Raw genomic sequence first — 51101 nt, forward strand, 5'->3', positions numbered from 1 at the left:
CCGTCGACACGAGCAAATCTGCTGCACTCGGAAAGTACGCCGCGCCTGCCGTCGTATCGGTAGGTGGCGCGGAACTCGACCACGCCGGCGTCGTCGAACAGGCCACCCGCCTCGGTGCCGAAGACCTGCAGCGATACCCAGCGCTGCGCCGGATCCAGGGTCAGTCGCCGCGGCCGGGTCCGTGGATGCCACGTCCGCAGCAGATAGTCGCGATCGCCGACGGCGAAGGCGGTATAGCGCGACCGCATCAGCGCTTCGGCGGTCGGCGCCGGGCGGATGCCGTCCAGGCGCGGGCCGCAGCACTGCCCGAACTGTTCGCCGCTGCCGCACGGACAGCGATCGGTGTCGTCCGGGCGTTCGGGAAAGGTGTCGGCCATCGCACGATTATCGCCGCCCGGAACTCACCTGTTCCGGCGGCGCCCGAACACGGCGGGTACATCCGCGCGGCCGATGCGGTCGAGTTCCTCCGCCAGCCGGACGGTTTCGTCGTACCAGTCGCGCAGTTCGTGCAGGGTCGGCGCGGGTTCGGAGTCGAGGTGATGGCCGGCCCGCGACAGCGTCGCCCACAGTCCGCCGACGCGGCCCGCGAGTTCGGGACCGGCGCAGCTGTCCAGCGCCAGCAGTTGAGCACGCATACTGCACCGGGCCAGCGGCGGAGACACCCGCGCCCACAGCCGGTCCACCGACTGTTCCAGCGCGATCCGCAGGATCCACACCGTCGCCCGGGACCACAGGCCGCCCGCATCGGTGACCGTGCCGTCGAGCAGTTCCGCGGCGGCCGCCAAGCGCTGCGCCACGGTCGGCCTCACGGATTCAGCCATGTCACGAATCTCTTCGTCCCCGAGATCAGATCGCCCGAGCGGCGCTGGATGCGGATATGCGCACCGGCCGTGGCATCGCGCACCACCGCGCGCGCCCACGGCGCCTCGCGATCGAGATAGTCGTTCAGATCGTCGACCCGGTCCGGCACTCCGAAGACCGCCAGGGCGACCGTCTCCCACGTGGTGCGCGCCCGATCGACGCGGCGCTGCACCTCGCGATGGTCGACGCCGGCGGCCAGCAGTTCACGCCGGGCGCGGGCCAACGCCGCCGCCTCGATCGCCGATCGGCAGCAGGTGATGACCAGTTCGGTCGCGATCGCCTTGGGCAGTTGCCTGGTGCGCAGCAGGGCCCGCGCGTCGCCGAGGTAGCGCTGCACCGGATCCTCGACCGCGCGCACCTCCACCCGCGAATGCTCGCGCCGCTGCACATCCAGAACCGTTGCGTCCAAACGCAATCGGCGCACGGCCTCGGCCAGCCGCTCGTCGTGGGTGAAAACGATCACCTGGCGTCCGCTGCGCGCCACCGCCGCCAGCACCCGGGCGAGTCCGTCGACCTTCGCCGGATCCATCGCCTGCACCGGGTCGTCGATCATGACGAAACCGAACGGGCTTTCGGCCACCGTGGCTCGCGGCAGGAACAGGGCCAGGCCCAGCGCATGCAATTCGCCCTGACTCATCACTCCGAGCGCGGCGGCGCCGGAATCGTCCACGGTGACGTCGAGCAGCACCTTGCGACTGGCCCCGGCGTTGCCCTGCAGGCGAATCGCGCCGAGATCCACATTGCTGCGCTGACGCAACCCGCCCCAGATGCGCCGGGCATGCTCGGCCAGCGGGGCGAGGCGTTCGTCGCGCAGGCCGGCGGCGGCCGACTTCAACCAGTCCTCGGCGCGGCGGACGGTACGCAGCTCGGCATCGGCCGCGGCGACCAGGCGGGCCTCGTGCAGCCAGGTCGCGATGCGTGGGACCAGCGGCGTCCAGACCGCATCGATGCGATCGAGTTCCTTGTGCACGGCCCGCTGCAACACCTCCAGCCGCACCGCGAGTTCGGCGTGCGCGCCGCGCATCCGGGCCGCCAGGGTGGCGCCCGCTTCGACCTCGAGCAGGGCGGACCAGCTCGTCCAGGCGCGACGGGCGTCCGCGGGATCGATATTGGGTGCGGCGATGGTCGATTCCAGTTCCGGCGGAACGGGTTCGATCAGCGACCGGGCCGCGGCGATCGCCTCACCCAGCGCGCCCCGGGCGGTGGTGAGCACTGCGGCGCGCCGCTCGACGGCCTCGATCCGGGCGGTCGCCTCGCGTCGCCATTGCGCGTCGAGACGACCGTGGCCGCAGACCGGGCACGGACAGTCACCGTCCTCCGCGTGTTCACGAGCGCCACGCAGCAGGTCGACCACGCGGAGTTCGGCGTCCAGATCTCCGGTCGCCAGCTCCAGCAGTTCGGCGGTGCCGCGCTCGACCGCCTCGGCGGCCGACTCGACCTGGGCGGAAGCCGGGATGCGCAGGCGTGCGACGGCCTGCAGTGCCGCGACACCGCCGGGGTCGTGGCGGGCGCCGGCGAGTTCGTGGGCGACCGCGGACAGATCCGGCGTGGGCGCGCGCAACATCTCGGCGACGCGCTCAGCACGCTCGTCGGCGAGGGTGAGCAGTTCGTCCAGCAGGGCCTGCCGGCCGTCCCGGGACTGTTTCGCGGCGCGTTCCAATTCGATTCGGCGCGTGCGGGTCCGATCCAGCGCGGCGCTGATGTCGTCGAGCCCGAGCAGCCGGTGCAGTGCGTCGAACAGATCGCTGGGACGGCCGTCGACCACGGCGCCGAGTTCGCTGTAGGACAGGAACGGCCGATACAGCTCCAGGGCACGCGCCCAGTCCTCCGGGCGGAATTCGGCGCTGCCGCTGTCGTTTTCGCGCTCCGTCCAGCTACCGGCCGACAGGTCGTCGCCCTCCGCCCACGTACGCGTGATCGTGAACGGGCCTCGTTCCTGTGCGACGAGGTCGACGGCGATCCGAGGGGGCTTGTCGCAGTGCATATTCCGCCAGCCGTCGCGCCAGACCGCGGATCTGCCCTCCCAGCGCCGATTGACGCCGGTGAGTGCCAGTTCCGCGGCCTCGGCGAAACTCGACTTGCCCGACCCGTTGCGACCGACCACGAGTGTCAGACCGGGACCGGGCGCGATCCGCAGGACCGCCTCGCCGCCGATCCCGCGGAAGCCGCGAACACGGATGGCGCTCAGGAACACTCCGGACCGCGGCCCCGCGTCGCTCTCCTCGGCGGACTCCCCCAACGCCGCCAGCACCGTCTGCGCTACCTCCGGGCTCACCGCCGGATCCGCCTGCAGCCGTGCCGAAACCAGTTCACGCAGGCGTGGCGCGACCTCCCCCTGCTCTTGCCCCACTGCCCCTCCCGGCCCTCGCGCACGACTCGTCGTGGCGAACGCTACCGGAGAACCGGCCCGGGCGGGACGCATGGCCATCGAACGGTCGAACCGCCCGATGTCCACCCCTCGGCCGTCCCGGCCGGGCAGTTCCACGGGTTACACCCCTTACGGGTGGCTCGGTTCAACCGAACAGATCAGAATGCCAGAGATCACGATCAACCACAACAGTGCTTGATTCTGCAATGACATTCCGCGCCAGGGGAATTCGCTCGCAACCGACGAGCGAACCCAGCCGCCGCCGTTCGGCCGACAGCCCGGAAGACCGCTCGCGCGATCTTGTCGGTGGGCTCGGGTACAAATCCGGTGTACCGAACGAACGGGGGAACACGTGACGACCTCTCCGGCCGCGACCTACGCCGTCACCGCCGACAATGTGCTGGCCCTGGCGCCCGACACCGCATCGGTGAGCGCCGCCCGCAAGCTCACCGCCGCGTGGCCGGTCACCGGCACCCACGGCAGTGCGCTGTGGGGGCAGTGCAAGGGCAGCGGCGCCACGCCGTACCACACGATCGTCGACCTGTCGGGCCCCGCCTACCGCTGTTCGTGCCCCAGCCGGAAATTTCCCTGCAAACATGCGCTGTCACTGTTGCTGCTCTGGTCGCAGGGCACGGTCCCGGCGGCCGACGCGCCCGCCGACTTCGCGGCCGAATGGCTGGCCGGCCGAGCCGCGCGGGCCGCGAAGCCGGCCGAGCCGGCGGTCCGCGGCACGAAACAGGCGACGCTCGACCAGCGGCGGGCGCGGGTCACCACCGGACTCGACGATCTCGACATCTGGCTCGGTGACCAGATCCGCACCGGCCTGGCCCAGGCCGACCATTCCGCCGCGGCGCTGGAGGCGGTGGCCGCCCGGATGGTCGACTCCCAAGCGCCGGGGGTGGCGGCAGCCCTGCGGCAACTGCCGCGTCGCATGCTCGGCGTCGAGCAGTGGCCGGCGATTCTGCTCAGCGAGTACGCCCGGTTGCACCTGCTGATCGGCGCGCACCGGCGGCTCGACGAACTGCCGCCCGCGCTGGCCGCCGGGGTGCGCGCCCATATCGGCTATCCGGCCAAGGCCGAAGAGGTCCGCGGCGGCGAGCCCGCGATCCGCGACCGGTGGATGGTGCTCGGGGTGCGCATCACCGAGGAGGAACGGGTCTTCACCCGCCGCATTCTGCTGCTCGGGCGGGCCACACAAAGCTGGGCCCATGTGCTCGACCACAGCTTCGGCAGTGCGAGTTTCCCGGGCGACCTGCCGATTCCCGGCACCATGGTCGAGGCGGACCTGCACTTCTATCCGGGGGCGATGCCGCTGCGCGCGGTCTGGGGCGTCCGCCATGGCGAACCCGAACCCTTCACCACCATCGTGTCGGAATCGGCATCCATCGCCGGCCAGCTCGAGGCCCACGCGCGGGCGCTGGGCGCCGACCCGTGGCTGCGGGGCTGGCCGATGCTGCTGGCGGATGTGGTCCCCAGCCCGGGTTCGGCCGGCTGGTTTCTCGCCGAACCGGACGGCACGGCGGTGCCGCTCGCCACGACCGCCGAGGTGCCGTGGCAGTTGATCGGCTTGTCGGGCGGTCATCCCGTGACGGTGGTCGGTGAGTGGACCGCGGCCGGATTGATCCCCGTCTCCGCGCTGGTGGCCGGCGAACTCGTCGGAGTCGAGACCGAATCGCTCACGGACGTGCCGACCCCTGGCACCGCGGTCCCGGCATCGTCGGAGACGGTGGTGCCGGTCGCGCTGCTGGGCACCGCCCGATGCACCCTCGATCCCGCCGGACTGGCCGATGCGGTGACCGCGGCCACTCCCGCCGACACTCCGGAACACGCTGTGCTGGGAGCGGTGGCGCTCCAGGAGCTGTACCACCGCGGCGGGGTGCGACCGGCCCGGACCGAGCTGCTCGCCCCGGCCGCCGACGACGATCGCGATCGGTTGCCGCGGGCGGCGGCGCAGCGGCTGCGACAGCTGCTGGCGGACGGCTCGCCGATGCTCGCGGAATGGTTCGAGGCGGCACTGCCCGGCGATCCGCGCGCGCCCGACGCACTCTGCGCCACACTGCTCGAGACCGCGAGAAGCCAAGCGGCCCTGCGAGGTCCGTTGCTGCGTCTGGCGGGCGCCCGGGGTCGCTGGCTGGCGGCGCTGCATCCACGCTGGCGACCGCTGCTGCGGACCGGCGACGACGATCCCGAAGTGTGGACGCACGGCCGGCCCGCCGAACGCCGGAGCTGGCTGGCCGCCCTGCGCGCCCGCGACGCGGCGGCGGCCCGGCGAGCGCTGGCCGACACCTGGAGCCGGGAACCGGCACGCGGCCGAGCCGAACTGCTGGCGGTCCTGGCCGCCGGAGTCGGGCCCGACGACGAGTCACTGCTCGAATCCGCCCTCGACGACGCGCGGCCCGAGGTTCGCCGTACGGCCGCCGATCTCCTTGCGCATCTGCCGGATTCGGCCTTCGCGGAACGGATGCGCGAACGCGCGAGCCGGTGGCTGATCATCCGCTCCGGCACGCTCGAGGCGCGCCTGCCGCACGATCTCGACGACGCGGCCCGCCGCGACGGACTCGGCGACCGGCTCGACCCGGTGGCCTACCGCCGCGACGGCGGGGCCGATGTGGATGCCGAACGGCTGCGCCGCCTGATGGCCGCCACACCGCTGCGGCATTGGGAACACCTGTGCGGCTCCGCGGAGGCGGCCACCGCGCTGCGGCTTCCCGACGACATCCTCGGACCGGTCGCCGCGGGCTGGTCGGAAGCTGCTCTCGCACAAGGTGATTCCCGCTGGGCGACGCCGCTGTTCGAGGTGCTGACCACCACACCGACCCTGGGCGCGGATCCGCGGCTGCGGCAGCAGTTGTTCGCCCTGCTGCCTGTCGACCGGCGCGTACGGTACCTGTGCGGTCTGGACAGCAGTTGGCTGGCCGAGCTGGAGTTGCTGGTCTCGGCGTTACCGCGGCCGTGGCCACAGCCGCTGGCCGAACATCTGGTCCGGCTGCTGCTCGATCGGGCCCATCTGGCCGCTGCCCGTCCCGGCGCGGCCGGGCTGTCGCCCGCGTCCTATCGCACGCTGCTGCGCAGTGCCGCGATCAATTTCCCGGTCCGCGCGGTCGCGGCGGTGTCCGTCGCCGCCCGCCGCTGCGCCGACCCCTCCTGGCAGAGCGCCTTCGACCGGCTCGCCGACGATCTGACCCAACGCACCCTGATGCTCGAGGAGCTGGCATGACCACGACCCAGAACCCGCCCGCCGACCTGCTGCGCCCCCATGCCGAACAGGCCTACGCCGACGAACTGCGAGCCCTCGCCGCCGTCGACGACCGTCCGCGCCCACCGTCGTGGCAGCTCTCGCCCTGGGCGGTGGTCACCTACCTGCTCGGCGACACCCTGCCCGACGGCACGGTGATCAGCCCGAAGTACGTCGGGCCGCGACGCCTGATGGAGGTGGCGGTGGCGACGCTGGCGACCGATCGCGCGCTGCTGCTGCTCGGCGTACCGGGCACCGCGAAAACCTGGGTGTCGGAACATCTTTCGGCGGCGGTCAGTGGCGCGTCCACGCTGTTGGTGCAGGGCACGTCCGGAACCGCCGAAGAGGCGATCCGATACGGCTGGAACTATGCGCGCCTGCTCGCGGAAGGACCCAGCGACGGCGCGCTGGTGCCCTCGCCGGTCATGACCGCGATGCGCACCGGTGCGATCGCCCGGGTCGAGGAGCTCACCCGCATTCCCTCCGATGTGCAGGACGCACTGATCACGGTGCTGTCGGAGAAGACGCTGCCGGTGCCGGAACTCGGTATCGAGGTGCAGGCGGCCAAGGGCTTCAACGTCATCGCCACCGCCAACGACCGCGACCGCGGCGTCAACGAACTCTCCTCCGCGCTGCGCCGCCGGTTCAACACCGTGGTGCTGCCGCTGCCCGCCGACGAGGACGACGAGGTCGCGATCGTCACCCGGCGGGTCGAACAACTCGGCGCCGCACTGCAATTGCCGCCGATTCCGGCCGCCGCCGAGGAAGTGCGGCGCGTGGTGCGGGTCTTCCGTGAACTGCGTTCCGGCATCACCGAGGACGGCCGGACCAAGTTGAAGTCGCCGTCGGGCACATTGTCGACGGCGGAGGCGATTTCGGTGCTCACCAATGGCATCGCGCTAGCCGCTCATTTCGGGGACGGGGTGCTGCGCGCGAGCGATGTCGCCGGTGCGGTGCTCGGCGCGGTGATCAAGGATCCGGTCGCCGACGCCGTCGTGTGGACCGAGTACCTCGAGGCCGTGGTCCGCGAACGCCCGGAGTGGTCCGATTTCTACCGCGCCTGCCGTGAGGTGCACGGATGAGCGGCGAAGCCGTCGCGCTCGACGAGCCGCGGACGCAGATCTTCGGGATCCGCCACCACGGCCCCGGGTCGGCGCGCTCGCTGTCGTGGGCGCTGGAGCGTTTCCGGCCGGATGCGATCCTGATCGAAGGCCCGGCCGACGCCGATCCGCTGGTCGCGTATGTCGCCGCCGAGGGAATGGCACCACCGGTGGCACTGCTGGCCTATGCCCCGAGCGAGCCCTCGCGGGCGGCGTTCTGGCCGTTCGCCGTGTTCTCCCCGGAATGGCAGGCGCTGCGGTATGCGTCCGAACATGCTGTGCCCGTGAGCTTCTGCGATCTTCCGGCCGCCACCACCCTCGCCCTCGATACCGAGCCGGGTGACAGCGGTGATCCGCTGGCCGCGCTGGCCGCCGCGGGCGGATACGACGATCCGGAGCGATGGTGGGACGCGGTCATCGAGTCGTCGTCTGCTCCCACCGGGGACGGCACCGAGATCTTCGACGCCATCACCGAGGCCATGGGCGCACTCCGGGCAGCGGCCGGGCCGGCGGCGTCGGATACGGATCCGGGAGTCGAGGAGCCCGCACCGTCCACCCTGGATCAGCACGGCGCAGGTGCCATCGAGGATGCGGGAGATGCTGCGCCACAGCCGGATTCATCCGCACCGGCCCAGCTCCTGCCCGGCGGTATCGACCTGCGTACCCTGCAACGCGAAGCGTATATGCGGCAGGTCATACGCCGGACGCTCAAGAGCGGTGCGCGCCGGATCGCGGTGGTCTGCGGTGCCTGGCATGCCCCGGCGCTGGCGGGCAAACTGGGTCCGGCGGCGGCCGATTCCCGTCTGCTCAAGGGCCTGCCGAAGGTGAAGGCCGCACTGACCTGGGTGCCGTGGACCCACTCCCGGCTGGCCGGCTCGTCCGGATACGGCGCGGGTATCACCTCACCCGGCTGGTATCACCATCTGTTCACCCGGACCGACGAGCCGATCGCGCGCTGGTTCACCCGGGTGGCCGGTGCACTGCGCGCCCGCGACCTGCCGGTGTCCAGTGCGCACATCATCGAATCGGTACGACTCGCCGCGACGCTGGCCGCGCTGCGCGGGCGCCCCGCGCCGGGATTGTCCGAGGTCACCGATGCCACGCGGTCGGTGCTCTGCGACGGCGACGAGTCGATGCTGCGGTTCGTCAGCAGCGAACTGGTCGTCGGCGAGGCGCTCGGTTCGGTGCCCGAGAACACGCCGACCGTCCCGCTGGATGCCGACCTGCGCGCGCAGTCGCGCACCCTGCGGCTCAAACAGCAGGCCCTGGCCCAGCAGGTGGACCTGGATCTGCGCAAGGACCGCGATGTGGCCCGGTCACATCTGCTGCATCGGCTGCGTCTGCTCGGAATCGACTGGGGTACACCGATGACCGGCGAGGTGCGCAATACCGGCACCTTCCGCGAATCGTGGGCGCTGCGCTGGGAACCCGGCCTCTCGGTCGCGGTCATCGAGGCGTCGCGCTGGGGTACCACCATCCGCACCGCGGCCGAGGCGAAGATTCTCGACCGAGCCGACGCCGCCGACGCCACGGTCGCCGATATCAGCGCGGCCCTGGAAACCGCGCTGCTGGCCGACCTCGGCGGCGCGGTGGACGGTCTGGTCGCTCGCCTGGAAGCGGTGGCCGCGCTGGATCACGACGTCACCCACCTGCTCGCCGCATTGCCCGGGTTGATCCGCACACTGCGCTACGGCGACGTCCGCAGCACCGATGTGGGCGCGCTGGCGCGGGTCGCCGACGGCCTGCTTCTGCGCATCTGTGCCGGATTGCCGGGCGCCGTCACCGGTCTCGACACCGATGCCGCCACGCAGCTGCGTGGCCTGATCGATGCCACCCACGTCGCCATCGCGACCCGCGACGAGGCGCATGCCACCCGGTCCTGGCTCGCGGCACTGGGCCTGCTGGCCGACCGCGACGATGTGCACGGGGCGCTGGTGGGCCGCGCGGTCCGATTGCTCTGCGACGCGGGAATCATCGCCGACGCCGAGGCCGCGCGCCGGCTGTCGGCGGCGCTGTCGATCGGCCACAGTCCGGCGGAGAAGGCCGCGTGGATCGACGGTTTCCTGGGCGGACGCGGTCTGCTGCTCGTCCACGACCGAGACCTGTTGCGGCGCATCGACACCTGGCTGCGCGAACTGGACGAGGAGCAGTTCGTCGCGACCCTGCCGCTGTTGCGGCGGACCTTCGGCGCCTTCGAGGCGGGAGAACGCCAGGCCATCGCCCGAGCCGTCCGGGACGGGACGCCGGTGGCCGCACCGCAGCGCGACCGCTCCGGGCCGGACGCCGCTCGCGGCATCCTGGCTCTGCACGCGGCGACCGAAATCCTGGTAGGCGCACGATGATTCGAGTGATGAGGAGCCGATGATGACACGGATCGAATCGGACGAGGCGCAGGCCCGGCGCTGGCGGCTGGTCCTCGGCGCTCCCGCCGAGGAAGGGCTCGGCGGACTCGGCGCGGCCGAGGACGCGGCGATGGACCGGGCGTTGTCGGCGCTCTACAACGGCGACGAACACACCCCGTCGGACAAGCGCGCCGCCGGCCTGGGCGGTTCGGCACCGAAGGTCGCCCGGTGGCTGGGTGATATCCGCACCTACTTCCCGTCGACGGTGGTCGAGGTCATGCAGCGCGACGCCATCGACCGTCTGCAACTCACGCAACTGCTGCTCGAGCCCGAACTGCTCGAGGCGGTCGAACCCGACGTCCAGCTCGTCGGCACCCTGCTCAGCCTGAACCGCATGATGCCCGAAACCACCCGTGCCACAGCACGAGTGGTGGTGGAGAAGGTGGTGCGCGATATCGAACGCCGGCTCGCCGCGCGCACCGTCGCCGCGGTGTCCGGTGCGCTGAATCGCGCGGCCCGGGTGTCTCGTCCACGGCTGCGCGATATCGACTGGGACCGGACCATCCGCCGCAACCTCGCCCACTACCTGCCCGAACACCGCACGGTGGTGCCGCAGCAGCTGGTCGGATACGGGCGCAAGGCGCAGGCGGTGCGGCGGGAGGTGGTGCTCGCGATCGACCAATCGGGGTCCATGGCGGCCAGCGTCGTCTACGCCTCCGTCTTCGGTGCGGTACTCGCGTCGATGCGCTCGCTGAAGACCTCGTTGGTGGTCTTCGACACGGCGGTGGTGGATCTCACCGAGCAACTGTCGGATCCGGTGGATGTGCTGTTCGGCACACAACTCGGTGGCGGAACCGACATCAACCGGGCCATCGCCTACTGCGGGCAACTGATCACCCGGCCCGCCGACACCCTGTTCGTCCTTATCTCCGACCTGTACGAGGGCGGCATACGCGACGAGATGTTGCGACGGGTCTCGACCATGAAGGAGGCCGGCGTCCAGGTACTGGTGCTGCTGGCGCTCTCCGACGAGGGCGCCCCGGCCTACGACCACGACAACGCCGCCGCCCTCGCCGCACTGGGAGTCCCCGCCTTCGCGTGCACTCCCGACCGCTTCCCCGATCTGCTGTCGGTGGCCCTCGACCGCGGTGATGTGGCGACATGGGCCCGCTCGCACGCCGGAGGCCGATGAGTCGAGTACCCGAGCCACGCCCGCATGCGCGGGCATCGAAAGGGGTTGCCGGGCCGCGGTTCTCACGGCCCGGAGGACCGCAGCGCGACTACCTGCTGTTCTCGGCGCGGGGCACGCTTTCGCCCCCGCGCGGGCCGCGCGGATCGGCGGGCCGCGCGTCGGCGCGGAAATCGACGCGATAACTTGGACCGGTGTTGAAGAATTCCGTGGCCACGACGGCAGGAGCATGGCGGGTAGGTGACGGCACTGCGGTGTCATTTCGCGAGGCGGCGGTGGCCTGGGCATTGGCCGCACATGCCGAACTGGCCGAAACCGCGACCGGATACGGGCATTTCATCACTGTGAACGAGTTGGCCGAACGGATTCAGGACGTGTCCGGTGTGCACACCGAGGCGCCGACGCGCACCTGGATGGCCGCGATTCTGCGGAAGGTCGCGCGGCGCTGCCACGGCGCGGGCGAGCCGCCGCTGACCGCGCTGTGCGTACGCCAGAACCACACCGTCGGCGACGACTACAAATACGTGCTCGAACTCGCCGGCCTGCCGATTCCCGACGACCTCGAACTCCACGCGGCCTACGCCCGCTGGCAGTGCTATCAGCACTACGGTGCGGAGATGCCCGCCGAGGTCGGTGTTCCGCCGCTCACGCCGAAGGTGGACGCACGCCGCCGCGGTCGCGGCGCGACGAAAACCGCGGTGGCACAGGAGGACAAATTCTCCGAGCCGCGCCCGGCGGTCTGCTCGCAGTGCTTCATCCAGCTGCCCGCCGGCGGCGTCTGCCAGTACTGCGTCTGAGCCCGATCCGGGCCGGTCGCTGGACGCACCTGCGTCCAGCGACCGTGCCCGCGCGGAGGGCGTCTCTCACAGATCGGCGATCGCCGCCAGCGGTGGTGTGCGGGCGGCGCGCACGCCCGGCCACAGCGCCGCCAGCACACCGACCACGGCCGAGCCGATCAGCATGCCCACGATCTGACCCCACGGCACGGTGATCGTGCTCAAACCCAGATCCGACAGCGTGCGCAGGAATCCGACGCCGAGTCCCAGTCCCAGGACCACCCCGACCACGGCGCCGAAGATCGCGATCAGCATGGATTCGAGATAGATCGTGCGCCGGACCTGTGGTCGCTGCATGCCCACGGCACGGAGCATCCCGATCTCGCGCCGCCGCTCGACGACCGACAGGGCGAGCGTGTTCACGATGCCCAGGATCGCGATCACCACCGCCAATGCCAGCAGCCCGTACAGGATGGCGAGCATGGTGTTGATCTGTTTGCCCTGCGCGCCTTTGAATTCCTCGCGGTCCTGCACCTGCACCACCACGTAGGAGGCGGTCGCCTTCTCCAGATTGCCCCGCATCGCGGCGACGTCGGCGCCCGGCGCGGCCTTGACCAGCACGATCAGATCGGTGCGGAACGCCACCGGCATCACCTGGTTGTAGAGGTCCGGCGCCACCACCAGGGGGCCGAGCAACTGGCTGTCGGCATAGATGCCGGCGACGGTCACCGAGAACTTCTTGTTGTCCACACTGGTGACCTCGACACGGTCGCCCGCGTGCCAATGACGTTCGCCCGCTTCGGTTTCCGACACCAGCAGGGACTCGCCGGTCAGGTTGTCGGTGCCCTGGCGGATGTCGTAGTGCAGGACCTGTCCCATCGGCGCGTCCGGCGAGGTGCCGGTGACCTGGTCGTCGCCTACGCGCAGCGCGACGCCGCGGAAGGCCACCACATCGGACACGTCCGGCACCGAGCGCGCCGCTTCCGCGGCGCCCAGCGGCACCCCGATCATCTGCGGCCCGGCCAGCACGTAGTCGGCGTTGACACCCTTGTCGACGAGTTCGCCGACACTGGCCTTCGCCGAGGCGCCGAGCATGCCGATCGCCGAGACCAGCATCAGTCCCAAAGTGAGCGCGAACGCGGTGGCGGCGGTGCGGCGTGGATTGCGCACGGCGTTGTTGCGCGCCATCGCGCCGATCGCGCCGAACGGACGCACGAGCAGACCCAGTGCCCCGACCACCGGCCGCGACAGCGCGGGCGAGGCGAAGAGCACCGCGAAAATCAGTGCCGCGGCGCCGACTCCGACCGTGGCCGCCGCGTTGCCGCCGGTGTTGCGCGCCCCGAGTACTACCAGGACCGCCCCGATCACGGCCAGCACCGCACCGATCACCGTGCGCACGCGCAGCGATTCACCGACCGAGGCGAACTCCTCTCGCATCGCCTCCACCGGCGGAATCTTGGCCGCCCGCCGCGCGGGTGCGTAGGCACTGGCCACGGTCACCACCAGGCCGATGCCGATCGCCGCCAGCACGGTCCGCGGCAATACCTGCATCGTTCCGGTGGGCAGTCCGAGGTCGAAGGCGTTGAGCAGCGCGGAAAGTCCGAAAGCCAGCCCGATGCCGCCGGCCAGTCCGAGCAGGCTGCCGATCAGGCCGATCACGAAGGCCTCCGCCACCACCGACAATCCGACCTGGCGCCGCCCGGCCCCGACCGCCCGCAACAGCGCCAGCTCCCGCAATCGCTGCGCCACGATCATCGAGAAGGTGTTGTAGATGATGAACGTGCCGACCAGCAGCGCGATCGCACCGAAGGCGAGCAGGAAGTAGTTGACGAATTTCAGGGCGTTGCCGACCTGCGCCTTCAGGTCGGCGCGTACCTGATCGCCGTCCATGACCTTGTAGTCCGGTGCCACCTTCGCGATCCGGTCGCGCAACGTGTCCGGCGAAACTCCCGGCACGGCAGCCACATCCACGTAGGCGACATGCGCGCCGTCGGTGAACAGTTCCCGGGCCTGCGCGTCGTCCAGGAGCAGCCCGATGAATCCGCCGGTGTCCGAGGACACGGTGTAGATGCCGCTGACGGTCATATCGATCGTGCCGCGCGAGGGAATCAGCACCTTGGCCTTGTCCCCCACGTGTAATCCGGCCCGGTCGGCCCCGCCGGAATTGATCGCGATCTGCCCCGGTGTCACCGGCGCGACGCCGTCGACGAAATGCTCCGGGTCGGCGATCGCCTTGTCGGGCGGCAGATACGACCGCCCCCAGCTGGGCGCGCCGCCCGTCTGGACCGCATGCCCGTCCTTCAGCAGGACCACAGGCCCCTGTACCGCCGGCGCGACCGCGCGCACGCCGTCGGTCGCGGCGACCTTCGCGACGAGTTCGTTCGGAACACCCAGCGACTGTGTGTGTTTCGGCTCCACCCGTACGTCGACCCCCTTCGCCTGGTCGGCGAAGATGCCGTCGAAGGTGCGCTGCAGGGTGTCGGTGAAGACGAAAGAGCCTGCGACGAAAGCGGTTCCGAGCACGACCGAGAGCAATGTCAGCGCCAGCCGCACCTTGTGCGCGGCCAGATTGCGCAAGGCCACCTTGCGCATCGGCGATCCGGCCATGGCCTATCCCTCCAGGGACTTCATGCGGTCCAGCACGGAATCCGCTGTCGGATCCCGCAATTCGTCGACGATGCGCCCGTCGGCGAGGAAGATCACGCGGTCGGCGTAGGAGGCGGCGTGCGGTTCGTGCGTCACGATCACGACCGTCTGACCGAATTCGTCGACCGCCGCCCGCAGGATCGACAGCACCTCACCGGAGGAGCGGGAGTCGAGGTTGCCGGTCGGCTCGTCGCCGAAGATGATGTCGGGCCGGCCGACCAGCGCCCGCGCACACGCGACGCGCTGCTGCTGCCCGCCCGAGAGCTCACTCGGCCGATGGTCGAGGCGATCGCCCAGCCCGAGACGGCCGATCACGGTGTCCAGCCACTCCTGATCGGGTTTGCGGCCCGCGATATCCAGCGGCAGGGTGATGTTCTCGAGCGCGGTCAGCGTCGGCACCAGGTTGAATGCCTGGAAGACGAAGCCGATACGGTCGCGGCGCAGGCGCGTCATCTGCTTGTCCGACAGTCCGGTCAGCGCGGTGTCGCCGATGTGCACCGTGCCGGAGGTGGCGCTGTCGAGCCCGGCCAGGCAGTGCATCAACGTCGATTTTCCGGAGCCGGACGGGCCCATGATCGCGGTGAACTCCCGCTGGGCGAAGTCGGCCGAAACCCCGTCGAGGGCGCGGACCTGGGTATCTCCGGATCCGTACAGTTTCATCAGGTCGGTGGCGCGGGCCGCGAGCGTGGTCGCCGCGGCGGGTTCGGTGCCCAGGGCATCGGCAGTCATGGTCTCCAGTCTGGCCAAACCGGCGTGCGGGCGCCATCAGGATTTCCCCCCAATACCTGGGGCGCACACCCTCGCCCCACCGGGATGCCACGGTGCCGGGCGGCGACGCACATATCCTCGTGCCATGGCTGCGCTCACCCCGGTCCTGCTGATACTTGTCGGTGGGATCGCGCTGGTGCAGCAGGGCGTGCTGCGAGGGATGCCGGTGTCGGTGTCGCTCCTGCCGGCCGCGGCGCTCGGCGGCGCCGTGCAACTCGGGCACGACGTGGTCGACGGCGGCGGCGTCACCCGCATCGACGAGCCGATCACCGACTGGGTGGTGAACCATCGCATCGGCTGGTTGAATCCGGCGGTCGGCACCCTCACCGATGCCGGCGGCGTCGCGGCGATGACGACCCTGACCATCGTGGCCTGCGCCTGGTTCGGAGCGCGTCGCCAGTGGGCGCGACTGCTGACCACGGCCGCGGTGGGTATCGGCGTGGCCGTGATCGGTTCCGTGCTGAAGTCGGCGATCGGACGGCACCGGCCACCCGCTGTCGATCGGCTGGTCACCGAGACCAGTCCTTCGTTCCCGTCCGGTCACACGCTGGGCAGCACCGCCGTGGTCGGGGTGCTCGCCGCCATGGTGGTGCTGTCGTCGCGCGGGCGCGCCGTGCGCGTCGCGGCCGTCGTGGTCGCGGCGTTGTTCGCCGTGGTGATCGGCCTGACCCGGATCTACCTCGGCGTGCACTGGGCCACCGATGTACTGGCGGGATGGGCGATCGGCCTGGTCTGGCTCGCGCTGTGCCTCGGCCCCTACCTGTGGTGGCGGGCCAGGGTCAGCTCGACAGCGCGGCCAGCAGCACCAGAACCACCAGCAGCAGTACCACCGCGCCGACGATGATGCCGATGATCACCCCGGTATTCGATTTCGGCGCCTGGTTCTGCCGGATCTGATTCATCGGCGGCAGCGGCGGCCGGTGTCCGTAGGGCTGGTTGTACTGGTTGTACTGGCCGGACGCACCGTAGGGCTGCGGCTGATTCACCGGTCGCGCGGCGGTGGCGGGATACGGCTGGGGTACGGCGCCGTGCGGCGGCATCGGTTGCGGCCGGGCCGCGTGCGGCACCGAAGGACCGGTCGCGGGCCGGTGCACGACCGGCTGTCCCGGCCCGGTCCCCGGCCGGCCGGTCGTCGGCATCGGCGGACCGGTGTAGGGGCGGCCGACCGTCGGCATGCGCGGCGCACTGGCCGGGGAGACCGCCTGGCGGGCGGCGGCGGCGAAGTCCGCACAGCTGCCGAATCGGTCGCCCGCGCGCTTCGCCATCGCCTTCAGCAGGACCGCGTCCAGGCCCGCGGGCAGGCCGGGGCGCACACTGCTCAGCGCCGGCGGCGGACCCTGCAGATGACCGCGGATCACCGCCGCCGGATTCGGCGCGTTGAACGGGCCCCGGCCGGTGAACAGCCAGAACAGGCTGCACGCCAGCGAGTACTGGTCCGAACTGCCGTCCAGCGGCGCGCCGGTGAGCTGTTCGGGTGAGGCATAGGCCAGGGTCGCGGTGAAGGTTCCGGTCTGGGTGAGATGACCGCCGTCGTCGCGCAGGCGGGCGATGCCGAAGTCGGTGAGATACACCCGCTCGCCCTTGCCGCCGGTGGAACGCGCGAGCAACATGTTGCCCGGCTTCACATCCCGGTGCATGACCCCGGCGCCGTGCGCGTAGTCCAGCGCCTCGGCCACCTCGGCGATGATCTGCACGGCCCGCTCCGGCGGCAGCTTCTTCGGATCCACGCTGGCGGCGTCGATCCCGTCGATGTACTGCATCGAGATCCAGAGCTGACCGTCCTCGAGGCCGCGATCGTAGACGGTGACGACCTTGGGATGATCGAGTTGCGCGACCAGATCGGCCTCGCGCTCGAAGCGCGCCCGGATCTCCGGATCGGCGACCATCTCGCGGTTGAGCAGCTTCAGCGCGGTCATCCGCGGCAATCGCGGATGTTTGGCCAGATAGACCTGCCCCATACCGCCGCGGCCCAACAGTCGTTCGATGACGTAGCCCGCGAACACATCACCGTTGGCCAGCATGCCCCGCTCCCACTTCCCGTGCCGGAATCACCGAAACCATAGCAGTCCACCGGAACCGGCATTCTCGATCGATCGGGCCGCCGGCCCGCGTGAACGCCCGGTCCCCGCCTGTCGCTGCGGGCTGTCGGTGCCTACCGATACGCTCTCTGCCATGCGTATTGGAGCACACGTCCGCCAAGACAGTGATCCGATCGGCTTCGGCGAGCGATTGGGTGCCGATGTCATCCAGATGTTCGTGGTGGATCCGCAGGGCTGGGACAAACCACAGCCGCATCCGCGCGCGGAGGAGATCAAATCCAGCCCGATCGACGTGGTGGTGCATTCCTCCTATCAGATCAACGTGGCCAGTACGAACAATCGGTTGCGCATGCCCTCGCGCAACGCGGTCGCGCAGCAGGCGCAGGCCGCGGCCGATCTGGGAGCGTTCGGCCTGGTCGTGCACGGCGGGCACGTGCGCTCGGATGCCGAGATCGAGGCCGGAATCGTCAACTGGCGCAAGCTGTTCGAGCGTCAGCAGGACAAGGGCGGCTTCGCGGTGCCGATTCTCATCGAGAACACCGCCGGCGGTAATCACGCCATGGCCCGCCATTTCGATTCGATCGCCCGGCTGTGGGATGCGGTCGGCGACTTCGGCGCCGGCTTCTGCCTCGACACCTGCCACGCCTGGGCGGGCGGCGAGGAGCTCATCGGCGTGGTCGACCGGATCCGCGCGATCACCGGCCGCATCGATCTGGTGCATCTGAACTCCTCGCGCGACGACTTCAACTCCGGCGCCGACCGGCACGCCAACTTCGCCGACGGCACCATCGACCCGCAGTTGCTCGCCGAGGTGTGCCGCACCGCCGATGCACCCGTAGTGCTGGAAACCCCGGCCGAAGGCGTCGCCGAGGACCTCGCCTACCTGCGCGAACACGTCGGCTGAGCCACGTCGGCCGAGCTCAGCGGCACCGCCTTTGTGATCGCGCTGACCGTAACCCTGGTCGCGCGTGGGCCCCGATGGTGTGCTCGGAACGTAGCAAGTTCCGAGCGAAAGGCCCTCCATGTCAAGCGATCACGCAACAGAGTCCGTGTCCGTGGTGAAACTCGGAACCCACATCGGCGCACGCATCGACGGCGTCCGGCTCGGCGGGGACCTGGCTCCGGCGACGGTCGCGGCCATCCGGGCGGCCCTCAACGAGCACAAGGTGATCTTCTTCCGTGATCAGCACCATCTCACCGAGGACGGTCAGCACGAATTCGCGCAGCTGCTCGGCAGCCCGACCACCCCGCATCCGACGGTCACGTCCAAGGGTGTGAAGAGCCTGGCGATCGACTCCCACCACGGCCGCGCCAACAGCTGGCACAGCGATGTCACCTTCGTCGACCGCATCCCGAAGGCCTCGATCCTGCGGGCGGTGACCCTGCCCAGCTACGGCGGCTCGACCACCTGGGCCTCGACCGTGGCCGCCTACGCCTCGCTGCCGGAACCGCTGAAGCGGCTGGCCGAGGAGCTGCGCGCGGTGCACACCAACAAGTACGACTACGCCGCGAGCCACGAGGAGCAGCCGGACCCCAACGCGCAGGCCTACCGTGAGGAATTCCAGTCGACCTACTACGAGACCGAGCATCCGGTGGTGCGGGTGCACCCCGAGACGGGTGAGCGGGCGCTGCTGCTCGGACATTTCGTGAAGCAGTTCGTGGGTCTGTCCACCAACGAGTCGCACGCCCTGTTCCGCCTGCTCCAGGATCGGGTGACCCGGCTCGAGCACACCACCCGATGGAACTGGTCGCTCGGCGACGTGGCGATCTGGGACAACCGTGCCACTCAGCACTACGCGATCGACGACTACGACGGCGCCGAGCACCGTCAGCTCACCCGCATCACACTGGCCGGGGACATCCCGGTGGGCGTGGACGGCCGGACCAGCCTCAGCATCGCCGGTAACGCCGACCACTACTCGATCATCGAGGATCTGGCCGAGGTGGCCTGATCCGCCGGTGCCGGCCGGTGGTTGAATCGGTACATGGAGATTCGACCGCTGGCCGGCGTTCGGGTGCTGGAACTGGGCAACTACATCGCGGCGCCGACCGCGGGGCGCATCCTCGGTGACTTCGGCGCCGAGGTGATCAAGGTCGAGCGCCCGAAAACCGGTGACGAACTGCGCAATTGGCGGCTCTACGGCGGCGACACCTCGATGCTGTATCGCACGGTGAACCGCAACAAGAAGTCGATCACCCTCGATCTGCGCACCGACGCGGGCCGGGCGATCGTGCTGGATCTGATCCGGCACTGCGATGTGCTGCTGGAGAATTTCCGGCCCGGCATGCTGGAGAAGTGGGGGCTGGGGCCGGAGGTGCTCGACGAGGCCAATCCGGACCTGGTCATCACCCGCATCTCCGCCTACGGGCAGACCGGACCGCTCTCGCAGCGCCCGGGTTTCGCCGCGGTCGCGGAGGCGATCGGCGGACTGCGCGAGCTGGTCGGCGATCCGGATCGGCCGCCGGTACGGGTGGGCGTGTCGATCGGGGATTCCATCGCGGGGATCTACGCCGCCTTCGGCACGGTGCTGGCACTGTTCCAGCGCAGGGGAACCGAGGAGCGAATCCCGTTGCCGCAGCGCATTGTCGACGTGGCGCTGAACGAATCGATTCTCTCCGTGATGGAGTCGCTGGTCCCCGACTACGAGGCGTACGGAATCAACCGGCAGCGCGTCGGCGGGCGGATGGAAGGGATCGCACCGAGTAACGCCTACCCGTGTGCCGACGGCACCAGCATCATCATCGGCGGTAACGGCGACGCGATCTTCCGCCGCTATATGCAGGTGATCGAGCGCCCCGATCTCGCCGAGGATCCGGAATTGCAGGACAACGCCGGCCGCTGGCGCCACCGCGACCGCCTCGACGCCGCGATCGGCGAATGGAGTGTGCGCCACACCCGCGACGAGGCGCTGGCGATCCTCGAACAGGCCGGGATTCCGTGCGGCCCGATCTACACCGCCGCCGATATCGTCGCCGACGAACAATATCGGGCGCGCAACATGATTCAGCACTTCCCGGTCGACGTCGGCGCCGCCGAACCGAAACAGGTCGCCTTCACCGGCATCGTCCCGGTGATCGGCGAGCGTTCGCTACCCATCCGCACGGTAGGCCCAGACTTGGGCGAACACACCCGGGAAGTGCTGTCGGAACTGCTGGGAATGTCGGACGCCGATATCGATGGCCTGGAGGCGTGATGAGCGACAATCGCGCAGCGGCTCGTCTCGCCGACCGGGTGCGGGTGTCCCGCAAGGCACTGGAGGTCCAGTGAGCGACTTTGTGACCACCGCGGGCGCGCTGCGGGATGTGACTCTGCGGGACGGACTTCAGTTGACGGGCAAGGTGTTGCCGACCGAGCACAAGGTGGAGATCGCTCGCACCCTGCTCGCCCTGGGCGTGCCGGAACTCGAGATCGGCTCGATGGCACGCCCGGATCTGGTGCCGCCGATGGCCAACTCCATGGAGGTCGTGGCCGCGCTGACTCCCGAAGAGCTGCAACGGTGTTGGGTGTGGGTGGCGACGCCGCGACAGGTCGCGCGTGCCGCCGAGGCGGGGGTGCGGAAGTTCCAGTACTGCCTGTCGGTGTCGGATGCGCACAACAAGGCCAATATCGGCCGCACGACCGAGGACAGCGTGGCCGCGATGCCCGAGGCGATCCGGCTGACCCAGGAGGTCGGCGGGTCGATTCAGCTCTGTCTGGCAACGTCTTTCACCTGCCCGTTCGACGGGCCGGTGGATCCGGAGCGGGTGCTGGCGATCGCCGCCGATCCGCGCACCGACGGCGCCGCCGACATCGTGGTCGCCGATACGCTGGGCCAGGCCTATCCGGCGCAGGTGCACGCCCTGATCGCCGCCGTGCGATCGGGAACTCCGCGGCGCCGCATCCTCTTTCACGGCCACGACACCTGGGGTATGGGTGTCGCCAACTCCCTCGCGGCACTGGACGCGGGCGCGGATGCGGTGGACGGTTCCCTGGGCGGCCTGGGTGGCTGCCCCTTCGCGCCGGGAGCGAGTGGCAATACCGCCAGCGAGGACATCCTGTTCGCCACCCGCCCCGGCTGGTTCACCCCCGCGGCCCTGGCGACCATGGTCGACCTCACCGAACGGCTACTGACCGACCTGGGGGAACCCAATCGCTCCCGCACCGCCGAGGGCGCTCGCTCCGAGGCCCGCGCCTTCGAATGGGTTGTGCCCCGGCCGGATTAGGCGCTTGCCAGCCCCTATCGGGCCCCCGGTTCGTCGAGTCCCATACGGGCGATGATGCCGTCGAGCAGGCATCGCAGTGTCCACACCACCGGGTCGGCGGGGCCGGAGCCGGTGCGGCCGTGGAACCATCGGGTGAAGGCGGGATAGCGGCCCTCTTCCAGGAGCGGCTCCACCAGTGGTTTCGCGGCCCGGGCGAGCTGGTCGTCGGTGGCCAGCCCCACGCGGGTTCGCATGCGTTGCTCCTCCGCCGCTTGCAGGGCGGCGCCGAACAGATGGCCGTCCACCGCACCGGTCAGCAGTGACAGGTCGTCGGCCGACAGCCCCAGCGGTTCGAGCATGGCGAAGCGAAAGTCGAAGTAGCGCAGTGCGTTCGGGCCCAAAGGCGGGCGGGTGTGAACGAGTTCGCCGAACCACAGGTGCCGTCGGATCACCGCCCAGGTGTCCAGCGCCAGACGCTCCAGCGCGTCGCGCCACTGCGCGGTGCTCGCCGAATCCGGACCCGCCGGCAGCGGTACTTCGCCGTAGACGGCGTCGATCATCAGATCGACCAGCCCGTCCTTGCTGCCCACGTAGCGATACAGCGACATCGGCGTGGACGCGCCGACGGCCTGGGCCACCCGGCGCATCGTCAGCGCCCGCGCGCCCTCGGCATCGGCGATCGCCATCGCCGCGCGCAGAATCTCGGCCCGGCTCAGGTTCGTCGTCGGCCGGCCGGGCGGTTCCGGCAGGGACCAGATGAGCGGTCCGGGCACTTCCTCGGTCACCGTGCACACCTCCTTGCCGGAATTCAACCATCGGCGTACAACGTACACATGATGTACGACGTACACGCAGATCCGGTCCTGATCGTCGGCGGCGGATTGACCGGCCTGACCGCCGCACTGTTCCTGAAGCACCAGGGCGTGCCGGCGATACTGGTCGAACGGCGGACCACCACTTCGGCCCAGCCGAAGGCACGCCGGATCAATATCCGCACGATGGAACTGTTCCGCCGGATCGGCATCGCCGAGGCGGTCGAGGACGCGGCCCGTGGACTCTCGGCGCATCAGGCGATGGCAGCGGGCCCCACCCTGGCCCGGGCCGAGCGGCTGCCGTTCACATTCCCCGGCGGTCTGCCGGACTGGGATGCGATCACGCCCGCGTCGGCCTGCCTGTGCGCGCAGGATCGGCTGGAGCCCGTCCTGCGCGAACTGGCGCAGGCACGCGGCTGCGATATCCGCTTCGGTGTCGAATGCGTCGACATCGCCGAGGACGCCGCGGGTCTCACCGCGACACTGCGCACGGGTCCGGAACGCGTCGACACCGTGCGAGCGTCGTACCTCATCGCGGCGGACGGCGCGCACAGCCCGATTCGCGAGCGGCTGAATATCGGCCGCCACGGCCGCGGCACCCTCGGCCGCGCGGTGAACGTGTATTTCCGCGCGGATCTGGCGGAGTTGGTGCGCGGACGCGAATTCAACCTCTGCCAGATCGAGAACGACCGCATCCCGGGAGCCTTCGCCTCGGTGGACGGCGCACAGCGATGGATCTTCACCAGTTCGGCGGAGGTCGACCGTCCCGCCGACCGCTGGCCCGAACTGCTGCGAGCGGCCATCGGGGTCCCCGATGTCGACGTGGAGGTGCTGAGCGTCCTGCCCTGGGAGCCGGGGATGTTCATCGCCGACACGTTCCGGTCGGGCCGGGTGTTCCTGGCCGGCGACGCGGCGCACGTGATGCCGCCGTACGCGGCCGCGGGCGCCAATACCGGCATCCAGGACGGCCACAATCTGGCCTGGAAACTGGCGCTGGTGCTGCGTGGCGCCGCATCACCACATCTGCTCGACAGCTACGACGGCGAGCGCCGCCCCGTCGGCCGATACATCGCCGATCAATCCAGTATCCGGACCGCGAACCTGCGCACCATGACTCGCGAATCCACCGACGGCACGCCGCTCGCCGACCCGATCGCCCTGATTCTCGGCACCCGTTACCCCGCGGGCGCGTTCATCGACGACGGCAGTCCGCACACCATGGACCACCTGGATCTGACCGGGCAGCCGGGCACCCGGCTGCCCCACCGCTACCTCCCCGACGGCCGCTCCACTCTCGATCTGATCGGAACGACGTTCACGCTGCTCGTCGGTCCGGATTCACCGGGCTGGCAACTCGACGATCAATCCGTCGACATCGTCCGCATGGACCGATCATGGTGCGACACCGTCGGATCGACGCCGACGGGCGCGCTTCTGGTCCGCCCGGACCAGGTGATCGCGTGGCGGGTCCCGGCCGCACCCGACGATCCTGCGGCCGCCTTCCGCCGTGCTCGCTCCCGAATCCTGAACGGCACCGGCCACGCCATCGATCCGGTGGCGGACCGCACGGCCGACTTGACCTCGAGTTGAGTTGAGCTTCTAGGTTGGCTGTAGCCCGAGCGCCCGACGACACAGGAGCCAGCCATGACACAGCGTCCCACCCTCGACGACCCCGCGGGCCGCAGCACCGCCCAGCGGGTGGCCGCCGACTTCGCCGCGGAGTTGCAACGCGCGGGCGAGACCGGCGATGCCGATCTCTACGACCGTTCCTTCGCCGCGGATGTGCTGTGGGGCAGCCCGTTCGGTGCCACCGTCGTCGGCTACGACCGGCTCAATCCGATCCACCACCGCCTGATGGCCGGACAGGTGGCACCGGCCTCGACCTTCGAGGTGGTCGCCGCGACCACGCCGGCGCCGGGCGTGGTGGTGGCCCAGATCCGCAGGCAGGCAGCCGATCCCGCCGGTTTCTCCGAGACGGCCATGTACGTGCTGGTGGAACGCGGCGGCCGGTGGTGGCTCGCGGCCGCTCAGAACACCCCGTTCGAGCCGGAGAAGTCGGCACTGCGGCGCACCGCCTAGCCGCCGTCACTGCGACAGGTCGAATACGAACCGCGGGAAATCGCCGACCGGCTCGAAACCGATGTCCCGATAGATCTTGTTCGAGGTCGGGTTGGCTAGGTCGGCGAACAGGCATACCTGGGAGCCGCTGTCACGCAGCACTTTCGACACCTGCGCGGTGGCGGCCGCGGCGTATCCGCGGCGGCGGAATTCCGGCGGGGTGTAGACCGGCCCGATGCGGGTCCAGCCGTATGCGCGCCGCTGATGCGCGACCACGGATACCGGCACACCCGCGTCTTCCCACAGCCACCACTGCCCCGCGGCGATCCGATCGGGGACCGTACGCGGGTCGGGACCGATGTCCTCCTCGCGACGCATGCGCTCGGCCAGGTGAACGCACACCTCGGTATCGGATTCGCCGGCGCGGCGGGCGATGCCGGGCACGGCGGGGACGCGCAGTTCCCCGAGGCGATAGAGCCGCGTCGTCCAGTGCAGCCGAAAGGCATTGCCGGACAGTCGTTGCCAATGGAGGGCGAATTCCGACGCGGAGTCCGGATCTCCCTCGACCGCGACGACGGCGGGGTCGCGGTCGAACAGGGCCGCGGCCACCCCCGGCAGCGCGGGGGCGGGCATGTCACCCAGATAGGCACCGTACCCGGGAGTATCGATGGCGACGCCCACCACCGCATCGCCGTCGCAGACCATGGCGAACACCGGTTCGATCGTCATCGCCCCGGCCACGCCGTTGCGGACCATCGTGGCGATGACGGTGTGCCGCAGGGGCTCTCGCGCCAGGCAGTGCCCGGCGCGGGCGTGGAGCTCGAACGGGTCCGTGGTCAGCTCGATCCGCATGCCGACCAACGGTAGGCCCGTCGGAGCACGTCTCCCACCGATTTTTCACGAAGGGCCGATTCTCAGGCCGATTGTTGCCCGTCGGCGCGAAGTTTCAGCAGGACCAGACCGGCGGTGCAGGCCAGAATCAGTCCGGCGACAGTGATTTCGACACGAAGGCCCGCGATGCCGAGCACCGCACCGACCAATCCGCCGAGGAAGATCAACCAGGCCGCGATGCGGGAGGTGATCGTCCAGGCGCTGCGTCCGGATCCGGCGGCAGCCGAATCACCTTGTGACACCGCGCGCGTGGGGGATGTCGAATAAGCTCCCATCACTACTCCTCGATGACGCCCACCGAGACTGTCGAAACGTCCGTTTCGCCCGGCAAATAACATGCGTCTCACATGTAACTTCGCTCACACGTTACGTGGCCGCCACCGAAACTCCACGCGACACGTGCCCGCGACACGCCGAACGTATCTACTTCGTTATGTGAAGCGTTGGCTTTTCACGTTACTGTCCGGTATTTTGCGGACCAACCGGCATGCCTGGCCCCGGGTTGCGGCTCTCGGTTACTGTGAGGCCACTCGGAAACAGTTTGAGGGAGCACCACATCCATGGACGACAGGGCGAGCACGGGGGATCGCGCCGATGAGGAGACCCCCGGCCGCCTGAACATGAAGGTCGCGGGTCCCGCAATGGCCGCCGGTGCGGTATCGCTGGGTTTGGTGTTGATCGGGGCGTGCGGGATCGGCCACAAGGACGTCTATGTCGCACCGCCGCCGCTCGCCGCGGATCTACAGGTGGCCACCACCCCGATCACACGCAGCGGCACCACCACAGCTCCCGCGGTGATCATTCCCCCCTCCCCCTCCTGGCGGGTCGCGGCGAATACGCCGGCGCGGCGCACCACCTCCGCGACGGCGACCGGCACCACGACCGAGGCCGAGCCGAGCTACACGGCGTTCGCCCCGCCCGCGCCGACCACCACCACGCAGACTCCGACCCCGACCACGGAACCGTCCGTCAGCGACCCCTCCACCGATTCCGACAGTCCGACGACCACCCGGCCGCATCGCGCGCCGCGCACCGTCGAGGAATCCGAACCGACGACCGGCCTCCAGCCCGCGCCGACGAGCGAGGACAGCGGCAACTGACCGGCACACCGAAAAGGGTGGCGGCCGCGCGGATTCGCGACGACCACCACCCTCACCGGCGCACCGGCGTGCGGATCAGAGTTCGACCAGGCCGTAGTCCCCGACCCGGCTGCTCAGCACGCCCAGATGTTCGCGCCGGCCACCGAAGGTCTGGTCCACGGCGGTGAGCCGGGCGACGTAGTGGCTGACCGGATATTCGGTGGTGATGCCGATTCCACCGTGCATCTGCACGGCTTCCTGCGCGACGTGGCGGGCGCCGCGGCCGACCTGGAGGCGGGCCCGCGACAGCGCGATCGGATCGACCGTGCCCTCGGCCAGCGAGGCGGTCGCGTAGAAGCTCATGCTGCGAGCCAGTTCCATCGCGACGTACATATCCGCGGCGCGCTGGGTCAGGGTCTGGAACTTCGAGAGCGTGACCCCGAACTGTTTGCGCGTCTTGAGATATTCGGTGGTCAGCCGCAGCGCCTCACCCATCGCGCCGATCGATTCCGCGCACAGGCTCGCCTGGGCGGTCGCGATGGCGGTGGCGACGGCCTCGGTGACATCGCCGGCCTCGGCGGCGCCGAGCAGTTCGGCCGGAGCCGAGGCGAATTCGATCTGCGCACCCCGGCGTTCGTCGAACGTGCGGTAGGCGGTGCGGGATACGCCCTCGGCATCGGCGGCCACCAGGAACAGCCGCAACACACCGTCGGGTCCGAGAGCGGTGACGACCAGCTCGTCGGCGCAATCACCGTGCGGCACCCGGCTTTTCACACCCGAGAGCCGGTAGCCGTCGCCCTCGGCGGCGGCAGTGGTCGCGACCGTGATCTCCGGCCAGCGCGAACCGGCCTCCTCGTGCGCGAAGGCCAGCAGCCGGGATCCGCCGGCCACCTCCGGCAGAATCCGCTGCCGCTGGTCGGCGGCGCCGAGGGCGGCGATCAGACCCCCGGGCAGCAGGACCGCGTCCAGCAGCGGTTCGGGAGCGAGACGGCGGCCGATCTCCTCCATGACGACCATCGTCTCCACGGGTCCGGCGCCGACGCCGCCGTCCTCCTCGCTGAAAGACAGTCCGAGGACGCCCAATTCGGCCAGCTGCGACCAGACGTCGCGACTCCAGCCGAGTTCGGTGTCGAGCACCTTCAGCCGGCTCTCCGGGTCGTAGGCACGGGCCAGCAGATCACGCACCGTCTCGCCCAGCATGACCTGTTCATCGGTCAATTCGAAATCCATGGCAGCGCCTCACAATCCGAGGATGGTGGAGGCGATGATGGTGCGCTGCACCTCGTTCGAGCCTCCGTAGATGCTGGTCTTGCGGTAGTTCAGATAGGTGGGTCCGGTGCGCTGCGCCCAGTCCGGCGCGGCGATGTCGTCGGCGCCCACCGGCACCGCGTCCGGGCCCGCCACATCGAGCATCAGCTCGGTGGCCGCCTGCTGCAATTCGGTACCGCGCAACTTCAGCACCGACGACACCGGATTCGGTTTGCCCTCGGCGGAATTGGCCACCACCCGCAACAGCGTCAGTTCGAGCGCCAGCAGTTCGTTCTCCAACTCGGCGACGCGGGCGGCGAAAACCGGATCTTCCAGCAGCGTGCCGGAGCCCGTCGGAATCTGTGCCGCATGCTTTTTCGCGGTGGCGATCACGACCTTGGTGCGACCCACGCCGGCAATACCCGTGCGCTCGTTGCCGAGCAGGAATTTCGCGTAGGTCCAGCCCGCATTCTCCGCACCGACCAGTTGATCGGCGGGCACCCGCACGTTTTCGAAGAAGACCTCGTTGACCTCGTGCCGGCCGTCGATCAATTTGATCGGCCGCACGGTGACGCCCGGCGAATTCATATCGAAGAGCAGCATCGAAATACCGGCCTGCTTCTTCGGCGCGTTCGGATCGGTACGCACCAGGCAGAAGATCCAGTCGGCGTACTGGGCCAGCGTGGTCCAGATCTTCTGGCCGTTGACGATGTAGGAATCACCGTCGCGCACCGCGGTGGTGCGCAGCGAGGCGAGGTCGGATCCGGCGTCGGGCTCGGAGAAGCCCTGGCACCACCAGATGTCGAGGGCGGCGGTCGGCGGCAGGAAGCGCTGCTTGAGTTCCTCCGAGCCGAATTGCGCGATGACCGGGCCGATCATGTTCGCGTTGAAGGTCAGCGGCTCGGGCACGCAGGCCAGCTGCATCTCGTCTTCCCAGATGTGGCGCTGCATCGAGGTCCAGTCCTGGCCGCCCCACTCCACCGGCCACTTCGGCACCGCGATGCCCTTGGCGTGCAGGAGTTTGTGGGCGGTGACGATGTCCTCACGGGAGAGTTCCCGGCCGTTTTCGACCTTGTCCCGGATCTCGGCCGGTATCTCGGTTCGAAAGAACGTGCGTAGTTCGTCCCGGAAGGCCACCTCGTCGGGTGACAGGGCAAGTTTCATGGGCATCTCCCACCGTATTTCGTAGGTCCGAATCGAATCTACGCCTCGAATCGAACCGCTCGTCGACCGGATCATAAACGACGAATCGCGCCCGATACCGCGATCCCGAGCGGTCCGCTGCCGCGCCCGGCGCGAAGGAACCTTTAGGTTGTGGCGAAATGGCCGTACCCTGCGCAATTCGCGGCGCGTCGAATAAGTTAATGACAATTCGCATGCGTTCCGATGATTTCCCCGCCACGGTAAACGCGCTGGGCGATCGACGCCGGGATGCGCACCGGTTTGCCGTTTCGGCAAGAATCCTTGCCGGCTTTCCGGCGCGCCGGTGATTCTGGATGCAGGCGCCGACGAGGCGCCCCGAGTGACGAGGAGTCTCATGTCCGCCACATCACCCACCGAACCCGCGGTGTTCTGGGAGCAGCGGTATCGCGACAGCGACCGGGTCTGGAGCGGGAATCCGAATCCGTTGCTGGTGCGCGAGACCGCGGATCTGCGGCCGGGCCGCGCCCTGGATCTGGGCTGCGGCGAAGGCGCCGACGCGGTCTGGCTGGCCGGGCAGGGCTGGCAGGTGACCGGCGTGGACATCTCGCAGACCGCGCTGGAACGCGCCGCGGCCCACGCCGAGCGAGCCGGACTGGGCGACCGTGTCGCGTGGCAGCGCCACGAACTCGGGCGCACCTTTCCGGACGGCAGCTACGACCTGATCAACGCCCAGTTCCTGCAGTCACCGGTGGCGCTGGATCAGGACGGCGTGCTCCGGCGCGCGGCCGACGCGGTGGCGCCCGGCGGCACGCTGCTGATCGTCATGCACGCCGGCTGGCCGACCTGGATGACGCCGGACGACTATCCGTTCGACGCCATCTTTCCCACCCTCGACGGCGTCCTGCGGAGCCTGCGTCTCGGCGACGAGTGGACCGTTCGCACCTGCGAGCCGGTCGAACGCACACTGACCTCCCCCGACGGCCGCAACGGAACCCGGGCCGACAATGTCTGGCGCCTCGTCCGCGCCGCGGCGCCCGGTAACTAGCTGCGCGGCTTGCGGCGGTCGTATTTGCGCGGGCCCTCGCGGCGCGGTCCGCGACTCATAGGACGATGCGACGGCGGGCCCTGGTCCAGTTGCAGCTGGATCAGGACGCCGCTGATCCTGGTGCGGCGCAACGCATCCAGAGTCTCCGACGGCAGATCGGCGGGAAGCTCCACCAGGCTGTGATCGGGGCGGATGCTGATATGACCGAAGTCGCTGCGACGCAGACCGCCCTCGTTGGCGATGGCGCCGACGATCGCGCCGGGAACCACGCGGTGCCGTTTGCCGACCGCGATGCGGTAGGTGGCCATCTCCGCGTCGGTGGCGCGGTGGCGCTGCGGACCACCCTCCGGACGACGCTCCCGGTCCTCGCGCGGGGCCCGTTCGCGGCGCGGCGGGCGGATCGGCTCGGGCTCGGCCTCCATGAAGAAGTTCTCGCCGTCGTGGCCGCCCACCGCCAGAGCGGCGGCGATATCGGCGAGCGGGATGTTGTGCTCGGCCTCGTAATCCTCGATCAGCTTGCGGAACAGCGCGAGATTCGACGACGACAGATTCTCCGTGATCGCGTCGTGGAATTTGACCACGCGCTGGGCGTTCACATCGTCGACGCTGGGCAGCTGCATTTCGGTCAGCGGCTGGCGGGTGGCACGCTCGATCGCGTCCAGCAGGCGGCGTTCGCGCGGCGCGACGAACAGCAGCGCCTCGCCGGTGCGCCCGGCCCGGCCGGTGCGGCCGATGCGGTGCACATAGGACTCGGTGTCGTGCGGGATGTCGTAGTTGACCACATGCGAGATGCGGTCGACGTCGAGCCCGCGCGCGGCCACATCGGTGGCGACCAGGATGTCGAGGGTGCCGGACTTCAGCTGGCCGATGGTGCGTTCGCGCTGGTTCTGCGCGATATCGCCGTTGATCGCGGCGGCCGAGTAGCCGCGTGCGCGCAGTTTCTCGGCCAGTTCCTCCGTCGCCTGCTTGGTGCGCACGAAGAGGATCATCGCCTCGAACGGCTCGACCTCGAGAATCCTGGTCAGAGCGTCGAGTTTACGCTGATGGGAGACATGCACCCAGCGCTGCGAGATATTGGTGTTGGTCGAGGTCTTGGACTTGACCGTGATCTCGACCGGATCCTTGAGGTACTGCTTGGAGATCTTGCGGATCACCGACGGCATGGTGGCCGAGAACAGCGCGACCTGCTTCTCCGCGGGAGTGTCGCGCAGAATGCGTTCGACGTCCTCCTGGAAACCCATCTTCAGCATCTCGTCGGCCTCGTCGAGCACGAGATACCGCAGCTGGGTGAGATCGAGGGTGCCGCGTTCGAGGTGGTCGATGACCCGGCCCGGCGTGCCGACGACGACCTGCGCGCCGCGCCGCAGACCCTGCAGCTGGACCGCGTAGTTCTGACCGCCGTAGATCGGCAGCACGTGGATACCCGGCAGATGTGACGAGTAGCGGCCGAACGCCTCGGCCACCTGGATCGCCAGCTCGCGGGTCGGCGCGAGCACCAGCGCCTGCGGCGGCTTCGGCCGCTTGTCCAGGCCCATCAGAATCGGGATCGCGAAGGCCGCCGTCTTACCGGTACCGGTCTGGGCCAGGCCGACGACGTCGGCGCCCGCGAGCAGCGGCGGAATGGTGGCCGCCTGGATCGGCGACGGGGACTCGTAACCGACATCGGCGATGGCCGCTAGCAGCCGATCATCGATGCCGAGGGCGGCGAACGACGGCTCGGTCGCGCCGGCCGTGACATCCGCTCCGCTACCGTCGCGAGACCCGGTGGCGGCGTCCGCGGGCCCTTCGTGGTTGCGCGCGTCTGCGCCTTCGGGCCTGTCGTCCCCGCCGCCGGGCACGCTGTCGACCGATGAGTTGTTCATATTGACCAGCAGTTTAATGCCTAGCGGTGGCCGCCCGGACCATCGGGCCAATACGGTGAGACCTATGCAACCGCAGCAGCCGCCCTTGCGCGACGTTCCGGAATCCGCCGAACCCCTGCGGCCCACCGCATCTGCGCCCGCCGAGCCGAATTCTCGCGACGACGCCGGCGCACTCGTGAGTGACGAATCCGACACTGCGGACGCACCCGAAACCGCCCGCCCCGACGCCGGAATCTCCACTGCCGACGTGATCGGCAGTCCCGTCCCGATCGTGATCACCTACTCGGCCACCGCGGAGGCCGGGCGGCCCGCTCCCGCGGTGGCCGGTGGACTCGAACCCCGGCCCGCCGCCCGGCCGGCACCCGCCCCGGCTCCGGCGCAGGCGGTCGATATCGCGGTCGTGCAGTTCGGGCCGTACACCGACAAGTCCGCCAATCTCGCCGCGCTGCGCGACCATGTTCGCGCCGCCGCCGAGCACGGCGCGAAAGTGATTGTCGCACCGGAATATTCGATGTTCGCGGTGAAGCGGCTGGACGAACGGGTGGTGGCGGCGGCCGAGCCGATCACCGGTCCGTGGGCGAGCGAATTGCGCGGGCTCGCCGCCGAATTCGGGGTGCACGTGGTCGCCGGCGTCGTCGAGGCGCCGGGCGGGCAGATCACCGACCGCATCTACAACACGCTGATCGCGGCCGGTCCCGATGCCGAGTTCGCGGCGGTCTACCGCAAGGTGCACCTCTACGACGCGTTCGGATTCCGCGAATCGGAGGTGGTCGCTCCCGGCCCGATCGAGGATCCCGCCACCTTCACCGTCGACGGCGTCACCTTCGGCCTGCAGACGTGCTTCGACCTGCGCTTCCCGGAGGGCTGCCGCCGGGTGGCCGCCGCGGGGGCGCAGGTGTTGTTACTTCCCGCGCAATGGATTCCGGGCCCGGGCAAGCTGGATCAGTGGACCACGCTGCTGCGTGCCCGGGCCATCGAGAACACGGTCTACGTGGCCGCCGCGGACCACTGCGCCCCGCGCGGCGCGGGCGCGTCGATGATCGTCGACCCCTCCGGCAATCTGCTCGCCGAACTCGGTGACGCCCCCGGTATCGCCACCAGCCGTATCGACCTCGATCACCTGCGGCAGATCCGCACCACCAACCCGAGCCTGAGCCTGCGCCGATTCACCGTCGAGCCATAGACTGGTGGCACCATGATCTATCCGGATCGTCGGTCGGCCGGTCGCACGCTGGGTGAATCGCTGTCGCACCTGCGGGCGTGGCATCCCCTGGTGCTGGGACTGCCGCGCGGTGGGGTACCGGTCGCGGCAGCGGTGCGCGAGGTCATCGGCGGGGATCTGGATGTGCTGCTCGTCCGGAAGCTCGGCGTGCCCTGGCAACCCGAACTGGCGATGGGCGCCATCGGCGAGGACGGGGTCCGGGTTCTCAACGACGACGTGCTGCGGCAGACCGGTGTGCGAACCGAGCAGATCGCCGCCGTGGAGCAGGCCGAGCGCGCGGAACTGGCGCGCCGGCAGCGGATGGTGCGCGCGCAGGTGCCGCGGGTGCCGATCGACGATCGCACGGTGGTGATCGTCGACGACGGGATGGCCACGGGCGCGACGGTCGCCGCGGCGTGCCGCGTGGCGCAGTCGCACCGGCCCAGATGGATCACGGTGGCGGTGCCGGTGTCCTCGATCGAGGCGATGGAGCGGCTGCGTGGCCTGGCCCGGGAGACGGTGTGCCCGCTGATTCCACGCTCCCTCGGCGGAGTCGGCGGGGCGTATCGCGATTTCCATCAACTCGACGACGAGGAGATGCTGGACCTGCTGCCGACCGCGCACCACCCCGGCGGCTGAGGACGCGCGCGAAAACGAATCACTCGCTCTCCGAGTCGATCTCGCGCACCCCTTTCCGATGCCGCTGCGCGAGGTCGGCGTAGTAGCCGGGGTTGATCTTGACCCAGCCTTCGGCCTGGGTGCCGGCGATGGGACGTTTGACCTCGGCCGGCGCTCCCGCGGCCAGGACCCCCTCGGGGATCGCGGTGCCGGGCTGGACCAGCGAGTGCGCGGCGATCATCGAACCGGCGCCGATGGTGGCCATATCGAGGACCGTGCTGCCGTTGCCGACGATCGCCTCGGCGCCGACGCTCGCGCCGTGCAGCACCACACTGTGTGCGATCGTGGCGCCGGGCCCCACCTCGACAGGCACGTCGGGCGGGGTGTGAATCACGGCATTGTCCTGCACATTCGCCCGTTCGCGGACGATGATCGGCGCGAGGTCGGCGCGCAGCACGGCCCCGTACCAGACCGAAGCGTTCGCCTCCACGCGCACATCGCCGATCAGGGTGGCGGTCGGCGCGATGAACGCGGTCGGATCCACCTGGGGGCGTTTACCTTCGAATTCGTAGCAGGGCATGCGTTCTCACCATTCGTTGTCGTCGGCGACCACTCGTTCCGCGGCCGCGACCATCGGGCGCAAGTGCGCGGCAAAGGTTTCCGCGGTGACTCCGACGATATCCACCTCCGCACGGGTACGGACCGCGTAGCGGCCGTCGCCGGCGACGTCGATCCAGCACAGCACGCCGAGCGGGCGCATGCTGTCGTCGGCGCGGCGCGCGGAGACCACGATCTGACCGATACCGTCGCGAGGCTGTTTGAGCAACCGCCGCATCCGCGCGGTCGTGGAGGGACCGGCGACCGGCACCGTCACCAGATCGCGACTGTCCTCACGCACCCGGTCCAGAGGCGCCGTGCGGCGCGGTTCGCTGCCGGCCGGATACTCCGGCAGCAGCGAGACCACCCGTGCCGCGAGGGAGGCGGAGTTCCCGACGAACAGCCGTACGTCGCCGCCGCGATCGGCCATGTCGCCGTGGCGCTGGGCCGCGACCACCGTGATGTGGCCGACGGCCGCACCGAGCACCCGTACGGGCCGGGCCTCCTGCGCGCCGCATTCGCCGAAGACCTCGACGCAGACGGTGGGCCGGGCGAGCAGCCGCAGCGCCGCCTCCAGATCGGGGTCCACGGTGCGGTCGCACCACTCGGTCAGCTCCGGCAGCTGCGCGGCCCGTTCGGCGCTGTCGCGGGCGGACGACCGCACCGCGAGCGGATACGGGATCCGGTCACCGTCGATCCGTTGCCATGCCATCACGAACTGATCGGGTGTCAGCGTCCATTTCACCGCCGCCGGCCCGCCTCGTCCTCCGCCGTCATTGCGCGGTCAGTCATCCTCGGACCATTCGCCCAGCACGGGCGGGGTGGTCGGGTCGAGGATTCCGACCAGTTCGCCACCGGGCTCGGCCGGTTCGAGGAAGGTCGGCTCGTCGTCGAATTCGGACCAGTAGTCCTCGTCCTCGTCCTCGTCGCGGCGGATCGGCTTCGCCGCCACCGGAGTCGACGGGCCCTGCCGCACCGCATCGCCCGCGGCGAACGCGCCCCCCGCCAGGCCGCCCACGATGCCCGCACCCATTCCGGACATCGAGTCGGCGCCGGGGTTGCGGTCCTGGTCGTGGTCGTCGCGCTTGGCCGAATCGGAGTTCTGCGCGGACGACGCCGGGGTGGTGGCCGCCCCGGCACCCACGGCGGCGGGGACCACGCCGGGAGCGACTCCCGGCGCCGCTGCCGCCGGGGCGGGTTGCGCGGTATTCGACGGTTTCGGTTGTGTGACAACCGGATTCGCAGTCGCCGCCACCGGCGCCTCGGGTACCGGAGCAGCCGCAAGCGTGCTGTGCACCGGAGTGGGAACCGGAGTGGAGGGCTCCACGAGCGTCGGTGCGGCCGCGGCGGGTGCGACGGCCGCGGGACGGTCGGTTGCCTGCTGGTCACCGCCGGGCCGAGCACCGTCGGCGGGGTCGCCGGCGGGTGCGGCGGGCCGATCCGCCGGAGCCGCTTCCGGGCCCTGCGGTCCGTCCACCGTCGGCGTCACCTGTACGCCCGTCGCTCGCCCGATCAGATCCGCACTGCCGCCACCCGGCGCGGTCGCCTCGTTACCCGGTTGTACGACAGCGGGATTCGGATACATGCCGCCGTCGGGGAACGCCGGCACACTGTCGCCGGTGCGCAGGAAGACACCGGCATAGACCGAATCCATCACCCGCACGGCGTCCTGACGCACGTTCTCGGCACTCTTCTGCACGGCGACATTGGCAGTCGCCTGTTTCGGATCCAGCAGTGCCGCTTCCAGATCCGGATGGGCGGTCACCTGTTGCGAGACCGAGGCACGCAATGTCTCGGCTGCGTCGTTGGCCTGCGCGAGTCGTTGTCCGACCACCGCCATCACATCGGACAGCTCCTGGCCCAGTCGTTCGAAGGCGGTCACCGCGTCGGCGGCCAGTTGCGCGGCACCACCGCGCCAGCCGTCCGCGATGGCGCCGCGAATTTCGGTGTGCGCGGACTGGACCGCGTCGGCCATGGCGGCCGCCGAACTCTGCCAGGCCTGGCGGCCCGCGGTGATGATCTCGGGATTCAATTCCTGCACCCCGCGCTGGATATCGCGATGGGTGAGGTGGTCGAACATCTCGACCGTCGGGGCGTAATCCGGATCGGTATGCCCCTGCGCCGGGGGTGTCCCGTTGCCGCTGACCCTATGCATGTCCCACCCCCACCGGCTGCGACGGTGTTACGACCACCGAAGGTGGTGCGGCCTTGCCGATCGCCGCGGCGGCATCGGCATCGTGCTGGGCGTAGGCGGCCGCGGCCGCCCGCAGTGTTTGCGCCAATTGCCGTGCGGCATCGGCGTATTCGCGTAACCGATCGACCGCGTCGGCGGCCTTGCCCTCGAAGCCGCGGCGCAGCGAGTGTCCCGACTCGAAACCGCCGAAGCCCGGCAGGGACGCGGCCGCGCCGAGTGTCCGGATCTGCTGCTCGACCTGGTCGGCCAGCGACTCGTAGCGGCGCGCGCAGCGCTCGTGGGTGCCGTCGCCGACGAGTACGCCGTCGATCCACAGCTCTCCGTCGTCGACCGCCTGGGCCAGCGCACCGACATCGTTGCGCAGATCCCCGGCCTCTTGTGACTGCATCGCGGTCCCCCTTTCTCAACCCACTTCCGCGGCGCCGTGACGACGGTCCGCGACCTCGCGGATCCACTCCGCGATATCGGCGGTGACTGCCGCATGCACCGGCTCGTGCAGCAAATCGTGCCCGGCATCGGTGTACTCGTGCAACCCCACCGACGGGTGCCGGGCCGCCCACGCACGCGCGGAGTCGATCGGTGCGCGGCGGTCGTCGACGCCGTGCAGCGCCAGAATCGGCAGTCCGGGCGGGAGGGCGGCGGGCGATTCGGCGGCCCGCTGCGGTGTCCCGGTCAGCACCATGCCCGCGCACCCGGATATCTCCGGCAGCGACACCGATGCGAGACAGGTCGCCGCACCGAGCGAGTGGCCCGCCGGGAACAGCGGCGGATCGGGCCGCTCGGCGCGCAGCACCCGGATCAGCGCGGCGGCGTCGCCCGCGAGTTCGGCTAGCGTTCCGGGCGCCGCCGGATCGCCTTCGCTCAACCCCTGCCCGGCCGTGTCCAGGCACCAGACTTCGATGCCGCGCGCGCCCAGGCCCCGCCCGAGCCGATGGTAATGCCCACTGTGCTGGCCGGTTCCGGGCAGGAACGCCACCAGCGCCACCGGCCGCTCCACCGGCCACCGCCGGTAGTGCAGTCGACCGCGGGCACCCTGGAAGTACGGCATCAGCCCATTGTCACGGGCAGGCGCTACGAAAGCCGTCCCGGCCCGGCGAAGTGAGACCGACATCCGACACGCCCCCCTCGCGCCACGCCGTACGACCTCGAATGATTACGCTGTTGCGCGACTCGGCACGCGAGCGGGCGTCGGCCGCGTGCGGGTGTCCGGAACTCAGGAGGGCCGCGATTGATTCTGTTCGGTGATCGTGTCGTGTGCAGCACCGATGACCTGGTGAGGGCAGCGCGCTGCGAATTCGCGCTGCTGCGCGCGCTCGATACCGAACTGGGCCTTGTGCTTTCGCCGGATGCGACCGATCCGGTGCGGTTCCCGCTCGGTTCGGACGCACTGTCGGACGCGGTGTTCGACGATGTGTACGCGGCCCTCGGTGCGAGCGTGATCACCATCGATCCGCCGGCCGCCATTACCGCCTCGCAGTTGCGCGGCGCACACGACCGCACCGTCGCCGCCCTCGGCACCGACGCCCCCGCGATCTTCGGGGCGACATTCTTCGACGGGACCTTCGCGGCCGGCTGCGCCGTTCTCGTCCGCCGCGACGACCCCGCGCCGGTGCGCACGCGGGGGCTCGCGGCGCTGCCGGAGATCGCCGCGTCCGACGAAGCCGCGGCGGCGACCGTCGACGAGGTCCGCGACGTGCCGCCGATCCCGAATTCCACCTTCGTCCTGTACGTCCGCTCGTCGTCGTCCGATGTCGCGGCGCTCATGGAGGCCGCCGCGTGCGCGCGCATGGTGCGGGACAACGGGTTCGACGTCGATCCGTGGGTCCGGATTCGGGACGCCGCGGGTGCGGAGCGGATTCACGAACTCGGTCCGGCCGAGACCGTCTACGCGGCGCGGCGGATTCGGCTCGCCGCGATCCTCGCCGCCAAACAGGACGAACTGCTGCCCGTGCAGTGGGGAGACCGCCGCTATCTCGCCTGCGGGCGATGCGCGAACTGCATCGCCGAACTGGTGGCCGGGCGCGATCTGCTGCTGGTGGCCGGTATGCGGCCGTCGGTGCGGGCACAGCTGCGCGATGCCGGCATCACCACGGTCGATCGCCTCGCCGCCGCGGATTCGTCGGTGACCGGCGTTGCGGTGCAGACGTTTTCGACGCTGCGACGGCAGGCCGAACTGCAGTTGCGCCACGAGCGCACCGGGCGCCCGGCCTACGCGGTCACGGATGCGGCCGCCTTCGGTGAGCTGGCCCCGCCCGATGCCGGCGATGTCTTCGTGGCGGTCGCCGGGTCGGCCGTCGGCGTCGGGGTCGCGGCGCGGAGTGCGGACGGCGGCGACGGGGTGTTCCTGTTCCACGCATTCACCACGCACGATCCGGTGGCGTTGCTCGAATTTCTCGCCGATCGCCAGCAGCACCACCCCGACCTGCGGATCTACCATTTCTGCTCGCCGATCCGGACACTACTGGCCGACCTGTGCGCGCGCTGCGGCGCCGACGAGGAGACCGCCGACGACCTGCTCGGCGCCCTGCTGGACCTGTATCCGATCGTGCGTTCCGCGCTGCTGATCGGCGCCCGCACCTACGATCTGCCGGAGGTACTCGGCCTGCTCGACCCCGGCGCGGAACCGATCCACGCCGACCTCGAATCATCCTGTGCGGCAACACTGCGCCTGCGCGAGCGACTCTGCGAACTCGCCGCCGAGCACGACATCCAGCCCTGCCCGGTCCCGCGCCGCACCCTCGCCGAACAACCGGCCGCGGTGGAGGCCGCGCTGCGCGAATTCGCCTTCGACTACGACGAAACCCGCAGCGCCGGACAGCAAGCCGCCGCCATGATGGCCGCGGTACTCGGTTATCACCGGCGCGAGCGGCAGCCGCTGCACTGGGCACACGAGGACCGCCTGCACCGGCCGATCGGCGAATGGGCAGATACCCCGGGCGTTCTCGTCGCGGACTGGGCCAGCGTCGACACCAAATGGCAGCACACCGACGACCGGCCGATGCGGCGCTACCTGAAGCTCACCGGCCGGTTGGGCACCGGACGACCGCCGCCGCCGGGCACCGCGGTACGCACGCTCTACGATTCGCCGGTGCCCGACCTACCGGCCACCCCCGGCCGGCGCGCCACCGCGGCGGCGACAGTGCTCGGCTTCGCCCTCGACGACAACTTCGACGATGTGGTGCGGGTGGAGGAACTGCTGCCGCCGGGGTGCGCCCCCTACGACGAACTGCCCGTCGCCATCGTGCCCGATCCGCCGGGCCGCGACGACAATCTGGAACAGGCGCTGAACGCCGTGGCGCACGATCTGCTGGTCAGCCTGCCGGACGTCCCCTTGACGGCCGCCTTCGACCTGCTGTGCCGGCGACGGCCCCGACTGCACGGATCGGCTGCGCTACCACAGGTTTTCGGCGACTACGCGGCCGCGATCACCGCCGCTGTGCTCGATCTCGACTGCTCGTATCTCTCGGTGCAGGGGCCCTCCGGCACCGGCAAGCTCGACACCACCGCACGGGTGATCGAGCGGCTGGTCACCCGGTACAAGTGGCGCGTCGGTGTGGTGGCGCAAACGCATTCGGCCGCCGAGGTGTTGCTCGACGCCGTCGTTCGCGTGGGCGTCCTGCCGGAACTGGTCGCCAAATCGGATGTGCACAGCGTGGCGCCGGAATGGCTGGGGATCGCCGCCGACCGCTATCCGCGCTTCCTCGACAACGCGGTGAACGGCTGTGTGATCGGCGGTCTCACAGGCGATTTCACCGATCCCGAACAGGTGGCGCCGCAGAGTCTGGATCTGCTGGTGATCGCCGACGCCGGGTATTTCCCGCTGGCGCAGGCGATCGCGGTGGGTGCGTCGGCGCGGAATCTCCTGCTGGTCGGCGATCCGGCGCCGTTACCGGGTACCGGCGTGCACCCGGAGCGCGTGCACGAATCGGCACTGGGGCGCATCGTCGGCGACAACCCCACGGTGCCCACGGCTTTCGGCTATTTCCTGGAACGCACCTGGCGCATGCATCCGCAGGTGTGCGGGCCGGTGTCGTCGCTGCGCTACGGCCGCCGGCTGCGCTCCAACGAGACGGTCACCCTCGCCCGCGAACTCGAGGGCGTCGCGCCGGGCGTGCGCGCGGTACCGGTCGAACATCACGGCAACAGCACCGAATCCGCGGAGGAGGCCCGCGAGATCGTCCGTCAGGTCCGGTCCCTGCTGGGCCGCACCTGGCGCCAGGGCGTGCTCACCCGGCGGCTGCATCCGCACGACATCCTGGTGGTCACGCCCTATCACGCGCAGGTGGCGCGCATTCGAATGCTGTTGTCGCGGGCCCGGATCGAGGATGTGGTGGTCGGCACCGCCGATCGCTTCCGCGGCCGGGAGGCGGCGGTCGTGCTGATCTCGATGACGACCTCGGCCCCCGCCGACGCGCCGCACGGCATGGACGACCTGCTCTCCCGGCACTGGCTGACCACCGCCGTCTCCCGGGCGATGTGGTCGGCGATCGTCGTGGCCTCGCCGCTGCTCACGGACTATCTGCCCGAGACACCCGAGCAGCTGCCCGATCTGGCCGCCTACCTCGAACTGACCGGGCGCGGCTAGCCGAAGTTGCGGCCCTCGCCCCGATACGTCGGCACCGTGGTGCGCCGGTCGCCGGCATCGACGACCTGGATGGCGTCGAAGCGTTCGCACAGCTCACCGGCCTTGGCGTGGCGCATCCACACCCGGTCCCCGACGGCCAGGTCCGCGGCGCCCGTGAAGGGCGTCTGCACCTCCCCCGCACCCTCTGTGCCGATCAATCGCAAACCCTTGGGCCACACCGGCTTCGGCACGCGCGACGCACCGGCCGGCCCGGAGGCGATATAACCGCCGGCGAAGACGGTGGCGATGTCGGCGGCCGGCCGGCGCAGCACCGGCAGCGCGAAATACAGCGCCGGATGGGGTGTGAACGCGCGATATCCGTCGAACAGCGTCGGCACGTAGAGGCCGGATCCGGCGGTCACCTCGGTGACCTCGGGCGCTGCCACACTCACCTCGATCGACCCGCTGCCGCCGCTGTTGACGATCTCGAGTTCACCGGTCACCCCACGCACCGCCTCCAGCACCTGCGTACGGCGCGTGCCGATTTCGGCCGCGGAGAGCCGCTTGACCAGCCGCACCGCGGGATTGGTGTCGGGCAGGCCGGCGATCTGGGCCTCGTAGGTCATCACACCCACCACCCGGAACCCGCGCTCGCGCGCGACCCGGGCCAGCCGCTCGGCCTGCTCGGGCGTCCGGATCGGCGATCGGCGCACCCCCAGATGCAGCGGGCCGACTCGCAACGAGGCATCCACATCGAGGCATATGCGCGGGCTGATTCCGGCGCCACCGACCGCGGCGCGAATCAGATCCAACTGCGCGACGTCGTCGACCATCAGCGTGATCGAGTCGAGCAGGGTGGTATCGGCGCCCAAGTCGGCCAGTGCGGCGCGATCGACGCTCGGATAGCCGAGCAGAATGTCGCGCGCCCCGTGGCCGACCAGCCACAGCGCCTCACGCAACGAATAGGACATGATGCCGGCGAATCCGCCGCGGCCGGTGAGCTGCGGTCCGAGTACTTCCTCGAGGACCGCGCGGCAGCGCACCGATTTACTGGCCACCCGGATCGGCACCCCGCGGGCCCGGCGCACCAGGTCCGCCGCGTTGGCGCGCAGCGCGCTCAGGTCCAGCGCGGCCAGGGGCGGATCGAGGTCCGCGGTGGCGGCGTGCAGGGAAGCGATGGGCGACGCATCTGTCACCACATCAGCCAATCACGAAACTGGTCATACGTCCAGGAGTGATGGGCGCGTCGTTACCGATCGACCGCCTTGGTGATCAGCGTCGAGACCAGATCGTCCAGCACCACGAGCGTGGTCTCGTCGTCACCGTCGGCGAGCCAGCGCAGCACCGCACCCTGGAACACGGCCAGCACATACGCCGAGATCGCCGTGACCGGCTCGATCCACTGGGTGTTCGAGCGCTCGGCACAGGCGTCCAGCGCCGCACCGACCTCGGCGTCCAGATCGCGCAACCACTCCGCCGCCGAGAGCCCGGAACAGCCGGCCTCCCCCTCCCAGCGGCGACGTAGGGCGCTGATCGTGAGATCGAGCGTGTGCACCTGCCGTTGCGGCGTGGCCCGGATGGCCAACCACATCGCACTCACACCGGCATGCAGCACCACCCGCAATGCGCGCGTGCCCGTGCAATCGCAGGCGGCCGACGCGGCGTCGATGGCCTCCTGCACGATCGGCCGCGGCCGAACCTGAATCATCTCTCCACTAGCGCTCAACGACGACTCCCTCGGCGAAAGAACTCGCGCACCTCGCCTGCGCGGCTCGCTCAACGGGCATCCGATCCACGGTGATCTCTTCCGAGTTCCACCCCGGGCGACCCGTTCAACATCCGTCAATGTTAGAGGGTTTTCGGGGATCGCGACCAGGTTCGATAGGTCATTCCGTACTGAAAGATTGTTTTGTTACCTCCCCGACACACCCCGCGCGGTGGTTCGGCGGCGGATCCGCCACGGTCAGCGCGGGCGGCGCCCGGGCGCAAACGCCCAGAACTCTACGGCCTCGCGGCAGGAATCGTTATAACGATGTGGGCGAGCACACACGTGATCCAACGCCACCCCACCGCCGCGAACCCGCCGATAACCTGGAGTCGTGACAACGGTGCGCCCCGATCATCTCCACATTCCCGGCACCTTCAACTACCGCGACGTCGGCGGCCTGCGCACGGCGAGCGGGACCAAGATTCGCAGCGGAGTCCTGCTCCGGTCGGCCCAGCTGTGCCGGCTGGACGAACGCGGACACGACATCCTGCGCCGGCTCGGCGTCGCCACCGTGCACGATCTGCGCGGACCCGGCGAGGCCGACCGGATGGGTGCCGACATCCTCCCCGACGGCGTGCGCTTGGAGGTGACACCGTTCCACTCCGGCATCGGCGCCGCCCGGGCCCCACACGAGGCCCCGCAGGAACCGGCGCTGCCGCCACACGAGGCCGCGGCGCGCGACGATGCCTCGACGACCAGCCGCCATCTCGATCTGCTCGAGGTCTACACCGAATTCCCCTCGATGCCGGAGGCGGGCGTCGCGATCACCGCCATGGCACGGTCGCTGGCCCGCGGCGACGGCGCGGTGCTGGTGCACTGCGCGGCCGGTAAGGACCGCACCGGCTGGGCGGTCGCCACCCTGCTGCGCGCCGTCGGCGTCACCGAGGACGACGTGCTGGCCGACTACCTGCTCAGCAACGAAGCCGTCGAATCGCTGGCCGCCGATGTCGCGCGCAATTCCGGCGAGTCCCTGCCGCCCGCGTTACTGGGGGTGAGCATCGAATACCTCGCCGCCGGCACCGAGGCCATGCACCGCCACTACGGCACCCTCGACGGCTATCTCGAGTCCATCGGCATCACGCCGCAGCTGCGGGCCGCCCTGCACACCCGCCTGCTGGAGTGAACCGGTACCGGCGCACCGCGTCGGCTAACCGGTGCGGCGGACCAGACCGTCGGTATCGATGCTGACCTGATTTCCGGTGTGGAACCAGCTGCCCGTGAAGCGCGATTCGGTGGTCTGCGGGTCGTTCCAGTAGCGCGGGGTGATATTCGGTCCGCGACAGAGCAATTCGCCGCTACCGACCCCCGCCCGCGGCCCCCACAGCGCCAATTCCGTACCGCCGAACGGGAATCCGAGAACGTCGCGGCCGGGCGTCGCGCCGCTGTCCACCAGCGCCAGCCCGATACCGCTGGTTTCGGTCGCACCCCAGACCGACCACTGCCGGGCCAGCGGGAACACCTCGCGCAGCGCCTCGGCGACGATTTCCGCGGTGCCGGCGTCGGTCGCGGCCAGTTCGGCGCGATGTCCCGCACTGCACACCTGGCGCACGCCCTCCGCCCGCAATCCGGCGAGTTCGGGCAGCAGGCCCGCGAAGATGCGGGGCGTCGCGGCCACCATATCGATGCGTTCGGCGACGATCGTCTCGGCGATCATGGCCGGGTCCGGGGCGAGGACGACCGTGCCGCCCACGGCGAAGGTCGGCAGCAGTTGATCGACGCAGCCGCTCGCGTGGGCCAGCGGCATCAGGACCAGATTGCGCAATCCCTCGGTCGGCAGATCGAAGGCCCCCACCACCGAACGCACCGCCGACAGCAGATTCTCGTTGGTCAGCTCGACACCGCGCGGACCGCCCGGCGCCTCCGAGAAACCCTGGCCCGCAGCGCCGCTGGTGTAGCACAGCAGGGCGAGCTCGGTCAGCGAGGCGCCGTCGTCGATGAAGGCCGCTCCGTCGGGGAAATCGGCGTAACCGGCCTCGGCGCCGCCGCCGTCGAGGACGAAATCCGCGCAGCTGTCCGCGATCACCTGGGCGGCGACGGCATCGGGCAGTCCGTCGTGCACCAGCACCGGCACCGCACCGGACAGCAGGGCGCCGAGGAAGGCCTGCACCCAGCGCGCACCCACCGGCATCCGCACGGCAACCCGGTCGCCGTAGCCGATTCCGTGTTCCTGCAGTCCGCCGGCGATCCGGGAAGCGGCATGCCACAGCTGCCGGTAGGTCAGCCGCGGCCCGCCGATTTCGACGACCGCCTCCCGGGCCGAGAACGCGTGTACCTGCACATCGAGTAGTTCGGTGAGGGCCGGATTCAGATTCCCGTACCGCAGCACACCGTCGGCTCCGCGAGCAAGAGGGTTGCCGCACCACGGATTTCGCGTCTGCGGATATTCGATCAGAAGCTGCGTCATCAAGTCCCTCCGGATGCCTCGATCAACAGGCACCTGTGACTATATGACGCAGATCACAATCATGGGGCGTTAGGCGACAAAGATGTCCGAGCGATCACCGCCCGGTGTAGCTCGCCTTCCCCGGGCCCACCTCGAGGAAGCTGCGCACCGCGCCCCGCAAATCCTCGGTGTCGAACAGTTCGCCGGAGACCTTGGGCGTCACCGAATCGGCATGTTCGACGCCGCCGGACCGCCAGGCCTCGATGATCTGCTTGGTGGCCGCGTGCGCCCGAGTCGGGCCGTCGGCGAGGCGGGCGGCCAGCGCCCGGGCCGCGGCGTCGACATCCTCGTGCACCGCGTTGACCACACCCCAGTCGGCGAGGGTGGCCGCGTCGTACAAATCGCCGGTCATGACCAGTTCCCGGGCCCGGCCGGAACCGGCGCGCTCGGCCAGTCGCTGCGGGCCGCCCATCGACGGCGTCAGGCCCACGACCGTCTCCACCAGCCCGAACTTGGCCTTCGGCGCGGCCAGCAGGATGTCGCAGGCCAGCGAGATCTCGAAGGCCGCGGTCAGGGTGAGCCCGTGGGCGGCGAAGACCACCGGGCACGGCAGCGCCTCGACCGGGTGGATGATGCCCTGGAACAGGCGCTGCCACAACTCGGCGCCCTGATCCACGCTCAATCCGTCGAATTCGTGGACGTCGACGCCGCCGGAGACCACCTTGCCCTCGGCGCGGATCAACAGCGCCCGCGGCGGGTTCGCGGTCAGCTCGGCGAGATCGGTGGCGAGCGATCCCAGCAGCGCCGAATCGAACAGGTTCAACGGCGGATGGTCGATGGTGATGATCGCGAGCTGGGCGCCGGCCTCGGTCTCGGTCCGCTCCAACCGGGTGGGTTTCGAATCGCTCATCGGCCGAATCTATCCAGAAGGGGACGTCACCGGTACCCCGGCCGCCGGTCTGCCAGACTGGTGCGGTGGATACCTCGCCGACCGAGAACGCCGGTTCGAACACCGCGACCTATGTCGAGCCCGGCGAATTCAAGCGCGACACGAACTACATCACCACCCGGATCACCGCCGACGGCCGCGACGGCTATCCCGTCGAACCGCAGCGCTATCGGCTGATCGCGGCGCGGGCCTGCCCGTGGGCCAACCGCACCCTGATCGTGCGGCGGCTGCTCGGCCTGGAACAGGTGATCTCGCTGGGATTGTGCGGGCCGACCCACGACAAACGCAGCTGGACCTTCGACCTCGATCCGGGCGAGGTGGACCCGGTGCTGGGCATCCACTTCCTGCGCGATGCCTACCTCGCGCGCGATCCGGAGTATCCGCGCGGCATCACGGTCCCGGCGGTGGTGGACGTGCCGACCGGCCAGGTGGCCACCAACGACTACCCGCAGATCACGCTCGACTTCTCTACCGAATGGACGCAGTTCCATCGGCCGGGCGCGCCGCAGCTGTATCCCGAACCGCTGCGCGCCGAGATCGATCAGGTGAATCGGCGCGTCTACACCGAGGTCAACAACGGCGTCTACCGCTGCGGCTTCGCCGGCAGCCAGGACGCCTACGACGCCGCCTACGACCGGCTGTTCACCGCGCTGGACTGGCTGTCGGAACGGTTGAGCGACCAGCGCTATCTGGTCGGCGACACCATCACCGAGGCCGATGTGCGGCTGTTCACCACGCTGGTGCGGTTCGACCCGGTGTATCACGGCCATTTCAAGTGCAATCGGAACAAGCTGACCGAACAGCCGGTGCTGTGGGCGTATGCCCGCGATCTGTTCCAGACCCCCGGCTTCGGCGATACCGTCGACTTCACCCAGATCAAGCGGCACTACTACGTCGTGCACAGCGATATCAATCCGACCGGGATCGTGCCGAAGGGTCCGGAACTGTCGGACTGGCTCACGCCGCACGGGCGAGAAGCATTGGGCGGCAAGCCCTTCGGCGACGGCACCCCACCTCCGCCGCCCCTGCCCGGGGAACGCGTCCCGGCCGCCGACTGGGCCTGAGCATCACCGGTGCGCGGAGGCGGTCGTCCGCCTCCGCACCGGATCGTCGTTTCGTTATGCGGTGGTTCCGGCGTAGGTGCCGAAGCTCCAGAACACGCCCTCGGGATCGCGGCAGGTGAACCCGCGCGAGCCGTAGTCCTCGTCGCGGAGTCCGCGCACGATGGTCGCCCCGGCGTCGCGGGCGCGTTCGAAGAGGCCGTCCGGATCGTCGACGACGATGTACACCGAGCCGGTCCCCGGCGGCTGCTCGCAGAGCGCGGAATCGTCGCGCTGCGAACCGAGCATTATCCCGCCGCCGCCGGGCCAGCCGAGTTCGGCGTGCTGGACCACCTCGCCGGTGCCGTAGCGGGCGACCTCGACGAAGCCGAAGGCCCGTTGCAGGAAATCGATCGCCGCCGGGGCGTCACGGTAGATGAACGTCGGCCACACCGGGGCCGTCTTGGTTGCGGTTTCGGTCGTTGCGGTATGGGTTGTTTCGGTCATGGTCCCAGCCTTTCTCGCTCGCCACCCCGTCGTCTTGGACGAATGGGAACACCTCGCGGGCACGCCACACCGAGGGCGGGCAACCGGCCGATTCGCGCCATTCGCGGGCCATATGGGCCTGGTCGTAGTAGCCGGTCGCGGCGGCGACCTCGGCGATGCTCACCTCGGGGCGGCGCAACAGCCGATGGGAGACCTCGAACCGGGTCAACCGCGCCGCCTCCTTCGGCGTGATACCGAATTCACCGGCGAATCGCGCGGCGAGATGTCTTCTGCTCCAGCCGATCTCGTGCGCCACCCGGGCGACCGCGGGTGCGCCCGCGGGGTCGGTCAGCAGCCGCCAGGCCCGGCGGAGAGTGGCGTCCATCTCGAGCCGGCGCGGATCGAGCGCGGCGACCCGCGCGCAGAAGACCTCGTCCAGCACCGCGAACCGGGTCCGCCAGTCGGAGGTCGCGGTGATCCGCTCACGCACCCGCTCGGCGTCGGGTCCCAGTAGATCCGACAGGTCGACGATCCACTCCCCCAGCTCACCGGCCGGAATTCCGAACAGCGCCCGCGCGCCCAGTGGTGTGACGGCCAATTGGATGCCGTGCTGGTAGCCGTTGTGCGCGATCAGCGTCGGTCGCAGGGTCAGTCCGCCGGCCAGCGCGTCCCAGCGGCCGCCGGCCTGCTCGGGATGGGAGGACACCGGCACCTCGATCGGTTCGCCGATGGTGAGGATCACGGTGATCGTGGTACTCGGCATACCGACGTGCACGCCCGGGTCGAAGCCGTGCAGCAGATATCCGTCGTAGCGGCCGAGGTAGGGCCGCAACGACGGGGCCGGCAACCGGCGCGCTCCCGCGGAGACACCACTCACCTCCTCCACGGTAGGCGTCGCGCGGGCCCGGCGGAACCGGACCCGGGCGCGGTTCGTTGCACGGTGGACGGCCGTATCGGCCACCGTCGCCGACTTCGTCCGCGGCCGTCGGACCGGCACCACTAGAGTTTGTGCCGACCGGACGAGAGGGGTGCGTTACCGATGTTCGACAGCGGCGTGGAAAAGGCCGTGCGGTCACTGCTGGACAACGGGGCACAAGTGCAGGCTCCCGCGGTCGCGAAGTACGTCGACCGGTTCCGCCGATCCCATCCGGACGAGAGTCCGGCCCAGATTCTCGACCGGCTGGAGAAGATCTACCTCACGACCGTGACCGGCAGCGGCACCGCGGTCGGGGCCACCGCCGCCGTCCCGGGTGTCGGAACCCTGACCTCGCTCGCGGCGATGAGCGCGGAAACCACCTTCTTCATCGAGGCCTCGGCCGTCTTCACCCTCGCCGTCGCCGCCGTGCACGGCATCGCCCCCGAGGACAAGGAACGCCGGCGCGCGCTGGTGCTGGCAGTGGTGCTCGGCGAGAGCGGTATGGAGATCGTGCAGCAGAGCGTGGGCCATTCGGCCAAGAACTGGGGCACGCTGCTGGCGGAGCGGATACCGGGCATCAAGGGAATGAACGAATCACTGATGAAACGATTCGTCGTCCAGTTCATCACCAAACGCAGCATGCTCATGTTCGGCAAGGTGCTCCCGGCCGGAATCGGCGCGGCCATCGGAGGATTCGGTAACCGGGCCCTGGGGAAGAATGTGATCGCCAACGCGCACAAGGCATTCGGGCCCGCGCCGATGCGGTGGTCCGGCGGTACCGCGCGCGGCACCGTGATCGACGCGGATCCGCTTCCGGCACTGGGTGATCCGGACGGCACGGCCTCCGGTTCGACGGCCGAGCAGCGATGAGCGCGGCCCGCTCGCTCGCCGTCTCGATCAGCGGACTGCACAAACAGTTCGAGGGTCTCGTGGCCCTGCGCGACGTCTCGTTCACCGTTCCGGCCGGCACCACCGCGGCCCTGGTCGGCCCGCCCGGCTCCGGAAAATCCACGCTCATCGACATTCTGCTCGGATTGCTGCGCGCGGATTCCGGTATCGCCGAGGCCCCGGGCGGCGGCGGGATCGGCGCGGTACTGCAGCCGCGCGGTCTGCATCCGGCCCGGACCGTACGAGCCCAGTTGCGGATATACGCGGCCGCGGCCGGCGTGGACGACGACCGGGTGGACGCGATGCTCGCGACGCTGCGCCTCGGCGAGGCCGCCACGACGCGGGTGCGCGATGTCCCCGAGAGCCTGCGCACGCGGCTGGCCTTGGCGCAGGCACTGCTCGCACAGCCGCGCCTGCTGGTGCTCGACGACCCGTTCGACGGCCTCGAATCGGCCGAGCGGGCATGGCTTTTCGATTATCTGCGGGCTCACGCCCGCCGTGGTGGGACCACTCTGTTCACCTCGCAGAGCCTTGCCGCGGCCGTGCCGGTGTGCGATCAGGTGATCGTGCTCTCGGCCGGCTCGGTGGCCTATCAGGGCAGTCCGCGGCGGCTGCGGCGCAACCACCCGGATCGGCTGGTGGTCGCGGCGTCGAGTCCGATCGCGCTGGCCACGACGCTGGCCGCGCAGGGTTTTACCGACGCGGTCATGCGCGGCGACGGCAGGCTCGCCGTCGCCGACGCGTCGCGCAGCGAGATCGAGGCCGCCGCGGCGCTGGCGCGGGTCCACCTGGGCGAGGTGGTGGCCGAACCCGTCCATCCGGATCGGGTCCTGGCCATCCTCACCAAATCGTCCGCGCCCCCGGCCTATCCCGCCCCCGCCCCTGCGACCATGTACGGAACGCGATGATGCTGCCGACCCTGCCGACCGTTCCCGCCGAGGTGAGCCGGGCGGCGACCGCCGAACTCCGCAAGATCACCGCGGTGCGCTCGGGATGGCTGCTGCCCCCGATGCTCGCGGCCGTCGCCTTCGTCGTCGCCTCGGCGTCCGCGGTGCGCGGCTCGGGCCCGCAACCGCACGAGGCACTGGCGACCGGAACGGCGACCGTCGGCCTGTACCTGGCGATCGCGGTGGCGGTGAGTGCGGCGGCGATCGGCGGCGCGGTCACCGCGGGCGACGAGTACCGCTACCGCAGCATGGGGCTCACCGCACTGTTCACCCCCGACCGAGATGTGCTCTTCGGCGCGAAAGCCGGTGTGGCCGCGATCTATTCGCTGGTGCTCGCGGCGTGTGCGGAGGTCGGCGCGGCGGTGGGCCTGCTGGCGTTCGGGCGGCACACCGTCGAATTCGGCTGGCGGCTGGTCGGGGTCTTCGGCGGTGGCCTGCTCGCGGCGGTGTGCTGGGGCGTGATCGGAGTGAGCCTGGGGTTGCTGGTGCGATCGCCGAATCTGGCTGTCATCGCGATGGCGGGATGGGTGTTCATTCTGGAACCGCTCATCTGGCTGGTCGCCAAGGGCGCGGGAATCGCGGGCGTCGTGGTGCTGCTGCCGGGTTCGGCCACCATCGGCACGGTCGCGGTCGGTTCCTTCCCGGAGAGTCCCTTCCTGCCGCCCAATGCGGCCTCGGCCGTGGTGCTGGTGATCTGGGCCGTCGCCGCCGGGGCGGCCGGTTGGTGGTACCTGCGCACGCGCGACATCTGATCCGCGCGGATTCACCCGCACGGGGTGCGGGAGATACCGGGTGTCGGGGGCCGTCGGTACCGTCGAATCGACATGAACGACACCGAAACCCTCGACTCCGGACCCGGTCGCGACGCCGGCTCGGCCGCAGCGGCGCCGTCCCGTGAGCGGTCCG

General features: G+C 70.0%; 45 protein-coding genes. 22 read left to right on the forward strand and 23 right to left on the reverse strand.

The window, feature by feature from the left end; translation table 11 throughout:
* The 3 genes from NK1_RS04430 to NK1_RS04440 form a co-directional block, all read right to left on the reverse strand.
* Positions 1-377 (reverse strand): YchJ family protein (locus tag NK1_RS04430; RefSeq protein ID WP_063007333.1); only part of this gene is annotated, 377 nt, incomplete at its 3' end.
* Positions 378-401: 24 nt separating this feature from the next.
* Positions 402-821, reverse strand: coding sequence for a hypothetical protein (locus NK1_RS04435; protein WP_063007298.1), 420 nt, complete (start codon positions 819-821; stop codon positions 402-404).
* On the reverse strand, positions 806-3211 hold the full coding sequence (locus NK1_RS04440; protein WP_063007299.1) for an AAA family ATPase: 2406 nt from the start codon (positions 3209-3211) through the stop codon (positions 806-808). The genes NK1_RS04435 and NK1_RS04440 overlap by 16 nt, the downstream gene beginning before the upstream one ends.
* A 370-nt stretch (positions 3212-3581) precedes the next feature.
* On the opposite strand from NK1_RS04440, the gene NK1_RS04445 reads away from it, so the two are divergent.
* From NK1_RS04445 to NK1_RS04465, 5 genes are all read left to right on the forward strand, one after another.
* The gene (locus NK1_RS04445) at positions 3582-6446 is read left to right on the forward strand and encodes an SWIM zinc finger family protein (RefSeq protein ID WP_063905904.1); all 2865 of its coding nucleotides are present in this window, start codon (positions 3582-3584) and stop codon (positions 6444-6446) included.
* Positions 6443-7546, forward strand: a complete 1104-nt coding sequence (locus tag NK1_RS04450; protein WP_063007300.1) for an ATP-binding protein — start codon at positions 6443-6445, stop codon at positions 7544-7546. Before NK1_RS04445 ends, NK1_RS04450 begins: the two co-directional genes overlap by 4 nt.
* Positions 7543-9906 carry a DUF5682 family protein gene (locus NK1_RS04455; RefSeq protein WP_063007301.1) on the forward strand — a complete coding sequence of 788 codons (2364 nt, stop codon included), beginning with the start codon at positions 7543-7545 and terminating at the stop codon, positions 9904-9906. Before NK1_RS04450 ends, NK1_RS04455 begins: the two co-directional genes overlap by 4 nt.
* A 19-nt stretch (positions 9907-9925) precedes the next feature.
* Positions 9926-11098, forward strand: coding sequence for a VWA domain-containing protein (locus NK1_RS04460; RefSeq protein ID WP_439955927.1), 1173 nt, complete (start codon positions 9926-9928; stop codon positions 11096-11098).
* Positions 11099-11349: 251 nt separating this feature from the next.
* Entirely contained in the window at positions 11350-11892 is a 543-nt protein-coding gene (locus tag NK1_RS04465; RefSeq protein ID WP_063007302.1) for a hypothetical protein, read from the forward strand.
* A gap of 66 nt (positions 11893-11958) precedes the next feature.
* On the opposite strand, the gene NK1_RS04470 is transcribed toward NK1_RS04465, so the two are convergent.
* Together NK1_RS04470 and NK1_RS04475 are read right to left on the reverse strand one after the other, a co-directional pair.
* Positions 11959-14478, reverse strand: coding sequence for an ABC transporter permease (locus NK1_RS04470; protein WP_063007303.1), 2520 nt, complete (start codon positions 14476-14478; stop codon positions 11959-11961).
* Between the two features lie 3 nt (positions 14479-14481).
* Complete coding sequence (locus tag NK1_RS04475; protein ID WP_051043039.1) at positions 14482-15246, reverse strand: ABC transporter ATP-binding protein; 765 nt, start codon at positions 15244-15246, stop codon at positions 14482-14484.
* A 124-nt stretch (positions 15247-15370) separates the two neighbouring features.
* Here NK1_RS04475 and NK1_RS04480 point away from each other — a divergent pair, with 124 nt between their 5' ends.
* Positions 15371-16129: a phosphatase PAP2 family protein gene (locus NK1_RS04480; protein ID WP_063007304.1), complete on the forward strand. Its 759-nt coding sequence runs from the start codon at positions 15371-15373 to the stop codon at positions 16127-16129.
* Here the strand turns inward: NK1_RS04480 and NK1_RS04485 are convergent.
* A complete protein-coding gene (locus NK1_RS04485) occupies positions 16065-17306 on the reverse strand; it encodes a serine/threonine-protein kinase (protein ID WP_063007305.1) in 1242 nt (413 codons plus the stop codon). The two genes, NK1_RS04480 and NK1_RS04485, sit on opposite strands and share 65 nt — an antisense overlap.
* A 151-nt stretch (positions 17307-17457) precedes the next feature.
* Between NK1_RS04485 and NK1_RS04490 the strand changes: the two genes are divergently transcribed.
* From NK1_RS04490 to NK1_RS04505, 4 genes are all read left to right on the forward strand, one after another.
* Entirely contained in the window at positions 17458-18228 is a 771-nt protein-coding gene (locus NK1_RS04490) for a deoxyribonuclease IV (protein WP_063007306.1), read from the forward strand.
* Between the two features lie 118 nt (positions 18229-18346).
* Positions 18347-19276, forward strand: a complete 930-nt coding sequence (locus NK1_RS04495) for a TauD/TfdA dioxygenase family protein (RefSeq protein WP_063007307.1) — start codon at positions 18347-18349, stop codon at positions 19274-19276.
* A 33-nt stretch (positions 19277-19309) separates the two neighbouring features.
* Complete coding sequence (locus tag NK1_RS04500; RefSeq protein WP_063007308.1) at positions 19310-20518, forward strand: CaiB/BaiF CoA transferase family protein; 1209 nt, start codon at positions 19310-19312, stop codon at positions 20516-20518.
* A gap of 70 nt (positions 20519-20588) precedes the next feature.
* Entirely contained in the window at positions 20589-21527 is a 939-nt protein-coding gene (locus NK1_RS04505; protein ID WP_063007309.1) for a hydroxymethylglutaryl-CoA lyase-like TIM-barrel protein, read from the forward strand.
* A gap of 14 nt (positions 21528-21541) precedes the next feature.
* Here NK1_RS04505 and NK1_RS04510 read toward each other — a convergent pair whose 3' ends face one another.
* On the reverse strand, positions 21542-22291 hold the full coding sequence (locus tag NK1_RS04510) for a TetR/AcrR family transcriptional regulator (protein ID WP_245660342.1): 750 nt from the start codon (positions 22289-22291) through the stop codon (positions 21542-21544).
* A gap of 48 nt (positions 22292-22339) precedes the next feature.
* Here NK1_RS04510 and NK1_RS04515 point away from each other — a divergent pair, with 48 nt between their 5' ends.
* Entirely contained in the window at positions 22340-23908 is a 1569-nt protein-coding gene (locus NK1_RS04515; RefSeq protein WP_245660343.1) for an FAD-dependent monooxygenase, read from the forward strand.
* Positions 23909-23962: 54 nt separating this feature from the next.
* The gene (locus tag NK1_RS04520) at positions 23963-24397 is read left to right on the forward strand and encodes a hypothetical protein (protein WP_063007310.1); all 435 of its coding nucleotides are present in this window, start codon (positions 23963-23965) and stop codon (positions 24395-24397) included.
* A 6-nt stretch (positions 24398-24403) separates the two neighbouring features.
* Here the strand turns inward: NK1_RS04520 and NK1_RS04525 are convergent, their stop codons facing one another.
* Both NK1_RS04525 and NK1_RS04530 read right to left on the reverse strand, forming a co-directional pair.
* Complete coding sequence (locus NK1_RS04525; protein ID WP_157104077.1) at positions 24404-25228, reverse strand: GNAT family N-acetyltransferase; 825 nt, start codon at positions 25226-25228, stop codon at positions 24404-24406.
* A 62-nt stretch (positions 25229-25290) separates the two neighbouring features.
* Entirely contained in the window at positions 25291-25542 is a 252-nt protein-coding gene (locus NK1_RS04530; RefSeq protein WP_157104078.1) for a hypothetical protein, read from the reverse strand.
* 285 nt (positions 25543-25827) lie between these two features.
* Here NK1_RS04530 and NK1_RS04535 point away from each other — a divergent pair, with 285 nt between their 5' ends.
* Positions 25828-26367, forward strand: a complete 540-nt coding sequence (locus NK1_RS04535; protein WP_063007313.1) for a hypothetical protein — start codon at positions 25828-25830, stop codon at positions 26365-26367.
* Between the two features lie 75 nt (positions 26368-26442).
* Here the strand turns inward: NK1_RS04535 and NK1_RS04540 are convergent, their stop codons facing one another.
* Positions 26443-27576, reverse strand: coding sequence for an acyl-CoA dehydrogenase family protein (locus NK1_RS04540; RefSeq protein WP_063007314.1), 1134 nt, complete (start codon positions 27574-27576; stop codon positions 26443-26445).
* 9 nt (positions 27577-27585) lie between these two features.
* The gene (locus NK1_RS04545; protein ID WP_063007315.1) at positions 27586-28758 is read right to left on the reverse strand and encodes an acyl-CoA dehydrogenase family protein; all 1173 of its coding nucleotides are present in this window, start codon (positions 28756-28758) and stop codon (positions 27586-27588) included.
* A 373-nt stretch (positions 28759-29131) separates the two neighbouring features.
* On the opposite strand from NK1_RS04545, the gene NK1_RS04550 reads away from it, so the two are divergent.
* A complete protein-coding gene (locus tag NK1_RS04550; RefSeq protein WP_063007316.1) occupies positions 29132-29782 on the forward strand; it encodes a class I SAM-dependent methyltransferase in 651 nt (216 codons plus the stop codon).
* Here the strand turns inward: NK1_RS04550 and NK1_RS04555 are convergent.
* Entirely contained in the window at positions 29779-31644 is a 1866-nt protein-coding gene (locus tag NK1_RS04555) for a DEAD/DEAH box helicase (protein ID WP_084460586.1), read from the reverse strand. The genes NK1_RS04550 and NK1_RS04555 overlap by 4 nt on opposite strands.
* Positions 31645-32035: 391 nt before the next feature.
* On the opposite strand from NK1_RS04555, the gene NK1_RS04560 reads away from it, so the two are divergent.
* Both NK1_RS04560 and NK1_RS04565 read left to right on the forward strand, forming a co-directional pair.
* Positions 32036-32827, forward strand: a complete 792-nt coding sequence (locus NK1_RS04560) for a carbon-nitrogen hydrolase family protein (RefSeq protein ID WP_063007339.1) — start codon at positions 32036-32038, stop codon at positions 32825-32827.
* A gap of 12 nt (positions 32828-32839) precedes the next feature.
* Positions 32840-33484, forward strand: coding sequence for a phosphoribosyltransferase (locus tag NK1_RS04565; RefSeq protein WP_063007317.1), 645 nt, complete (start codon positions 32840-32842; stop codon positions 33482-33484).
* Between the two features lie 19 nt (positions 33485-33503).
* Here the strand turns inward: NK1_RS04565 and NK1_RS04570 are convergent, their stop codons facing one another.
* Genes NK1_RS04570 through NK1_RS04590 form a run of 5 tightly spaced genes read right to left on the reverse strand, consistent with a single transcriptional unit; the run spans position 33504 to position 37302 of the window.
* The gene (locus tag NK1_RS04570) at positions 33504-34043 is read right to left on the reverse strand and encodes a gamma carbonic anhydrase family protein (RefSeq protein ID WP_063007318.1); all 540 of its coding nucleotides are present in this window, start codon (positions 34041-34043) and stop codon (positions 33504-33506) included.
* Between the two features lie 6 nt (positions 34044-34049).
* Positions 34050-34805 (reverse strand): ESX secretion-associated protein EspG, encoded by a 756-nt coding sequence (locus tag NK1_RS04575; RefSeq protein WP_063007319.1) that lies wholly within the window; start codon positions 34803-34805, stop codon positions 34050-34052.
* A gap of 39 nt (positions 34806-34844) precedes the next feature.
* The gene (locus NK1_RS04580) at positions 34845-36215 is read right to left on the reverse strand and encodes a WXG100 family type VII secretion target (RefSeq protein WP_157104079.1); all 1371 of its coding nucleotides are present in this window, start codon (positions 36213-36215) and stop codon (positions 34845-34847) included.
* Complete coding sequence (locus NK1_RS04585) at positions 36208-36642, reverse strand: hypothetical protein (RefSeq protein ID WP_063007321.1); 435 nt, start codon at positions 36640-36642, stop codon at positions 36208-36210. Before NK1_RS04585 ends, NK1_RS04580 begins: the two co-directional genes overlap by 8 nt.
* A gap of 15 nt (positions 36643-36657) precedes the next feature.
* The gene (locus tag NK1_RS04590; protein WP_063007322.1) at positions 36658-37302 is read right to left on the reverse strand and encodes an alpha/beta hydrolase; all 645 of its coding nucleotides are present in this window, start codon (positions 37300-37302) and stop codon (positions 36658-36660) included.
* Between the two features lie 204 nt (positions 37303-37506).
* Between NK1_RS04590 and NK1_RS04595 the strand changes: the two genes are divergently transcribed.
* The gene (locus tag NK1_RS04595) at positions 37507-40839 is read left to right on the forward strand and encodes a bifunctional RecB family nuclease/DEAD/DEAH box helicase (protein WP_245660344.1); all 3333 of its coding nucleotides are present in this window, start codon (positions 37507-37509) and stop codon (positions 40837-40839) included.
* Here NK1_RS04595 and NK1_RS04600 read toward each other — a convergent pair.
* Together NK1_RS04600 and NK1_RS04605 are read right to left on the reverse strand one after the other, a co-directional pair.
* Entirely contained in the window at positions 40836-42014 is a 1179-nt protein-coding gene (locus NK1_RS04600; protein ID WP_063007340.1) for an amino acid deaminase/aldolase, read from the reverse strand. The genes NK1_RS04595 and NK1_RS04600 overlap by 4 nt on opposite strands.
* Positions 42015-42067: 53 nt before the next feature.
* Positions 42068-42544 (reverse strand): TetR family transcriptional regulator, encoded by a 477-nt coding sequence (locus NK1_RS04605; RefSeq protein WP_245660345.1) that lies wholly within the window; start codon positions 42542-42544, stop codon positions 42068-42070.
* A gap of 373 nt (positions 42545-42917) precedes the next feature.
* On the opposite strand from NK1_RS04605, the gene NK1_RS04610 reads away from it, so the two are divergent.
* Entirely contained in the window at positions 42918-43709 is a 792-nt protein-coding gene (locus NK1_RS04610) for a tyrosine-protein phosphatase (RefSeq protein ID WP_063007325.1), read from the forward strand.
* Between the two features lie 24 nt (positions 43710-43733).
* Here NK1_RS04610 and NK1_RS04615 read toward each other — a convergent pair whose 3' ends face one another.
* Both NK1_RS04615 and NK1_RS04620 read right to left on the reverse strand, forming a co-directional pair.
* Positions 43734-44990, reverse strand: a complete 1257-nt coding sequence (locus tag NK1_RS04615) for a class I adenylate-forming enzyme family protein (RefSeq protein WP_063007326.1) — start codon at positions 44988-44990, stop codon at positions 43734-43736.
* Positions 44991-45084: 94 nt separating this feature from the next.
* Entirely contained in the window at positions 45085-45879 is a 795-nt protein-coding gene (locus tag NK1_RS04620) for an enoyl-CoA hydratase/isomerase family protein (protein ID WP_063007327.1), read from the reverse strand.
* Positions 45880-45944: 65 nt separating this feature from the next.
* Between NK1_RS04620 and NK1_RS04625 the strand changes: the two genes are divergently transcribed.
* Positions 45945-46982: a glutathione S-transferase family protein gene (locus NK1_RS04625; protein WP_063007328.1), complete on the forward strand. Its 1038-nt coding sequence runs from the start codon at positions 45945-45947 to the stop codon at positions 46980-46982.
* A 54-nt stretch (positions 46983-47036) separates the two neighbouring features.
* Here NK1_RS04625 and NK1_RS04630 read toward each other — a convergent pair whose 3' ends face one another.
* Together NK1_RS04630 and NK1_RS04635 are read right to left on the reverse strand one after the other, a co-directional pair.
* Positions 47037-47465: a VOC family protein gene (locus NK1_RS04630; RefSeq protein WP_063007329.1), complete on the reverse strand. Its 429-nt coding sequence runs from the start codon at positions 47463-47465 to the stop codon at positions 47037-47039.
* Positions 47386-48321: a helix-turn-helix domain-containing protein gene (locus tag NK1_RS04635; protein ID WP_084460592.1), complete on the reverse strand. Its 936-nt coding sequence runs from the start codon at positions 48319-48321 to the stop codon at positions 47386-47388. Before NK1_RS04635 ends, NK1_RS04630 begins: the two co-directional genes overlap by 80 nt.
* Positions 48322-48483: 162 nt before the next feature.
* Here NK1_RS04635 and NK1_RS04640 point away from each other — a divergent pair, with 162 nt between their 5' ends.
* The 3 genes from NK1_RS04640 to NK1_RS04650 are packed head-to-tail and all read left to right on the forward strand — an operon-like array spanning position 48484 to position 50947.
* Positions 48484-49230 (forward strand): hypothetical protein, encoded by a 747-nt coding sequence (locus NK1_RS04640; protein ID WP_063007330.1) that lies wholly within the window; start codon positions 48484-48486, stop codon positions 49228-49230.
* A complete protein-coding gene (locus NK1_RS04645; RefSeq protein ID WP_063007331.1) occupies positions 49227-50156 on the forward strand; it encodes an ATP-binding cassette domain-containing protein in 930 nt (309 codons plus the stop codon). The genes NK1_RS04640 and NK1_RS04645 overlap by 4 nt, the downstream gene beginning before the upstream one ends.
* Positions 50153-50947, forward strand: coding sequence for an ABC transporter permease (locus NK1_RS04650; protein ID WP_063007332.1), 795 nt, complete (start codon positions 50153-50155; stop codon positions 50945-50947). The genes NK1_RS04645 and NK1_RS04650 overlap by 4 nt, the downstream gene beginning before the upstream one ends.
* The last annotated feature ends 154 nt before the right edge of the window (positions 50948-51101 follow it).

Source organism: Nocardia kruczakiae NBRC 101016 (assembly GCF_001612965.1).
Classification (GTDB): Bacteria; Actinomycetota; Actinomycetes; order Mycobacteriales; family Mycobacteriaceae; genus Nocardia; species Nocardia kruczakiae.

Coding starts and splice junctions, on each gene's coding strand:
- NK1_RS04435 (WP_063007298.1), bottom strand. CDS start 821: ATGGCTGAATCCGTGAGGCCGACCGTGGCGCAGCGCTTGGCGGCCGCC.
- NK1_RS04580 (WP_157104079.1), bottom strand. CDS start 36,215: ATGCATAGGGTCAGCGGCAACGGGACACCCCCGGCGCAGGGGCATACC.
- NK1_RS04535 (WP_063007313.1), top strand. CDS start 25,828: ATGGACGACAGGGCGAGCACGGGGGATCGCGCCGATGAGGAGACCCCC.
- NK1_RS04480 (WP_063007304.1), top strand. CDS start 15,371: ATGGCTGCGCTCACCCCGGTCCTGCTGATACTTGTCGGTGGGATCGCG.
- NK1_RS04570 (WP_063007318.1), bottom strand. CDS start 34,043: ATGCCCTGCTACGAATTCGAAGGTAAACGCCCCCAGGTGGATCCGACC.
- NK1_RS04620 (WP_063007327.1), bottom strand. CDS start 45,879: ATGAGCGATTCGAAACCCACCCGGTTGGAGCGGACCGAGACCGAGGCC.
- NK1_RS04545 (WP_063007315.1), bottom strand. CDS start 28,758: ATGAAACTTGCCCTGTCACCCGACGAGGTGGCCTTCCGGGACGAACTA.
- NK1_RS04460 (WP_439955927.1), top strand. CDS start 9,926: ATGATGACACGGATCGAATCGGACGAGGCGCAGGCCCGGCGCTGGCGG.
- NK1_RS04470 (WP_063007303.1), bottom strand. CDS start 14,478: ATGGCCGGATCGCCGATGCGCAAGGTGGCCTTGCGCAATCTGGCCGCG.
- NK1_RS04520 (WP_063007310.1), top strand. CDS start 23,963: ATGACACAGCGTCCCACCCTCGACGACCCCGCGGGCCGCAGCACCGCC.
- NK1_RS04530 (WP_157104078.1), bottom strand. CDS start 25,542: ATGGGAGCTTATTCGACATCCCCCACGCGCGCGGTGTCACAAGGTGAT.
- NK1_RS04565 (WP_063007317.1), top strand. CDS start 32,840: ATGATCTATCCGGATCGTCGGTCGGCCGGTCGCACGCTGGGTGAATCG.
- NK1_RS04500 (WP_063007308.1), top strand. CDS start 19,310: ATGGAGATTCGACCGCTGGCCGGCGTTCGGGTGCTGGAACTGGGCAAC.
- NK1_RS04650 (WP_063007332.1), top strand. CDS start 50,153: ATGATGCTGCCGACCCTGCCGACCGTTCCCGCCGAGGTGAGCCGGGCG.
- NK1_RS04540 (WP_063007314.1), bottom strand. CDS start 27,576: ATGGATTTCGAATTGACCGATGAACAGGTCATGCTGGGCGAGACGGTG.
- NK1_RS04450 (WP_063007300.1), top strand. CDS start 6,443: ATGACCACGACCCAGAACCCGCCCGCCGACCTGCTGCGCCCCCATGCC.
- NK1_RS04515 (WP_245660343.1), top strand. CDS start 22,340: ATGATGTACGACGTACACGCAGATCCGGTCCTGATCGTCGGCGGCGGA.
- NK1_RS04645 (WP_063007331.1), top strand. CDS start 49,227: ATGAGCGCGGCCCGCTCGCTCGCCGTCTCGATCAGCGGACTGCACAAA.
- NK1_RS04590 (WP_063007322.1), bottom strand. CDS start 37,302: ATGCCGTACTTCCAGGGTGCCCGCGGTCGACTGCACTACCGGCGGTGG.
- NK1_RS04550 (WP_063007316.1), top strand. CDS start 29,132: ATGTCCGCCACATCACCCACCGAACCCGCGGTGTTCTGGGAGCAGCGG.
- NK1_RS04455 (WP_063007301.1), top strand. CDS start 7,543: ATGAGCGGCGAAGCCGTCGCGCTCGACGAGCCGCGGACGCAGATCTTC.
- NK1_RS04555 (WP_084460586.1), bottom strand. CDS start 31,644: ATGAACAACTCATCGGTCGACAGCGTGCCCGGCGGCGGGGACGACAGG.
- NK1_RS04490 (WP_063007306.1), top strand. CDS start 17,458: ATGCGTATTGGAGCACACGTCCGCCAAGACAGTGATCCGATCGGCTTC.
- NK1_RS04475 (WP_051043039.1), bottom strand. CDS start 15,246: ATGACTGCCGATGCCCTGGGCACCGAACCCGCCGCGGCGACCACGCTC.
- NK1_RS04630 (WP_063007329.1), bottom strand. CDS start 47,465: ATGACCGAAACAACCCATACCGCAACGACCGAAACCGCAACCAAGACG.
- NK1_RS04585 (WP_063007321.1), bottom strand. CDS start 36,642: ATGCAGTCACAAGAGGCCGGGGATCTGCGCAACGATGTCGGTGCGCTG.
- NK1_RS04525 (WP_157104077.1), bottom strand. CDS start 25,228: ATGCGGATCGAGCTGACCACGGACCCGTTCGAGCTCCACGCCCGCGCC.
- NK1_RS04615 (WP_063007326.1), bottom strand. CDS start 44,990: ATGACGCAGCTTCTGATCGAATATCCGCAGACGCGAAATCCGTGGTGC.
- NK1_RS04640 (WP_063007330.1), top strand. CDS start 48,484: ATGTTCGACAGCGGCGTGGAAAAGGCCGTGCGGTCACTGCTGGACAAC.
- NK1_RS04495 (WP_063007307.1), top strand. CDS start 18,347: ATGTCAAGCGATCACGCAACAGAGTCCGTGTCCGTGGTGAAACTCGGA.
- NK1_RS04485 (WP_063007305.1), bottom strand. CDS start 17,306: ATGCTGGCCAACGGTGATGTGTTCGCGGGCTACGTCATCGAACGACTG.